This window comes from Pseudomonas sp. UME65 (genome assembly GCF_014170225.1).
In the GTDB taxonomy this organism is placed as follows: Bacteria; Pseudomonadota; Gammaproteobacteria; order Pseudomonadales; family Pseudomonadaceae; genus Aquipseudomonas; species Aquipseudomonas protegens.
Genome location: NZ_LZZQ01000001.1, coordinates 1 through 57671 on the forward strand (window position 1 = coordinate 1; position 57671 = coordinate 57671).

Here is a 57671-nt window from a genome sequence, read left to right on the forward strand (position 1 = left end):
TCGGCGATGCATCGTTTCACTTCTGAGTTCGGGATGGGATCAGGTGGTTCCAACGCTCTATGGTCGTCAAGAAATTCGGTAGCCAGTCCGTTGCTTGTGCAACGTGCCAGCGAATGGGTATGTAATAGATTTGTGTGTTCGCAAACTTTCGGTTTGTATCGTCTTCACACACCGCAACTCGCTTCTTAAGCAAATTGCTTGGGTGTTATATGGTCAAGCCTCACGGGCAATTAGTATTGGTTAGCTCAACGCCTCACAGCGCTTACACACCCAACCTATCAACGTCGTAGTCTTCGACGGCCCTTTAGTTTGTGTGTTCGCAAACTTTCGGTTTGTATCGTCTTCACACACCGCAACTCGCTTCTTAAGCAAATTGCTTGGGTGTTATATGGTCAAGCCTCACGGGCAATTAGTATTGGTTAGCTCAACGCCTCACAGCGCTTACACACCCAACCTATCAACGTCGTAGTCTTCGACGGCCCTTTAGGGAACTCAAGGTTCCAGTGAGATCTCATCTTGAGGCAAGTTTCCCGCTTAGATGCTTTCAGCGGTTATCTTTTCCGAACATAGCTACCCGGCAATGCCACTGGCGTGACAACCGGAACACCAGAGGTTCGTCCACTCCGGTCCTCTCGTACTAGGAGCAGCCCCTCTCAAATCTCAAACGTCCACGGCAGATAGGGACCGAACTGTCTCACGACGTTCTAAACCCAGCTCGCGTACCACTTTAAATGGCGAACAGCCATACCCTTGGGACCGGCTTCAGCCCCAGGATGTGATGAGCCGACATCGAGGTGCCAAACACCGCCGTCGATATGAACTCTTGGGCGGTATCAGCCTGTTATCCCCGGAGTACCTTTTATCCGTTGAGCGATGGCCCTTCCATACAGAACCACCGGATCACTAAGACCTACTTTCGTACCTGCTCGACGTGTCTGTCTCGCAGTCAAGCGCGCTTTTGCCTTTATACTCTACGACCGATTTCCGACCGGTCTGAGCGCACCTTCGTACTCCTCCGTTACTCTTTAGGAGGAGACCGCCCCAGTCAAACTACCCACCATACACTGTCCTCGATCCGGATAACGGACCTGAGTTAGAACCTCAAAGTTGCCAGGGTGGTATTTCAAGGATGGCTCCACGCAAACTGGCGTTCACGCTTCAAAGCCTCCCACCTATCCTACACAAGCAAATTCAAAGTCCAGTGCAAAGCTATAGTAAAGGTTCACGGGGTCTTTCCGTCTAGCCGCGGATACACTGCATCTTCACAGCGATTTCAATTTCACTGAGTCTCGGGTGGAGACAGCGCCGCCATCGTTACGCCATTCGTGCAGGTCGGAACTTACCCGACAAGGAATTTCGCTACCTTAGGACCGTTATAGTTACGGCCGCCGTTTACCGGGGCTTCGATCAAGAGCTTCGCGTTAGCTAACCCCATCAATTAACCTTCCGGCACCGGGCAGGCGTCACACCCTATACGTCCACTTTCGTGTTTGCAGAGTGCTGTGTTTTTAATAAACAGTCGCAGCGGCCTGGTATCTTCGACCGGCATGAGCTTACGGAGCAAGTCCTTCACCCTCACCGGCGCACCTTCTCCCGAAGTTACGGTGCCATTTTGCCTAGTTCCTTCACCCGAGTTCTCTCAAGCGCCTTGGTATTCTCTACCCAACCACCTGTGTCGGTTTGGGGTACGGTTCCTAGTTATCTGAAGCTTAGAAGCTTTTCTTGGAAGCATGGCATCAACCACTTCGTCACCTAAAAGGTAACTCGTCATCAGCTCTCGGCCTTAGAACCCCGGATTTACCTAAGATTCCAGCCTACCACCTTAAACTTGGACAACCAACGCCAAGCTGGCCTAGCCTTCTCCGTCCCTCCATCGCAATAACTAGAAGTACAGGAATATTAACCTGTTTTCCATCGACTACGCTTTTCAGCCTCGCCTTAGGGACCGACTAACCCTGCGTCGATTAACGTTGCGCAGGAAACCTTGGTCTTTCGGCGTGGGTGTTTTTCACACCCATTGTCGTTACTCATGTCAGCATTCGCACTTCTGATACCTCCAGCAAGCTTCTCAACTCACCTTCACAGGCTTACAGAACGCTCCTCTACCGCATCACTTACGTGATACCCGTAGCTTCGGTGTATGGTTTGAGCCCCGTTACATCTTCCGCGCAGGCCGACTCGACTAGTGAGCTATTACGCTTTCTTTAAAGGGTGGCTGCTTCTAAGCCAACCTCCTAGCTGTCTAAGCCTTCCCACATCGTTTCCCACTTAACCATAACTTTGGGACCTTAGCTGACGGTCTGGGTTGTTTCCCTTTTCACGACGGACGTTAGCACCCGCCGTGTGTCTCCCATGCTCGGCACTTGTAGGTATTCGGAGTTTGCATCGGTTTGGTAAGTCGGGATGACCCCCTAGCCGAAACAGTGCTCTACCCCCTACAGTGATACATGAGGCGCTACCTAAATAGCTTTCGAGGAGAACCAGCTATCTCCGAGCTTGATTAGCCTTTCACTCCGATCCACAGGTCATCCGCTAACTTTTCAACGGTAGTCGGTTCGGTCCTCCAGTCAGTGTTACCTAACCTTCAACCTGCCCATGGATAGATCGCCCGGTTTCGGGTCTATTCCCAGCGACTAGACGCCCTATTAAGACTCGCTTTCGCTACGCCTCCCCTATTCGGTTAAGCTTGCCACTGAAAATAAGTCGCTGACCCATTATACAAAAGGTACGCAGTCACAGAACAAAGTCTGCTCCCACTGCTTGTACGCATACGGTTTCAGGATCTATTTCACTCCCCTCTCCGGGGTTCTTTTCGCCTTTCCCTCACGGTACTAGTTCACTATCGGTCAGTCAGTAGTATTTAGCCTTGGAGGATGGTCCCCCCATATTCAGACAAGGTTTCTCGTGCCCCGTCCTACTCGATTTCATGACTAAGAGATTTTCGCGTACAGGGCTATCACCCACTATGGCCGCACTTTCCAGAGCGTTCCGCTAATCTCAAAGCCACTTAAGGGCTAGTCCCCGTTCGCTCGCCACTACTAAGGGAATCTCGGTTGATTTCTTTTCCTCAGGGTACTTAGATGTTTCAGTTCCCCTGGTTCGCCTCTTGCACCTATGTATTCAGTACAAGATAACCATCTTATGATGGCTGGGTTCCCCCATTCAGAGATCTCCGGATCAAAGTCTGTTTGCCGACTCCCCGAAGCTTATCGCAGGCTACCACGTCTTTCATCGCCTCTGACTGCCAAGGCATCCACCGTATGCGCTTCTTCACTTGACCATATAACCCCAAGCAATCTGGTTATACTATGAAGACGACATTCGCCGAAAATTTGCATTCTTAATTAAAAGAGAACTCACAAATTTTACCTTAGCCTGATCCGTTACCAGTGAAAGTAACGTTCAGTCTATCTTTCTATCACATACCCAAATTTTTAAAGAACGATCTAATCAAAAGACTAGAAATCAACATTCAAAGTGAATGCTCATTTCTAAGCTTTCAGAAGCAGTTTATGGTGGAGCCAAGCGGGATCGAACCGCTGACCTCCTGCGTGCAAGGCAGGCGCTCTCCCAGCTGAGCTATGGCCCCATAACAAAATTGGTGGGTCTGGGCAGATTCGAACTGCCGACCTCACCCTTATCAGGGGTGCGCTCTAACCAACTGAGCTACAGACCCAATTTCGAGCTTGTAACTGTTAGCTTGGAGCTATCAGCTTGGAGCTTAAAGCTGCTTCTATCGTCTTCTTCAATGAATCAAGCAATTCGTGTGGGAGCTTATGAAGCAGCTGATGTCGTCGATTAAGGAGGTGATCCAGCCGCAGGTTCCCCTACGGCTACCTTGTTACGACTTCACCCCAGTCATGAATCACACCGTGGTAACCGTCCTCCCGAAGGTTAGACTAGCTACTTCTGGTGCAACCCACTCCCATGGTGTGACGGGCGGTGTGTACAAGGCCCGGGAACGTATTCACCGCGACATTCTGATTCGCGATTACTAGCGATTCCGACTTCACGCAGTCGAGTTGCAGACTGCGATCCGGACTACGATCGGTTTTATGGGATTAGCTCCACCTCGCGGCTTGGCAACCCTTTGTACCGACCATTGTAGCACGTGTGTAGCCCAGGCCGTAAGGGCCATGATGACTTGACGTCATCCCCACCTTCCTCCGGTTTGTCACCGGCAGTCTCCTTAGAGTGCCCACCATAACGTGCTGGTAACTAAGGACAAGGGTTGCGCTCGTTACGGGACTTAACCCAACATCTCACGACACGAGCTGACGACAGCCATGCAGCACCTGTCTCAATGTTCCCGAAGGCACCAATCTATCTCTAGAAAGTTCATTGGATGTCAAGGCCTGGTAAGGTTCTTCGCGTTGCTTCGAATTAAACCACATGCTCCACCGCTTGTGCGGGCCCCCGTCAATTCATTTGAGTTTTAACCTTGCGGCCGTACTCCCCAGGCGGTCAACTTAATGCGTTAGCTGCGCCACTAAGAGCTCAAGGCTCCCAACGGCTAGTTGACATCGTTTACGGCGTGGACTACCAGGGTATCTAATCCTGTTTGCTCCCCACGCTTTCGCACCTCAGTGTCAGTATCAGTCCAGGTGGTCGCCTTCGCCACTGGTGTTCCTTCCTATATCTACGCATTTCACCGCTACACAGGAAATTCCACCACCCTCTACCATACTCTAGCTTGCCAGTTTTGGATGCAGTTCCCAGGTTGAGCCCGGGGCTTTCACATCCAACTTAACAAACCACCTACGCGCGCTTTACGCCCAGTAATTCCGATTAACGCTTGCACCCTCTGTATTACCGCGGCTGCTGGCACAGAGTTAGCCGGTGCTTATTCTGTCGGTAACGTCAAAACAATCACGTATTAGGTAACTGCCCTTCCTCCCAACTTAAAGTGCTTTACAATCCGAAGACCTTCTTCACACACGCGGCATGGCTGGATCAGGCTTTCGCCCATTGTCCAATATTCCCCACTGCTGCCTCCCGTAGGAGTCTGGACCGTGTCTCAGTTCCAGTGTGACTGATCATCCTCTCAGACCAGTTACGGATCGTCGCCTTGGTGAGCCATTACCTCACCAACTAGCTAATCCGACCTAGGCTCATCTAATAGCGTGAGGTCCGAAGATCCCCCACTTTCTCCCGTAGGACGTATGCGGTATTAGCGCCCGTTTCCGGACGTTATCCCCCACTACTAGGCAGATTCCTAGGCATTACTCACCCGTCCGCCGCTCGCCACCAGGTACAAGTACCCGTGCTGCCGCTCGACTTGCATGTGTTAGGCCTGCCGCCAGCGTTCAATCTGAGCCATGATCAAACTCTTCAGTTCAAACATCTTTGGGTTTTGAGAAAACCCTAAACTTGGCTCAGCAATCGTTGGTTACATCTTTGATTTCTCGCGGAGTAACTTGTGATGCTGATAATCTTTTTGACTATCAGTCTGACTCCACAAGCACCCACACGAATTGCTTGATTCAGTTGTTAAAGAGCGGTTGGTTAAGATCTTTCGTCTCAACCGAGGCGCGCATTCTACAGCAGCCTCATTTGCTGTCAAGTGATTTTTTTAAGAAGTTTTCAAAGTTTCCTTTTTAACTTCAACCACTTGCGCCTCCGATCTCTCGTTAGCGGGAGGCGAATTCTACAGCGTTACACGCTGCTGTCAACACCTCTTTTCAACCGCTTTCGATCGAGAGGATCGAATCTTTCCGGCTTGGCACACATGGGTTGAACCTACTGCATATATATAGGTGCGATCGACAACCTCACCATCCACCCGCACACCACCCGAACCTAGAAGATCCCGAGCCACTGCTGCGTTCTTCACCAGCCCCGCCTTATTAAGGACAGCCGCAATCGGCATATCCTCGGCAGCAACCAGCTCGATTTCCGGCAGATCATCAGGCAGTTCACCATCTTTCATGCGATTACCTGCGGCACGGTGAGCATTTGCAGCAGCCTCTTCACCATGGAAGCGCGCAACAATCTCCTCGGCCAGCTTGATCTTGATGTCACGCGGGTTAGCGCCAGCATCTACATCCGCCTTGAATGCATTGATCTCATCCATGGAGCGGAAGCTGAGCAACTCGAAGTAACGCCACATCAACGCATCAGGAATGGACACCAGCTTGCCGTACATCACGCCAGGCGCCTCCTGGATACCGACATAGTTACCCAAAGACTTGGACATCTTCTTGACGCCATCCAACCCTTCGAGCAATGGCATGGTCAGAATGCACTGCGCTTCCTGACCATAACCGCGCTGCAGCTCACGCCCCATCAGCAGATTGAACTTCTGGTCGGTACCGCCCAGCTCGACATCGGCGCGCAATGCCACCGAGTCATAGCCTTGCACCAACGGGTAAAGGAACTCATGAATGGCAATCGGCTGATTGGTCGAATAACGCTTGTCGAAGTCGTCGCGCTCGAGCATCCGCGCAACAGTGTACTGGGAAGTTAGACGAATGAAGTCCGCCGGTCCCATCTTGTCCATCCAGGTGGAGTTGAAAGCCACCTCAGTCTTGGCAGGATCAAGAATCTTGAAGACCTGGCTTTTATAGGTCTCTGCGTTTTCCAGGACCTGCTCGCGAGTCAAGGGTGGGCGCGTGGCACTTTTGCCACTGGGGTCACCGATCATGCCGGTGAAGTCGCCAATCAGGAAGATTACCTGGTGACCCAAGTCCTGGAACTGACGCAGCTTATTAATAAGTACGGTATGCCCGAGATGCAGATCCGGCGCCGTCGGATCGAAGCCAGCCTTAATGCGCAGCGGTTCGCCGCGCTTGAGCTTCTCGATCAACTCGGACTCGACCAACAACTCTTCCGCACCACGTTTGATCAGCGCTAGCTGCTCTTCAACCGACTTCATAACAGACCCGCAAGGCTCAGATTCAAAAGGGAACCAACCATACAAGATCATGGACTAATTACAAGTTTTGCCCGGCGTACGGGAGCATTCCGAAAGCAGAGTGCCCGCGCCCTTGCGTCACAGATGATTTGGTTATATTTTATACAGTTATTTCATCTTCATCATGTCATTCATCTTTTCCATTTCATCTTTTCAAAGTCAAATTACCTATGACCACCGAACCGTCTAAAGCGCCACCGCTTTATCCGAAGAGCCACCTGCTCGCCGCAAGTGGCATCGCGGCCCTTCTCAGCTTGGCCCTTCTGGTATTTCCATCCAGTGATGTAGAAGCAAAAAAAACGACATTGAGCCTTGATCTGGAAAGCCCGATCGAGCAACTGACACAAGATCAAGACGCCGCATCCACCGAACAAGCCACAAGCGAGGCCGTTGCCTCACCTTTCGCACAGATCGAAAACACCGCCGAAGACACCACGCAAACCGCAGAAGCCGCACCTGTGCCTGCTGCCGTGGAGGAGCCAAAAGCCCCCGGCCACAGGGAAGTTCTGGTCACCAAGGGCGACACCCTCTCCACACTCTTTGAAAAGGTTGGCCTGCCAGCCACTTCTGTCCATGAAGTACTGGCCAGCGACAAGCAGGCCAAGCAGTTCTCCCAGCTCAAGCATGGCCAGAAGCTGGAGTTCGAGCTGACGCCTGATGGCCAACTGAACAACCTGCACAGCAAGGTCAGCGACCTGGAAACCATCACCCTGACCAAAGGCCCCAAGGGCTTTACGTTCAGCCGCGTGATCACCAAGCCAGTGGTTCGTTCTGCCTATGTCCACGGCGTCATCAACAGCTCGCTTTCGCAGTCTGCCGCACGCGCCGGGCTGTCCCACAGCCTGACCATGGATATGGCCAACGTTTTCGGCTACGACATCGACTTCGCCCAGGATATTCGCCAGGGTGACGAATTCGACGTGATCTATGAGCAAAAAGTCGCCAACGGCAAGGTAGTCGGCACAGGCAATATCCTCTCCGCGCGCTTCACTAACCGTGGCAAGACCTACACCGCAGTGCGCTACACCAACAAACAGGGTTCCAGCAGCTACTACACCGCTGATGGCAACAGCATGCGCAAGGCCTTCATCCGTACACCGGTGGACTTCGCTCGCATCAGTTCGCGCTTTTCCATGGGCCGCAAGCACCCGATCCTGAACAAGATCCGTGCCCACAAGGGCGTGGACTATGCCGCGCCACGGGGCACGCCAATCAAGGCTGCCGGTGATGGGAAGGTGCTGCTAGCTGGCCGTCGTGGCGGTTATGGCAATACCGTGATCATCCAGCACGGCAACACCTACCGCACCCTGTACGGCCACATGCAGGGCTTTGCCAAGGGTGTGAAGACTGGCGGCTCGGTGAAACAGGGCCAGGTCATCGGCTATATCGGTACCACCGGGCTGTCCACCGGACCGCACCTGCACTACGAGTTCCAGGTCAACGGTGTCCACGTGGATCCGCTGGGCCAGAAGCTGCCCATGGCCGACCCGATCGCCAAGGCCGAACGAGCACGCTTCCTGCAGCAGAGCCAGCCTCTGATGGCCCGGATGGATCAGGAAAAGGCCACGATGCTGGCCTCGAGCAAGCGCTAAGCCATGGCGCTCTATATAGGTGTGATGTCCGGTACCAGCCTTGATGGCCTGGACATCGCCCTGATCGAGCAAAGCCCGGCGCTCAGATTGGTCGCCACTCGCTACATCCCCATGCCCGATACCCTGCGCGCCGAACTCCTGGGTTTGTGCGCCAGTGGCCCCGACGAGATCGCCCGTTCCGCCATCGCCCAACAGCACTGGGTCGAGCTGGCCGCCCAGGGCATCAACCAGCTTCTGCAACAACAGCAACTGCACCCTCAAGACATTCGCGCTATCGGCAGCCACGGACAAACCGTGCGCCATGAGCCAAGCCGCGGGTTCACGGTGCAGATCGGCAATCCGGCCCTGCTCACTGAGCTGACCGGGATCACTGTTGTCAGCGACTTCCGCAGCCGCGACGTGGCGGCGGGCGGGCAAGGCGCGCCGCTGGTTCCGGCCTTTCACGAAGCCCTGTTCGACCAGCGCCCGGGAAACCGCGCCGTGCTGAACGTCGGCGGGTTCAGCAACCTGAGCCTGATCGAAACCGCCAAGCCGGTGGCCGGATTCGACTGTGGCCCGGGCAACGTCCTGCTCGATGCCTGGATCCAGGCCCAACGCGCAGAGAACTTCGACCGCAATGGCCAGTGGGCTGCCAGCGGCCAGGTTGATCCGCCCCTCCTGCAAGCCCTGCTCAGCGACCCGTTCTTCGCCACCCAAGGCCCGAAGAGCACCGGGCGCGAGGTATTCAATCTTGATTGGCTACAGCGGCATCTGAGGGCACGGGGCGCTATTGCCGCCGAAAACGTGCAGGCTACCCTTCTCGAACTGACAGCTCTAACCATCGTCGATTCGCTGCAGAGCGCTCAAAGTGACACCCAGGAGCTGCTGGTGTGCGGCGGCGGCGCGCATAACGCAGCGCTCATGGGCCGCCTGGCAGCCCTCCTCCCGCAAACACGGGTCAGCAGCACTGCGGCGTATGGCGTAGATCCCGACTGGGTAGAGGCTATGGCGTTTGCCTGGCTGGCCCACTGCTGCCTGGAAGGCATCGCTGCCAACCGGCCCAGCGTCACCGGCGCCCGTGGCCTGCGTGTACTAGGCGCCATCTACCCGGCTTGAACAGCAGACAGCAAAACGCCGCAGGATCCCAGGCCCCTGCGGCGTTCGGCGAATGGCTACTGCCGGCTGGTCAGATCGAGAACGACGACCCGCAACCACAGGTAGTGGTGGCATTGGGGTTCTTGATCACGAACCGCGAACCTTCCAGGCCTTCCTGGTAGTCCACTTCAGCACCGGCCAGGTACTGGAAGCTCATCGGATCGACCACCAGGCTCACGCCCTCGCGCTCGACGATGGTGTCATCCTCGGCCACTTCCTCATCGAAAGTGAAACCGTACTGAAACCCCGAACAACCGCCGCCCGTAACGAATACGCGCAGCTTCAAGCGATCATTACCCTCTTCATCGACCAGGGTCTTCACCTTGTGCGCTGCACCTTGAGTGAATTGCAAAGCCGTGGGGGTGAAGGATTCAACGCTCATGCTGACTATCTCCCGGCGTTAAGCCGCCATACTGCGTAATGACGCGCATTATCCGCTTCTCCCAGAAAAGCGGTCAACTATTGTTACGGTATATCAATAGTCGTACAGCCACCCGTATAAAGCAGAAAGGCCCGTCAGACGGGCCTTTTTGTTCACGCAAAAACGACGTTAAGGCAGCATGCCCGCGTGGGACAGCCCCAGACGCTCATCCAGGCCGAACAGGATATTGAGGTTCTGCACCGCCTGGCCCGAAGCGCCCTTGACCAGGTTGTCGATGACCGACAGTACCACTACCAGATCACCATCCTGCGGCCGGTGCACGGCAATCCGGCACACGTTGGCACCCCGCACACTGCGGGTCTCCGGATGGCTGCCGGCCGGCATTACATCGACAAACGGCTCATTGGCATAACGCTTCTCGAACAACGCCTGCAGATCCACCGACTTATCCACCACCGTGGAGTAGAGCGTGGAGTGGATACCGCGAATCATCGGCGTCAGGTGCGGTACGAACGTCAGGCCAACTTCCTTGCCTGCTGCCCGGCGCAGGCCCTGACGGATTTCCGGCAAATGACGGTGCCCCTTGACCGCATAGGCCTTCATGCTTTCGGAAGTTTCCGAGTACAGCGACCCGACGCTGGCGCCACGGCCAGCACCGCTGACACCGGATTTGCAGTCGGCGATCAGCCGGGAAGTGTCGGCAAGACCGGCTTCCAGCAGCGGCAGGAAACCGAGCTGGGTTGCGGTTGGATAGCAGCCAGGAACCGCAATCAAACGGGCTTTCTTGATCTGTTCGCGATTGACTTCCGGCAGGCCGTAGACCGCTTCCTCCAGCAATTGAGGGGCACCGTGAGGCTGACCGTACCACTTGGCCCACTCATCGGCATCCTGCAGGCGGAAGTCCGCCGATAGATCGATGACCTTGGTCCCCGCAGCCAGCAGTTCGCCAGCCAGTGCATGCGCCACGCCATGGGGGGTGGCAAAGAACACCACGTCACAGGCACCAAGGGTCTTGATATCCGGCACGCTGAACGCCAGGCCGTCGTAATGGCCACGCAGGTTCGGGTACATGTCAGCAACGGCCAGGCCAGCCTCGGATCGCGAAGTGATGACTTCCACTCGCGCTTGCGGATGCTGTGCCAACAGACGCAGCAGTTCGACACCGGTGTAACCCGTGCCGCCGACGATACCGACCTTGACCATAAACCTGCCCTCAACGAACCCACTGGAAAGCTGCCGATAATAGGGGCGGCGCGCCCCTGCGACAACCGTCAAGGTGACGTGCGGACGCTCTACCCTCTACTATCTTCGCCACCGTGAACCTGGGAATAACTAAAAATGCTCTATCTATGGCTCAAAGCCTTTCATATCGTCAGCGTGGTCTGCTGGTTTGCCGGCCTTTTCTACCTGCCACGCCTGTTCGTTTACCACGCCCAAAGCGAGGACAGCATCAGCCGCGAGCGCTTCTGCCTGATGGAACGCAAGCTATACCGCTTCATCATGGGGCCTGCGATGATCGCGGCACTGATCTTTGGCATCTGGCTGATCAGCCTCAACCCCAGCGCGTATTTCGGCCAGGGCGGCTGGATGCACGCCAAACTGACCTTGGTGGTCATCCTCATCGGCTATCACCACATGTGCGGCGCGCAAGTGAAGCGCTTCGCCCGTGGCGAAAACACCCGCAGCCATGTCTTTTATCGCTGGTTCAATGAAGTACCGGTTCTGATATTGCTGGCTATTGTAATTTTGGTCGTTGTACGGCCGTTCTAACTCTAACTAGTCGCTTCCCTGGGGGTACTCCAATGTCACTGCCCGCTTTGCTCGAACAACGTCTGCGCCTGCCCCTGGTGGCCGCGCCGATGTTTCTGATCTCCAACCCGGAACTGGTCCTGGCCTGCTGTCGCAATGGTGTGGTGGGTAGCTTTCCCGCCCTCAATCAGCGCGAAAGCAGCGGTTTCAAGGCCTGGCTGGAGGAGATCGAAGCGGGCCTGGCCAAGCTGGAGAACCCTGCTCCCTACGCCGTGAACCTGATCGTGCACAACAGCAACCCACGGCTGCAGGCCGACTTGCAGATCTGCATCGAGCACAAGGTACCGATCGTCATCACCAGCCTCGGCGCGGTCAAGGAAGTAGTGGACGCCGTGCACAGCTACGGCGGCCTGGTATTTCATGACGTGACCACCCGCCGGCACGCAGAGAAAGCCGCCGAGGCGGGTGTCGATGGGCTGATCGCCGTCGCTGCCGGAGCGGGTGGCCATGCAGGCACCTGGAGCCCCTTCTCTCTGGTCGCCGAGATCCGCCAGTTCTTCGACAAGACCCTGCTACTGGCCGGCTGCCTGAACCGGGGCCACGAGATTCTTGCCGCACAGCTGCTTGGCGCCGACCTCGCCTACTTGGGCACCCGCTTTATCGGTACCACCGAAAGCCACGCACCGGATGCCTATAAAGAGATGCTACTCAGCTCTCGAGCCGCCGACATCGTGCATACCGCCGCGGTTTCTGGAGTACCTGCCAGCTTCATGCGCCAAAGCCTGGAGAACGCAGGTTTCGACCTGGCCGCCCTGCAAGGCAAAGGTGAGATCAACTTCGGCTCCAAGCTCAAACCCATCAGCGATGAGGCAAAAGCCTGGAAAACCGTCTGGTCCGCAGGCCAGGGGGTCTGTGAAATCGACGACCTGCCCAGCGTCGACCAATTGATCGCGCGCCTGGACAGCGAATATCAGGCGGCCCAGCAACGCGCCAGCCAACTGAGCAAACGCTGGCCACGTTAACCCGTTCTCATTAGTTTTTTGGCCAGCCGAGGGGCGCTGGCCTTAAACTGTCGGTCTTTTATGTAAACCTTCTTTTCAAGTGACAGGGATGCCCCCATGAGCGAAACCCGCTACAAGATCGTTTTCGACGGCACATTGCTGCCCGGCGTGGAAAAAGCCACTGCCCAACTGAACCTCGCCGAACTGTTCAAAAGCGATGCCGCCGCCGTAGAACGCCTGTTCAGCGGCCAGCAGGTGGAGCTCAAGCGCGACCTGACGCAGGCCGACGCCCAGCGCTATCTGGAAGCATTGAAGAACGCCGGGATCGATGCCCGCATCGAATCCGAGCAGGCCCTGAAGCTGGATCTAGACGCAGTAACCCCCACACCCAGGGCCAGCAGCCTCAGCGAGTCGCCCTATGCGCCCCCGCAAGCCGTAGTAGGCGATGCAATCCCACAATACGCCGCACTCAACGTATTCAGCTTCGAAGGCCGTATCGGTCGCCTGCGCTACCTGGCCTGGACTCTGGTCCTGACGGTGGCCATGCTGGCCGTGGTCGGGGTAGGCGCCTTCTTCGGTATCCTGTCCGCGGCGGTGTTCAATTCCACCCTGCTCACCGGCCTGGGGATTGTCGGCGGTATCGTGGTCTTCATCGGCTTCCTCGTGGTCAGCATTCAGATCAGCGTGCAGCGCCTGCACGATCTCGGCTGGTCGGGCTGGCTGTGGCTACTGAACTTCGTGCCCATCGTCGGCAGCATCTTCCCTCTGGTGCTGATGGTCAGCCCGGGCAGCAACGTGGCCAACCGCTACGGCGCACCACCACCGCCCAACACCACCGCCGTCAAGGTGCTGTCCTGGATGTGGGTCGTCCTGATCGTCGCACTGATCGTGGGCATGGTGGCCGGCGGCCTGAGCTCCCTGGAAGATCGCTACAGCGAAACCAGCTACAGCGAAAGCATCGACTCCAGCAGCGCCGATGAAGATGCCGAACCCGCCGATATCGCCGCCCCTGTAGAATCCGAGTCCGAGCAAGAATAAACGCGCCCGGGCCTGCGACCCTCCCCCGTCGCAGGCCGCCGGCCGTTGCGATGGAGAAATGCATGACCCGTTACGCTCTGATCACTGGTGCTTCCAGCGGCATAGGCCTGGCCCTGGCCGAAGCACTGGCCCGGCGCGGCCGTAATTTGATTCTCGTGGCCCGTCAGCGTGATCAGCTGGAATGCATCGCCCTGGAATTGACCCAGCGCTTCGGCGTCGAAGTGCTGTTCCGCGCCTGCGACCTGGGCGAACCACTGCGCCTGTCCGGTTTCCTGCTGGAGCTGGAGGAGGGTGACCGGCAGATCGACCTGCTGGTCAATTGCGCCGGCATCGGCACCAGCGGCCCGTTCCTGGCCCAGGACTGGATGACCGAGCAGGACCTGATCGAGGTCAACATCCTCGCCCTCACCCGCCTGTGTCATGCCCTGGGCAACAGCATGGCGCTGCTGGGCGGCGGGCAGATCCTCAATGTCGCCTCGGTGGCAGCCTTCTATCCCGGCCCCTGGATGAGCAGCTACTACGCCAGCAAGGCCTATGTCCTGCATTTCTCCGAAGGGTTGCGCGAAGAATTGAAGAAGTGCGCGGTGAAGGTCTCGGTACTCTGCCCGGGGCCGACCCGCACCGCATTTTTCCGCACCGCACAAATGGACACCACCAAACTCAAGGACAGCAAGCTGCTCATGAGCCCCGAGGAGGTCGCGCTGTATGCGGCCCGCGCCCTGGAAAAGAACCGCGCCATCATCATTCCCGGCCGCCTGAACCGCTGGATGGCCTTCAGCGTCCGCCTGAGCTCACGCTGGCTGACCCGCAAGATCGTCGGTTACGTCAATCGGGCCTACTGCCCACGTTAAGAGTCGGGGCTGGGCGCACCTTGTGCACCTGAGTACACTCGGCCCGGACCAACCCAATGGAGAAACAGCTGTGGATACTCTGTTCACCAAGATCATCAACAGAGAAATACCCGCGAAGATCATCTACGAGGACGACCAGGTTCTGGCCTTCCACGATATTGCCCCGCAAGCGCCGGTGCATTTCCTAGTGATCCCGAAGAAACCCATCCGCACCCTCAACGACCTCACCGAGGACGACAAGGCCCTGGCCGGACACATTCTGTTCACCGCCCAGCGCCTGGCCAAGGAGCAAGGCTGCGAAGACGGCTTCCGGGTCGTCATGAACTGCAACGAGCTGGGTGGGCAGACCGTGTATCACATTCACATGCACGTGCTGGGTCAGCGCCAGATGAACTGGCCCCCGGGCTGATTGCCCGCCCCACCCCTTGCGCAGCGCCCTCTCTGACCATCGAGGACGAGGGTGCGCTGATCCAGCGCAGTTTTCGCTCCTTTGATTGGAGTAAACTGGCAGCCGAGATTTCTCCCGGAGATAAGCATGACTACCCAACGTCACTACTCGCCGATCGACCGCCTGCTGTTGCAAGCCGATATGGCGATGCGCACGCTGCTGCCTTTCAGCGGCCAACCTTATCGCCCGTCGCCGGCCATCGTGCAGCCGGAAGCGCAGATGAGTGACGAGGACACCCGGCACGTGGCCGGCCTGATGCGCATCAACCACACCGGGGAAGTCTGCGCCCAGGCGCTGTACCAGGGCCAGGCCCTGACCGCCAAGCTGCCTCAGGTACGCCAGGCCATGGAACATGCAGCCGAAGAAGAAATCGACCACCTGGCCTGGTGCGAACAGCGCATCCGCCAGTTGGGCAGCCACCCGAGCGTGCTCAACCCGCTGTTCTACGGTTTGTCCTTCGGCATCGGCGCCGCGGCAGGCCTGATCAGCGACAAGGTCAGCCTGGGGTTCGTTGCCGCCACCGAAGACCAGGTGTGCAAGCACCTGAACGAGCATCTGGAGCAACTGCCGGCCGAAGACGAAAAGTCCCGAGCGATTCTCGAACAGATGCGCATCGACGAAGAACATCACGCTGAAACCGCGCTCGAAGCCGGCGGGTTCCGCTTCCCGGCGCCGGTGAAATTCGGCATGAGCCTGCTGGCCAAGGTCATGACCAAGAGCACCTACCGGATCTGATTCCAAACCACGGGCATCAAAAAGGGCGCTATCGAAGCGCCCTTTTCTTTTACCGCCAGAATCCGCGCGGATTCAGCCCAACTCGACGATTTCGTAATCGTGAGTGATGGCCACACCGGCCGCGCCGAGCATGATCGACGCCGAGCAGTATTTCTCGGCAGACAGCTCGATGGCCCGCTTGACCTGGGCTTCTTTGAGGCCCCGGCCCTTGACCACGAAATGCATGTGGATCTTGGTGAAGACCTTGGGGTCTTCGGTGGCACGCTCGGCATCCAGGAACGCCTCGCAGCTTTCAACCGCCTGGCGCGACTTCTTGAGAATGCTGACCACATCGAAGTTGCTGCAACCGCCCACGCCGAGCAGGAGCATTTCCATAGGGCGAACACCCAGGTTGCGGCCACCGGCTTCCGGCGGGCCATCCATCACCACTACGTGGCCACTGCCCGATTCGCCGAGGAACATGGCTTCGCCAGCCCATTGGATGCGTGCCTTCATCGCCAAGACTCCACTGTTAAAAAAGGGTCGCCAGCTTAGCACAGGGTTTTCCAGCCACAGCGCTTTGACCGTTTGTCCCTCAATACCGGTTTTCGATAAGAAAAATCTTAATTGAGCCAAGGACGTGTCTGTTAAGCTGACGCCAAATGACTGGCGCATCGCCAGCGTTCAACACCTTCGTTTTACGCCCCATAAAAAAAAACACCTCATACCGTGCAGTCTTTTCGGGATACAACCATGGTTGCTATTGCCCCCACCCCCAAGATCAAAAATCTCGACAAGTTGCTCATGCACTGTCAACGCCGCCGGTATCAGGCCAAGAGCAACATCATCTGCGCCGGTGATGTGTCCGACAGCCTGTACTTCATCATCAAGGGCTCGGTGACCATCCTCATCGAAGACGATGACGGTCGGGAGATGATCATCGCCTACCTCAATGCCGGAGACTTCTTCGGCGAACTGGGGCTCTTCGAAGAGGCCGGCCATGAGCAGCAGCGCAGCGCCTGGGTACGCGCCAAGGTAGAGTGCGAGGTTGCCGAGATCAGCTACGCCAAGTTCCGCGAACTGTCGCAGAACGACCCGGACATCCTCTATGTGCTCAGCGGGCAGATCGCCCAGCGCCTGCGCAACACCACGCGCAAGGTCGGCGACCTGGCGTTCTTCGACGTGACCGGGCGGGTGGCCCGCTGCCTGCTGGAGCTGTGCAAGCAACCGGACGCCATGACCCACCCGGATGGCATGCAGATCAAGATCACCCGCCAGGAAATCGGCCGGATCGTCGGTTGTTCACGGGAAATGGTCGGTCGCGTCCTCAAGGATCTGGAAGAACGCAACCTGGTTCACGTCAAGGGCAAGACCATGGTGGTATTCGGCACCCGCTAATCCGCCAGGAAGCCCTTGAGCATCTGCCGGTACAGGCTCTCCAACCGCACTAGCGCATCGGGCGCCGCAAAGGCCTCGTGCAGGGCGATATGACTTTCGGCCCGGCAGCGCTGTTCCAGGCCACAGGCCTGATTGAAAGTATTGACCGCGCTCACCATCGAATCGCGTTCGTTATCCAGCAGCAAGGCACCATGCACCAGGCCCACTGGCCGCTGGCCACCCTTGCTCTGACGCCAGCGCTGGGCGGTGCCGACCATCTTGCGCCCGCCCAGGTTGACGTTGAAGCGACCATCGCAGAACGCCCCTTCCACTTCGCCCAATGACGGGTTGCCCCCCAGTTCGCTGAGCAGGTCGCAGATCGGCTGACACAGGCGCCGGTACGCGGTTTCGATCCGGCCCTGATCCCCTTCGCTGCGCGGCGGGGCGTAGACCAGGGCGATGTTCACCGTGGCCGCCGACTGCGGCACCGGCTCGCCGCCGGTTTCGCGCAGCAGCACCGGCCAGCCGTTGGCGGCCGACTCCTCGCAGGCCCGTTCAAATCCAGGCAGGCGGCTCAAGCGCCGAGGCATCACCAGCGCCCGGTCACTGGGCTGCCAGAACAGCAGGCCGAACTCTTTTTCACCGGTACACACCAGGGCCAGCAGATCTTGCTCGGCCTGCAGGCCGGCTTCGACAGTCAAGGCAAGGGGTTGAGTCATGGCAGTAGAAATCCTTGGCGATAGGCATGAAAAAGCCGGCATCGCCGGCTTGTTCATTGTCACGGGTTCAGTCCAGGGTCGAGCCGCTGACCGGCACGCCGCGCTCAGGGAAGAACAGACGCTGCAATTCGCTGCCCGGGCTTTCGGCACGCATGAACGCCTCACCCACCAGGAACGAATAGACATCGCTGATTTCCATCAGCTCGACATCGGCACGGTTGAGGATGCCGCTCTCGGTAATCACCAGGCGCTCGCGGGGAATGCGTGGCAGCAGGTCGAGGGTGGTCTCCAGATTGACTTCGAAGGTGTGCAGGTTGCGGTTGTTGACCCCAACCAGCGGTGTGTCGAGGGTCTTCAACGCCCGCTCCAGCTCATCACCATCATGCACTTCCACCAGCACATCCAGGCCAACGCCCTTGGCCACCGCCGCCAGCTCCGCCATCCGCGCGTCATCCAGCGCAGCGACAATCAGCAATACGCAGTCGGCGCCCAGGGCACGGGCTTCGACGATCTGGTACGGGTCGATCATGAAATCCTTGCGGATCACCGGCAGCTTGCAGGCGGCGCGGGCCTGCTGCAGGTACGCATCGGCACCCTGGAAGTAATCGACATCGGTCAGCACCGACAGACAAGTGGCACCGCCTTTCTCGTAGCTCTTGGCAATGTCCGCCGGAACGAAGTTCTCACGGATCACGCCTTTGCTCGGCGAAGCCTTCTTGATCTCGGCTATCACTGCCGGCTGCTTGAGCTTGACCTGATCCTGCAAGGCCCGGGCGAAACCCCGTGGTGCATCGGCAGCACGCGCCAGGGTTTCCAGCTCGGCCAGGCTGACGCGGGCGCTGCGCTCGGCAACCTCCTCGGCTTTACGGGCGAGGATTTTCTCCAGAACTGTCGGCACACTCATCCTTCATTCTCCTGCTTGAACACCGCGGTAAAGGCACCCAGCTCTTCGAGCTTCTCCCGGGCCAGGCCGGTGTGCAAGGCGTCGTGAGCCAGGGCCACGCCCTCTTTCAGGCTGCTGGCATGATCAGCGGCATACAGCGCCGCACCCGCATTGAGCACAATCATTTCGGCGGCCTTCTGGCCATGCTCTGTCTTGCGGCGCCCCAGGGCATCGCGGATCAGCTCCAGGGAGGCCGCCGGGCTTTCCACCACCAGGCCGAACAGACTCTGGCTCTTCATGCCCAGATCCTCGGGCTGTACCCAGTACTCGGTGATCTGGTCATTCTTCAGCTCGGCCACATAGGTGGGCGCAGCCAGGCTGAACTCGTCCAGACCATCCTGGGAATGCACCACCAGAACGTGCTTGCTGCCCAGGCGTTGCAAGACTTCGGCCAAGGGCCGGCACAACGCCTGAGTGAACACGCCTACCACCTGATGCTTGACTCCGGCCGGATTCGTAAGCGGGCCGAGCATGTTGAACAGGGTGCGCAGGCCAAGGTCGCGACGCGGGCCGGCGGCATATTTCATCGCCCCGTGATGGGACTGGGCAAACATGAAGCCGATGCCGACGTTATCGATGCAGCGCGCCACCTGGACCGGGGTCAGGTTCAAATAGATCCCGGCCGCTTCCAGCAGGTCGGCGCTGCCGCTCTTGCCGGACACCGCGCGGTTGCCGTGCTTGGCCACAGTGCAACCGGCCGCAGCGACCACAAAGGAGGAAGCCGTGGACACGTTGAAGATGTTCGCCCCGTCACCGCCGGTGCCCACTACATCCACCACGCCATCCAGGGTTTTCAGCTCGACCCGGTCCGCCAGCTCGCGCATTGCCGATACCGCACCGACGATCTCGTCGATGCTTTCGCTTTTCATGCGCATGGCCATCATGAAGGCGCCAATCTGCGCATCGGTGCATTGGCCGGTCATGATTTCACGCATTACCGAACGCATTTCTTCGGTGCTCAGGTCCAGGTGGCCGACGATACGGCTCAAGGCAGTCTTGATATCCATGAAAAGTCCTTAGCGCGTGCCGCCGCTCTGTTTGAGAAAGTTGGCGAACAGCTCGTGGCCCTGCTCGGTGAGAATAGACTCGGGGTGAAATTGCACCCCCTCGATATTCAGCGTCTTGTGGCGCAACCCCATGATCTCGTCGACGGAGCCGTCTTCCAGCTGGGTCCAGGCCGTGACTTCAAGGCACTCGGGCAAGCTCTCGTGCTTGACCACCAGCGAGTGGTAACGGGTTACGGTCAGCGGCATGTTCAGGCCGTTGAACACCCCCAGGTCGCGGTGGAACACCGGGCTGGTCTTGCCGTGCATCACTTGCCGGGCACGCACCACCTGGCCGCCAAAGGCCTGGCCGATGGACTGATGCCCCAGGCATACGCCGAGAATCGGCAGCTTGCCGGCGAAATGCTTGATCGCCTCGATGGAAATACCGGCTTCGGTCGGCGTGCAAGGCCCGGGCGAGACCACGATGCGCTCGGGCTTGAGCGCCTCGATCTGAGCCACGGTCAGTTCGTCATTGCGCACTACTTTCACCTCAGCTCCCAACTCGCCCAGGTACTGGACGACGTTGTAGGTGAAGGAGTCGTAGTTATCAATCATCAGCAGCATACATGCTCCAACTTATTGATTTTAAAGTAGGTGTGCATGCAACTCAGGGTGTCGATATGCACATTGATATACACAAGCGCAGTGGAGCGTGCCGGGCAAGCTTGCGCACCCGAATGCTGCAAGCTGTCGGCAGGGCAGACAAGGTGATGGATTTGAACCGCCTTATCTATGCAATGTCGCTCAGCTCGCCACGCCATCGTCGGCCATCGCCAGCGCAAGCCGGCAGAACGTTGGGCATGACGATGCACCCGATGGCATTGCCGCCGGGCGAAGGTGTACTGCGTGGGGAGACTGATTGGCATGCAGCGTTCTCCTGGGGTTTGGAGCCGCCGTGCCGGAGAGCTATTAGATCCTTGATCCCTGCTTGCCGATTACGGCGGCAGGGTTCGGTTAAAAAACCGCAACGACGTGCCGCTTCCTATTGGAAGCGCCACCACTGACTAAAACGAATCGTTGCAATGCAAAGCATAGGACCTAACCGTAATTGAGCACTCGACGGCGTTCCGCAGCCGAGCTTCGAGGCGCGATTGTACCGTTCATCAAGGGGCTGCGTCGATTGCAATTTGCCGCTGGGTCTTGCGGCACTCACTCCGCTGGTTGATACCTGCCCCACTCCGTTGGAGCGCAATGCATGGCTGGCCCCGCGTATGCCGTGCGCTCCAGAGCGCCGGGCGGCACGACATGCAAACCGTTTTGCGCAGCCCGCCTCGGCAGCTGGCTTGGAGGCCCTTTAAACGCCACAAGTCCATCACCGAAACGGCGCGGTTCGTAATGTGGTGGCCGCCTGCTTGCTCTCCTTTGTCGTGCGGCTCAAGGGGCATTACGCCTCTGCCAGAACAGGAAGCACGGCCACTTGATCAAAGGGGCGCTATTCTTGCCATGGCCAAGTCAGGAAACCAGCGCCCTTTTCTCCAGCAAATGGTCGAGCCAGTCCGGATCCATTTCTGGCTCACTGGAGAACAACAAGCCGGTGTAGTCGCGGTACGGCGGGGTAAAGATCTCCTCCCGGCAGCCGTGATCGACCACCTTCCCACGCTGCATCACCAGTACCTCGTCGGCAATGGCGCGCACGGTGGCGACGTCGTGGGTGATGAACAAGTAGGCCACGCCCAGTTGCTGCTGGATGCGGTTGAGCAGCTTCAGAACGCCTTCGGCCACCAGTTGGTCGAGGGCCGAGGTGACTTCGTCGCAGATGATCAGTTGCGGCTCGGCCGCCAGAGCCCGGGCGATACAGATTCGCTGCTTCTGCCCGCCAGACAGTTCGCGGGGCTGGCGATCCATGTACAACGCCGGGTCCAGCTCGATCATCTCCAATAGCTCGGCGACCCGCTGGCGCAGCGCCTGGCCCTTGAGGCCGAGGTAGAAACTCAGCGGCCGGCCGATGATGTCGACGATGCGCTGGCGCGGGTTGAGCGCGGTGTCGGGGATCTGGTAAATCATCTGCAATCGGCGCAATTGCTCCTTGTTGCGCTGGCGATAATCAGCTGGCAGCGCTTTTCCGTCATACAACACCTGGCCGCTGGTCGGCGGCAACAACCCGGTGATCAAGCGTGCCGTAGAGCTCTTGCCGCTGCCCGACTCGCCGATCACCGCCAGGGTCTGGCCACGATAGAGCTTGAGCGAGACATCATGCAGCACCGGCTGATGGCCGTAGCTGGCGCTGGCCTTGCGTACCTCCAGCAGCGGTGTTGCCTGCGGTGGGCACGGCTTGGGTTCGGTGCGCAAGCTACGTACTGCCCACAGCGATCTGGTGTAATCCTGCTGTGGGGCGTCGAGCATGGTCCGGGTGTCGGCCTCCTCCACCAGCTTGCCGTGACGCAGAACCATGATGCGGTCGGCCATTTGCGCCACCACTGCCAGGTCGTGGCTGATATACAAGGCGGCGCTCCCGTAGGTTTTCACCGCATCGCGAATCGCCACCAGCACTTCGATCTGGGTGGTGACATCCAGCGCCGTGGTCGGTTCGTCGAAGATGATCAGGTCCGGGTGGCAGGCCATGGCCATGGCGGTCATCACCCGTTGCAACTGACCGCCGGAGACCTGGTGCGGGTAGCGCTGGCCGATCTGCTCGGGGTTGGGCAGACGCAGTATGCGGTAGAGCTCCACTGCCTCGGCTTGTGCCTTGGCACGGTCGATACCAGCGTTCCTTACCGCGGTTTCGACATGCTGGTCGATCAGCCGGTGCGCGGGGTTGAACGAGGCCGCCGCGCTTTGCGCGACATAGGCGATACGCAGGCCGCGCAGCTTGCGCAGGGCTTCGGGCTTGGCGCCCACCAGTTCCTGGCCATCGAAGCGCACCGAGCCACCCGTGATACGGCAACCGTCGCGCACATAACCCATGGAGGCCAGACCCAGAGTCGACTTGCCCGCCCCCGATTCACCAATCAGGCCCAGTACTTCGCCCCGCTGCAAGCTCAAGTCGATGCCTTTGATCAGCGGGTGCCAAGCGTCCTGATAATGGCCTTCAATACGCAGGTCGTGGATTTCCAGTAGCGGCTTGTCACTTGGATGAACGGTCATGCTCAGCACTCCTTCAGGCCGCTGGATAGATGCAGCACCCAGTCCACGACAAAGTTGACGCTGACGGTGATCAGCGCCACTGCCAGGGCCGGCAGCAGCGGGCTGATATCGCCGAAGGTGATCAGCACGGCATTGTCGCGGACCATGCTGCCCCAGTCGGCGGTCGGCGGCTGGATGCCCAGGCCCAGGAACGACAACGCACTGATGAACAGAAACACAAAGCAAAAACGCAGGCCGAACTCGGCAATCAGCGGCGCGGCGGCATTGGGCAGCACCTCGCGGCTGACCAGCCACCACAGCCCTTCCCCACGCAGCCGGGCGGCCTCGACGAAGTCCTGGACCACCACGGTCATCGCCACCGCCCGTGACAGGCGAAACACCCGGGTGGCATCGAGCAGCGCGATCACCAGCACCAGCGAGGTGGCGTTGGTGCCGACCACGCTGAGGATCAGCAAGGCAAAGATCAGCTGCGGGATGGCCATGAGGATATCCACCAGCCGCGACAGGCCCTGGTCGATCCAGCCGCCCCTGATCGCCGCTACCAGCCCGCAGAAACCGCCGACGGCAAAGGCCAGTAGCGTGGTCAGGAAGGCAATCCCCAGGGTGTTGCGCGCTCCATACACCAGGCGGCTGAACATGTCGCGGCCCAGGTTATCGGTACCCAGCAGGAACTGCCCGCCCCAAGGCGCAAAACCTTCGCCGACCACTTCAGTCTCGCCATACGGCGCCAGCACCGGCGCGAACAGCGCCACCAGTATGTAGGCAACAATCACCAGCAGGCCGAACTGGGCGCTCATGGGCGCCCGCAACAACGCTTTGATCAGGCTCATGGCTTACCCCTTCGGATGCATCAGGCGTGGGTTGCTGGCAATCGACAGCACGTCGGCCGTGGTATTGAGCAGGATGTAGGTGGCGGCGAAGATCAGGCTGCAGGCCTGCACCACCGGGATATCGCGCTTGGACACCGAGTCGACCAGTAACTGGCCGAGCCCCGGATAGACGAACACCACCTCGACCACCACCACGCCGACCACCAGGTAGGCCAGGTTCAGTGCCACCACATTGATGATCGGTGCCAGGGCATTGGGCAAGGCGTGGTGGAAGATGATCCGCGCCTGGCTGACGCCCTTGAGCCGGGCCATCTCGATATAGGGGCTGGCCAGCACGTTGATCAAGGCCGCGCGGGTCATGCGCATCATTTGCGCGACCACCACCAGGCTCAGGGTCAGCACCGGCAGTAGCGAGCGCTCCAGCACCTCGGCGAACGATACCCCCGGAGCCAGGTTGGAGATACTCGGCAACCAGTTGAGCTTGACCGCGAACACCAGGATCAGGATATAGGCGACGAAAAACTCCGGGAACGACACCGCGCTCAGGGCGCTGGTGTTGAGCAGGCGGTCGAACCAACTGTTGCGGTACAGCGCCGCGAGCATGCCCAGCAGCAAGGCTACCGGCACCGACACCAGCGCCGCCAGCAAGGCCAGGGTAAAGGTGTTGCCCAGGCGCGTGCCGATCAGCTCGGCAATCGGCCGCTGGTTGGCCAGCGACAGGCCCAGGTCACCGTGCAGCAGTTGCCAGGCCCAGTGGCCGAAGCGGGTCAGCGGCGGCAGGTCCAGGCCCAGTTGGGCACGGAAGGCAGCGACAGTCTCGGGAGTTGCCGCCTGGCCGAGCATGGCCTGGGCGACATCGCCCGGGAGCATGCCAACGGCCAGGAAGATGATCACCGACACCGCCAACAGCGACAACAGGCCCAGGGCCAGGCGCTGGAGCAATAGTTTGCAAAGGCTATTCACCGTACAGCTCCTCGAACAGGATCAACGAAGAAAGGTGCAAAAAGTGTCGGGCTTACGCCTGCCACCAGCGCTCGATCAAGCGCAGGCCATCGAGCTCGCCATAGGGCGCGGTCAGCCCGCCGTGGGCCACGCGCTTGGAGCGTGCGGCCACTGAGCTTGCGAACAGCGGCACGATCGCCCCGCCCTCGTCACGGCACAGGGCCTGCATTTCGTTGTACATCTCCTGGCGCAGCGGCGCGTTCATCTCGCCGCGAGCGGCGTTGAGCAGCTGGTTGAAACGGGCGTTGTCCCAGTGCGTCTCGTTCCAGGCCGCGCCCTTGGCGTAGCCGATGCTGAACATGCGGTCGGCGGTCAGGCTGCTGTACCAGAACGAGGTGGTGAAGGGCTGCTTCATCCACACATTGGAAAAAAAGCCGTCGGCAGGTTCGCGCACCACGTCGATGTCGATACCGGCCTGGCGTGCCTGCTCCTTGAACAGTACCGAGGCATCCACCGCTCCGGTGTAAGCGGCATCGGAGGCCTGCAGGCGCACCTTGAGCGAATCGACCCCGGCCTGGCGCAGGTAGAAACGCGCCTTGTCCGGGTCATAGCCACGCTGCTCCAGGGCGCTGTTGATGAAGCGACTACCGGGCTGGATCGGGTGGTCGTTGCCAATCTGGCCATAGCCATAAAGCACCGAGGCCAGCAGGGTTTCGCGGTTGATCGCATGTTTGAGCGCCAGACGGATGTTGTTGTCCTGGAACTGCTGGCTGTCGGTCAGCATCGGGAAGGTGTAGTGCTGGGCGCCCTTGGTCTCTTCGATGACCAGATTGGGGTTGCGCTTGAGCAAGGCGACAGTCTTGAGATCGACCTTGTTGATCACATCGACCTGGCCGGTGACCAGGGCGTTGACCCGCGCGGCGCCATCGGCGATGGCCAGCAGCTCGGCGCTGGCGAAATGCGCGCGGCCGGCTTTCCAGTAATCCGGGCTGCGCTCAAGGTCCATGCGCACGCCGGGTTCGAAGCCCTTGAGGCGATAACCGCCGGTGCCGATCCCGGCCTGCCAGTCGGCGGCGCCGTCCTTGGCGGGCATGATCACCAGGTGATAATCGGCCACCACGTAGGCGAAGTCGGCATTGCCCGAATGCAGTTCGAACACCACGGTGTCATTGCCCTGGGCGCTGACCTTGGCAACATCGCCGAGCACGGTCTTGGCCGCCGAGGTGGACTTGTCGCCCAGGTGATGCCCGATTGAGGCGACCACATCGCCGGCATCCAGAGTCTTGCCGTTATGGAAGGTCACCCCCTGGCGCAAGGTGAAGGTCCAGATGCGTGCATCGGGGCTGGATTCCCAGCGCTCGGCAAGCTCGGGGATCGCCGTGCCATCGACGCCGATTTCGCTCAGGGTGTTGTACACCGCCGAGAAACCGACAAAGGTAAAGGTGTCGCTCCATGAACCTGGATCACGAGAATCGGTAGTACTGCCACCGGCCAGGCCCATGCGTAGCACGCCGCCCGCTTTCGGGGTGGCCTCCCCGGCCCAGCCGCGTTGCGGCAAGCCCATTGAAAACGCCCCGGCCACGGCAACCGCCGCTGCGCTGTACTTGAGAAAATCCCGACGCGGCAGGCCGCTGTCGTGCATCGCTTGAGTTATTTTGTTGTTGTTATCGCTCATGGCATTGCCTCTGTTGAACCGCAGAGAAAAGGATTCAGCCGACCTCGCACGCACTGATGCTAAATATTTGTAATTGTCATCGTGACAAATACATTAAGCTCAAAAACAGGTCGCTGCCAATCCCCTTCTCTTTACGAGCGAGGCTCTTGCTAGGCGGGGTTTTGTCAGTACTATCGGTTCGAAGGGGCAGATCGGAATGTCGCTACTGCCCTACCACTGAAGAGAGAATTCAAACTAGATGAGTCAGTCGACCCGCCTGATCACCGCCTCATACATCCTCTCGTTCGTAGCGGCCAACGCGCCGCAGAGGTTGCGTACCGAGACCATTGCCAAGTGGGTCAAGACTCATCCCACCCGGGTACGCAGTCTCGTGTCGTTGATGGTCAAAGCCAATATTCTGAAGTCATGGCGCGGCGCCCACGGCGGCCTGACCCTCGCACGCCCAGCCAGCGATATCACCTTGCGTGAGGTCTATGACGCCGTACAGGAAAGCTCGCTGATCGCCGAGAAGATCGACAACCCGTTCTCAGGCATGGAAGAACATTGCAAGGTATTCGATGTATTCACCCGCCTGTTCGCCATGCTTGAAGCCAACATGCGCCTGGACCTTGGCACTATCACCGCAGACCAACTGTTCGTTGCCTTCGAAAAGCCGCAGGAAAATATCAGGCAGGCCTAAGACCTTAGGGCGCAATGCTCGGGACCTTCATCAGCGCAACAGCTGGGCGCTTATCGCTCCCGCGCTCGATTGATATACACCACAGCACTGGATTTCATGAGGACCTGATAGACATCAGGATCCTCATAAAACCAATCAACGACAGCAACTCCTCAAGCCTTGGATGCAGGGGTCTGTTCCGCCAGTGCCACGGCACGGAACATTGCGCGACGCTTGTTCAGCGTCTCTTCCCACTCCAGGGTCGGCACCGAGTCGGCAACAATCCCGCCGCCGGCCTGTACATGCAGCTCGCCGTTCTTGATCACCGCCGTGCGAATGGCAATGGCAGTGTCCATGTTGCCGTTCCAGGCGAAGTAACCCACGGCGCCGCCATAGATCCCACGCTTGACCGGTTCCAGCTCGTCGATGATTTCCATCGCACGGATTTTCGGTGCGCCGGACAGAGTGCCCGCCGGCAGGATCGCCCGCAGCGCATCCATGGCCGTCAGCCCGGCCTTGAGCTGGCCGGTGACGTTGGAAACGATGTGCATCACGTTGGAATAGCGCTCGATGACCATCTTTTCGGTGAGTTTCACCGAACCGATTTCCGAGACCCGACCGGTGTCGTTGCGTCCCAGGTCGATCAGCATCAGGTGCTCGGCGATCTCCTTGGCGTCCGACAGCAGGTCCTGCTCCAGGGCCAGGTCGGCTTCCTCGGAGGCGCCCCGCGGGCGGGTACCGGCGATCGGCCGCACAGTGATCAGATTGTCTTCGACCCGCACCAGCACTTCCGGCGAGCTGCCCACTACATGGAAATCACCGAAGTTGAAGAAATACATGTAAGGGGTCGGGTTGAAGCAGCGCAGCGCCCGGTACAGGTCGATGGGCGCCGCCGAAAAATCGATGGACATGCGCTGGGACGGCACCACCTGCATGCAGTCACCGGCCAGGATGTATTCCTTGATGGTGTCCACGGCCCGTTCATAGTCAGCCTGGGTAAAGCTGGAGCGGAACAGCGGATCGGCGGCCAGCTGCTTGCTGAAATCCAGGCCCGGACGCGGAGTGATCGGCTGGCGCAGTTGCGCCAGCAATTCCTGCAAACGTGCCTGGCCGGCTTCGAAGGCGTTGTCCTGGCCAGGGTCGGCCAGCACGATGGCGTGCACCTTGCCCGCCAGGTTGTCGAACACCACTACCGCGTCGGAGACCATCAACAAGATATCCGGCACACCAATCGGATCCGGGTTCGGGCACGGGCCCAGGCGCGGCTCGACATAACGCACGCAGTCATAGCCGAAATAGCCCACCAGGCCACCGTTGAAACGCGGCAGGCCGGCAATGGTCGGGACGTTGTAGCGGGCTTTGAATTCCTCGACGAAGGCCAGCGGGTCGGCCACTTCGTGACTTTCGATCTCCACGCCATCATGGGTCACGCTGACCTGGAAGCCGTGCACCCGCAGCACAGTGCGGCACGGCAGGCCGATGATCGAGTAACGCCCCCACTTCTCACCGCCCTGCACCGACTCCAGCAGATAGGAGTTGGGCTGGTCGGCCAGTTTCAGGTAGATCGACAGCGGGGTATCGAAGTCGGCAAGGGTTTCGCAGGCCAGCGGGATACGGTTGTAACCGGCTGCGGCCAAACGCAGGAATTCTTCGCGAATCATGGGGTGCCTCGTGGCTTGAGGGTCTAACAGTCAGGTATGCAAACGTGCCGGCGGGGCCGGCCAGACAAAAATCAGGCGCGCCAACGCCAGCGGGCCAGGGCCTTGATGACTTTCATCCAGAGTTTGCGAGTGACCACCACGATGGAGTTACCAGAATGGGATGGAACAGCGTCGGGCAACGTTATCTCAGCGGCAGGTTCTAAGCAACCGGGGATCAGCGCCCGCAGGTTGTCGATCACCAGCGCCGGCGACTCCTCGGCAATCGGCCGGCCGTGGTTGTAGCCGTAGCTCAGGGCGACGCACTTGACCCCCGCCGCCTTGGCTGCCAGCACGTCACTGCGCGAATCGCCGACAAACAGTGATTGCGAGGCCGGCACGCTGGCCATCTTCATCACAAAGAACAGCGCCGCCGGGTCGGGTTTCTTCTGCGGCAGGGTATCGCCGCCGATGATCCAGCGGAAATACCGACCGATTTTCATCTGGTCCAGCAAGGGGGCCACGAAACGCTCGGGCTTGTTGGTAATCAGGGCCATTTCCACGCCCTGCTTGTGCAGCCACTTGAGAGTCTCGCGCGCACCGGGATAGACCACGGTCAACTCGTGGCTGTCCTCGTAGGCGGTATTGAACAGCTCCAGCGCATACTCGGCCTCGACATCGTCGACACCCTGGGCCTCCAGGCTGTTGGCCAGGGCCCGGCGCACCAGCATGGGCGCACCGTTGCCAACCCACTCACGCACCGCCTCGACACCGGCAGGCTTGCGCCCCAGCTTGAGCAGCATCTGATCCACGGCGGCCGCAAGGTCCGGTACCGAATCGACCAGGGTGCCATCCAGGTCGAACATCACCAGCCGTGGCAGGCGCCCCTGGAACAGCTGCTCAAAGGCGCTCATGGTCGCGCCAACGCCAGTTCGGCACGCATCTTCTCGATGACTTCCTGATAGTTCGGCGCATTGAAGATCGCCGAGCCTGCCACAAAGGTATCGGCGCCTGCGGCAGCGATTTCGCGGATGTTGCCCACGTTCACCCCGCCGTCGATTTCCAGGCGGATATCCCGCCCGGAGGCATCGATCAAGGCACGAGCCTCACGCAGCTTGTCGAGGGTACCCGGAATGAACTTCTGCCCGCCAAAGCCCGGGTTGACACTCATCAGCAGCACCATGTCGACCTTGTCCATCACGTACTTGAGCACGTCCAGCGGAGTTGCCGGGTTGAACACCAGGCCGGCCTTGCAACCGCCTTCGCGGATCATCTGCAGGGAACGGTCCACATGCAGCGTGGCTTCGGGGTGGAAGGTGATGTAGGTGGCGCCCGCTTCGATGAAGTCACCGATGATGCGGTCCACCGGAGTGACCATCAGGTGTGCATCGATCGGCGCGGTGATCCCGTACTTGCGCAGCGCAGCGCAGACCATCGGGCCGATGGTCAGGTTCGGCACATAGTGGTTGTCCATGACATCGAAATGCACGATGTCGGCGCCGGCGGCCAGGACATTGTCCACTTCCTCGCCCAGACGGGCGAAGTCGGCGGAGAGAATCGACGGAGCAATAGCGAAGGGCTGCATGACGCACCTTTTTTGAGCAGAATCACGATGGCGCGCATTGTATACCTCATGCTTTGGAGCGCACACCGTAACCGCGATGATCAGTAGGCCGCGCGATAGATCTTCTCGATATCGGCGGGGCTCAGCCGGCGCGGGTTGTTGCGCATCAAGCGCTCGATACCCGCGGCCTCGACGGCCATGGCCGGGATCGCATCCTCGGGCACGCCGAAGCTGCGCAAGCCGCTGGGAATTTCCACCGCCGCACACAACGCTGCCATGGCCTCCACTGCCCGGTCGGCCGCCTCGCTGGCGCTCAGGTGCGCGGTCTGTACCCCCATGGCCTCGGCGATATCCTGCATACGCTCGACGCAGGCCATCTTGTTCCAGGTCATGACATAGGGCAGCAGCAAGGCATTGCTGACCCCGTGGGACATATGAAAGCGTCCGCCCAGGGGATAGGCCATCGCATGCACCGCACCGACCCCGGCATTGCCGAAGGCCATGCCGGCCATCAGGCTGGCGGTGGCCATGTCCTCCCGGGCCTGCAGGTGGGCCGGGTTGGCAAAGGCCTTGGGCAAAGCCTTGACGATCAGCTTGATGGCGCCGATGGCCAGGGAGTCGGTGATCGCGGAAGCATTGAGGGACAGGTAGGCCTCGATGGCATGCGCCAGGGCATCGACGCCGCTGGCCGCGGTGACACGCGGTGGACAGGTCAGGGTCATCTGCGGGCTGACCAGGGCCACGTCCGGCAGCAGGTAGTCGCTGATGATGCCTTTCTTCAATTGCGCGACCCGGTCCGAGAGGATCGCCACATTGGTCACTTCCGAACCAGTGCCTGCGGTGGTGGGAATGGCGATCAGCGGCGGCCCCTTGCGCGGCACCTGGTCGATGCCGAACAGATCCTCCAGGGCGCCGTGATAGCCGGCATAGGCCCCGACACTCTTGGCGATATCGATGGCGCTGCCGCCGCCCAGGCCGATCAGCCCGTCATGCCCACCCTCGCGGTACACCTGCATGCAGTCCTCGACGATGGCGATTTCCGGATCGGGCTGCACCCGGTCGAAGACTTCGTAACTGCGCTCCCCCAGGTGGGCCAGCGCCAGCTCCACCGTGCCGGACCTGAGCAGGGCAGTATCGGTGACGATCAGTGGGTTATCGACATCCAGGCGGGTCAGCTCGGCAGCCAGTTGCTCGATGGCGGTGCTGCCGGTCAGCAATTTATGGGCGATCTTGAAAGAGGAAATACTCATGTGCGCAGCCTCTTATATAAAGGTGGGAGCCGGCACAAGCGTAGCTGGGGATTACGCAACCGGGCTGTCGCGATGCCCGATCGGCATCACGACAGTGCTAACGTTGCGCGCGGAGGCTCAGGCCACCTCGCTTTCCACCGCCCGGGCGGGCTTGGCCTGGGGCCCTGGCTGGGCACCCGGGACGGGAGTTGCGTCCGCGGCGCCCAGGTCCTTACTGAAAGTCCGGTCGTTCTCGCCCTTGAAGAAGTTCTTGCCGTAGATCAGCAGGCACAGCACCACGCCAATGGCAAAGCCCCAACTGGCGCCCTTGATCGCCAGCACTGCACCGATCACCCCTGCTATGCCCAGGTCACGCTGACTACGGGCCTCGAGAATGCCCAGGCGCACGCTGACGTAGCCCTGGATCAGCAAGGTCAGCGCCAGCGCGACCCCAAGAATTGGCTGCACCAGGGTCACTACCGGCAACAGCAGCAAGCCTGTGTTGGTGCCCCAGCGGAACGAGCCCATGCCGCCATAGATCGACTTCATGGCCTTGGGCCCGCCCTTGAAGCGCTCGATCACCACCACCAGCATCGCCGCCCATTTCGGCCCGCACATGGCAATGTCCGGACCGAAGATGCTCATGAATGCGTTGCGCCCGCCGAAGATCAGGTGCGAGCGGTCCGGGTCGTAGTCGACCTTTTCGTCGGTGCGGATCTGCTCGGCCTCGTCCAGCAACACCTTGGCGCTGAGCACATCGCCAAAGACGATGATGTACACCGCGAGCATGGTTGGCAGCGCGCTGATGAACATCGACAGCGGCGGCATGCCCAGGCCGAACACGGTGTAGTTGTTCCACAGGCCGATGAAGTCCGGCTTGCTCAGGCCCCACTGGATGGTCGGCCACGGCGCTTCACCGAACAGCGGCGCCAGCACCACCGCCAGCAGGATGATCGGCAGGATGCCCAGCTTGGCGAAGTTCCACCAGAAGCGGTTGCGCAGCTTGAGCTGGGCAAAGTGCTGGGAAAAGATCAGGTAGAAGGCGATGCCGATGGCGATGGAAATGGTCCAGGGAAAACTGTCGAACTTGCCGCCCACCTGGAACACCGCGGTCACCGCACTGAGCCCGGCGCCGACAATGATTCCCGACTTGATCGCCGAGGGCACGAAGCCCACCACCTTGCGTGCCATGCCGGTGGCCCCCAGGGCGATGGAGAACACCCCGAGCATCAGCTGGAAGGCAATCAGCGCGTGGACACGCTCCGGGCCCACGGGAAACTGCGCGCAATAGGCCATCAGCAGCGGCACTGCCGGGGTGATCCAGCCGGGCACCACGGGGTCGCCCAGCAGGTGGTGGGCCAGGTACAACAGGCCGTTGAGCATGACCACGGCCAGGGCCATCTCGAAGGGCATGCCGAGGAACTCGGTCATCAGTGGAATGGCCGCCAGGTCGACGGCGCACATCAGCAAGCCTTGCAGGTAGTCCGGCAGCTCGAATTTGTAGTGGATAAAGGGCAAACGCACCTTGAACGGGCCAAGGGCGATGTACGGCGTTTCGTGCCGAGTGTCGGAAGGCGTTGGCATCAACTGCACCTGTCTTATTGGTATTGGTGGCGGTGTAAAGCGGCCCGCGCCAGTTGGCACGGGCAAGGATCGATCAATAGGCAGCCCGGTAGATCTGCTCGATATCGCCGGGGCTCAGTTGGCGCGGGTTGTTGCGCATCAGCCGCTGGATACCCGCCGCTTCCACGGCCATGGCCGGGATCGCGTCCTCGGGCACACCGAAGCTGCGCATGCCCGTGGGGATGTCCACCGCAGCGCACAGCGCAGCCATGGCCTGGACCGCCTGCTCTGCGGCCTGGCCATCACTGAGCCCGGCGATCGGCAGGTCCATGGCCTGGGCGATATCGCGAAAGCGCTCGACACAGGCCATCTTGTTCCAGGCCATGACGTAGGGCAGTAGCAGCGCGTTGCTCACCCCGTGGGCGATATTGAAGCGCCCGCCCAGGGGATAGGCCAGGGCATGCACTGCACCGACTCCGGCATTGCCGAAGGCCATGCCGGCCATCAGGCTGGCGGTGGCCATGTCTTCCCGGGCCTGCAGGTTGGCCGGGTTGGCGTAGGCCTTGGGCAGCGCCCTGACGATCAGGCGGATCGCGCCCAGGGCCAGGGAGTCGGTGATCGGCGAACCGTTGAGCGACAGGTAGGACTCCACCGCATGCACCAGCGCGTCGACGCCACTGGCGGCGGTGACGCTGCGCGGGCAGGTCAGGGTCATCACCGGGCTCACCAGCGCTACGTCCGGCAGCAGGTAATCGCTGACGATGCCCTTTTTCAACTGGGCCACCTTGTCCGAGAGGATCGCCACGTTGGTCACCTCCGAACCGGTGCCCGCAGTAGTAGGAATGGCAATCAGCGGCGGCCCCTTGCGCTGCACCTGATCCACCCCGAACAGTTCTTCCAGCGCGCCTTCATGGCCGGCGAACGCCGCCACCGCCTTGGCGATATCAATGGCGCTGCCGCCGCCCAGGCCGATCAGGCCATCGTGGCCACCGGCCCGGTAAGCCTGGGTGCAGGCCTGGACTATGGCGATTTCCGGCTCCGGCTGGACCTCGTCGAAGATCCGGTAGGCGCGCCCGCCCAGGTGGGCCAGGGCCAGATCGACGGTGCCGGACTTGACCAGGATCGCATCGGTGACGATCAGCGGGTTGCTGATCTGCAGGCGCGCCAGTTCGGCGTCCAGCTGCTCGATGGCGCCCTGGCCGGTAATCAGTTTGTTGGCAATCTTGAACGCAGAGATACTCATCAGCTCGGCCTTGTTTAATTGTTGTGGCAAGAGCGCCGTCAGGCGGCCACTCTCGAATGGGCTCGCAGGCTGTAGAGCGAAAGCTGTGCCAAGATACGCAAAGCCTTGATCTACAAGGCTCTGGAAGGAAATCCAGGGGAATGACCGGGCCGTCGCGATTGAATTGCTGATCGCTGCAGGCAGCTCTGATCAGAATCCTAATCAGAGTGTTCCCAGCGCTTCATCTTCTGCACCACCGTGGCCTGGCTCACCCCCAGCGCCTTGGCGGCCAGGCGGGTGGTCTTGTGCAGTTGCAGGGCCGCGCGAATCGCCTGGCGCTCGGCGTTCTCCAGCACCTTGCGCAGCGGCAGGCGGCTGTCGTCGGTGTTGCGGGCCTGTTGCTCGATCAGGTCCTCCGGCAGGTCCAGGGCCTCTATCACCTGGCCGGAGCAGGTCACCACCAGGCGCTCCACCACGTTGATCAGCTCGCGGATGTTCCCCGGCCAGGCGTACTCGCCCAGCAGTTCCAGGGCCTCCAGGCTCCACTGCACCTGACGCTGATAGCGCTGGTTGAAGTGCTCCAGGTAGTACTCCAGCAAGGGGCCGATTTCCTCGCTGCGCTCGCGCAGGGCCGGGATCGCGATGGGCACCACATTCAGGCGGTAATACAGGTCGGCGCGGAACTTGCCCTCGGCCACCCGCTGCTTGAGGTCGTGATGGGTGGCGCTGATGATGCGCACATCCACCTCCTTGAGCTCCAGGCCGCCCACCGGAATGAAGCGGTTCTCTTCGATGACCTTGAGCAGCTTGACCTGCACCGCCAGGGGCAGATCGCCGATCTCATCGAGAAACAGCGTACCGTTGTGTGCCAGTTCCAGCAGCCCGCGCTTGCCCTTGCTGCCGGCACCGGTGAAGGCACCCGGGGCATAGCCGAACAGCTCGGCCTCGATCAGGTTCTCCGGCAGCGCCCCGCAGTTGAGGGCCAGGAACGGTTCGCGGGCACGAGCACTGGCGTTGTGGATAAATTGCGCCACCAGGGTTTTACCCACACCCGTCTCCCCTTGCAGCAGCACCTTCACGTCGCAGTCGGCCACTTGCCGGGCCTGGGCAAAGACCCGCCCGGAAACCTCCTGGTCGGCCATCAGCGGTGATTGCAACAGGTCGTCACGCTGGCCCGCATGCAGCCGCGCAGTGCTGGTGCGCAGCTGCTTGAGCTGCTGCAACTCGTCGCGCTCGCGCTTGATGCGCAGCAGCTCGGTCATGTCGCGCACGGTGCTGACCACATAGCGAATGCTCTGGTCGGCGGCGAGGATCGGCGTGGCACTGACCAGCAACTTCTTGCCGTGGCTGAGGCTCTGCATCACCGACACCGGCCGACCGTCCTGCAGTACCCGTAGTGAAGCGGACTGGGAAATCACCCCGCTCTTCACCAGCTCCTGCATCGGCCGCCCCAGCAGCTCGGCGCCGTTCAGGCCGGTGAGGCGCTCGTAGGCCTGGTTGACCTTGAGGGTCAGGCCCTGGCCATCGGTGATGTAGACGCCGTCATGCAGCGCATTGAGCAGCTCTTCGAAACTGGCATCGTTGAGGTTCACCCGCGACTCCACAGTAAGCATGGGAAGCGCGCAGTTTACGGGTGAACGACAAGCAGAGGGGATGGGGCGGCCCAGACCTTAGTACAAGGCCGCCCGAGGGGCTCAGGCCTGAGCCGTGCGCAGTTTCTCGCTGCGCCCGCGCAGCCATTCCAGGGTCAGCAGCAGGATCACCGAGAAGGCGATCAGCAACGTGGCCGCAGCGGCGATGGTCGGGCTGAGGTTCTCGCGGATGCCGCTGAACATCTGCCGCGGCAGGGTGGCCTGCTCCGGGCCGGCGAGGAACAGGGTCACCACCACTTCATCGAACGAGGTGGCGAAGGCGAACAGCGCGCCACTGATGACCCCGGGGGCGATCAACGGCAAGGTCACCCGGCGGAACGTGGTCAGCGGCGAGGCGCCCAGGCTGGCCGCGGCCCGCACCAGGTTGTGGTTGAAGCCCTGCAGGGTTGCCGACACGGTGATGATCACGAAGGGCACCCCAAGCACCGCGTGCACGATGATCAGCGAGAAAAAACTGTTGCCCATGCCCAGCGGGGCGAAGAACAGGTAGCTGGCCACACCGATGATCACTACCGGTACCACCATCGGCGAAATCACCAGGGCCATCACCAGCGCCTTGCCGGGGAAATCACCGCGGGTCAGGCCGATGGCCGCCAGGGTGCCGAAGACCATGGCCAGCAAGGTTGCGGCCGGCGCCACGATGACGCTGTTCTTCAGCGCGCGCATCCACTCGGCAGAGGCGAAGAAGTCCTGGTACCAGTGCAGCGAAAAGCCCTGCAGCGGGTACACCAGGAAACTGCCGGAGTTGAACGACAGCGGGATGATCACCAGCACCGGCAACACCAGGAACAACAGGATCAAGCCGCAGAGAATCCGCAAGCTGTAGAACCAGACCCGTTCGACGGGCGACATGTAGGGGCTCAGCATTTCGATTCTCTCCTTAGCTCAGGCGCAGGCGGCTTGCGCCCACCAGCCAGCTGTAAATCAGATAGAGCACGATGGTCGCCAGCAACAGCAGGCCGCCCAGGGCCGTGGCCATGCCCCAGTTGATGCTGGTGTTGGTATAGAAGGCGACGAAGTAGCTGACCATCTGGTCGTTCGGGCTGCCCAGCAATGCCGGGGTGATGTAGTAACCAATCGCCAGGATGAACACCAGCAGGCAACCAGCGCCGACCCCAGCGTAGGTCTGCGGGAAATACACCCGCCAGAAGCTGGCGAACGGATGGCAGCCCAGGGAGATCGCCGCACGCATGTAGGTGGGCGAGATGCCTTTCATCACGCTGTAGATCGGCAGGATCATGAACGGCAACAGGATGTGCACCATGGAGATGTAGACCCCGGTGCGGTTGAACACCAGTTCCAGGGGCTTGTCGATCACCCCCATGGCCAGCAGCGCGCTGTTGATCAGGCCACCCGATTGCAGCAGCACGATCCACGCCGCCACTCGCACCAGGATCGAGGTCCAGAACGGCAGCAGCACCAGGATCATCAGGAGGTTGCTCTTGCGCGCCGGCAGGTTGGCCAGCAGGTACGCCAGGGGATAGGCCAGGGCCAGGCAGATGGCGGTGATCACCAGGCCCATCCAGAAGGTGCGGGCGAAGATGTCCAGGTAGATGGACTGGTCCGGGGTGGCCGGCGCCAGTTCGCCCAGGTCGTCGATGCGATGGTCCACCGCCGCCAGCAGGTAGTAAGGGGTCAGGCTGCTGGTGTTGCGGCGGATCGCCTGCCAGTAGGCCGGGTCGCCCCAGCGCTCATCCAGGCTTTCCATGGCTTCTTTATAGGATTCAGGCTCGGCCTTGAACGGCAGGGCGCGAGCGGTCTTGGTCAGCAGGCTGCGGTAGCCGGCCAACTCCATGTTCAGGCGCTTGGACAGGTCGCCCAGGGTCTGATTCTTGCGGGCATCCGCCAGGTCTTCGCTCAAGGCCTTGTAGGCCCCTTCGGCGGGCAGGCCACGACCGTCCCAGGCACTCACGGCCGCCACAGTACGCGGCATGCCGCCGACCACTTCCGGGTTGCCGACGCTCTTGTACAGCAGCGCCACGATCGGTACCAGGAACACCAGCAGCAGAAACAGCACCAGGGGCGCGATCAGCGCCTGGGCCTTCCAGCGGTTGACCCGCTCGGCACGGGCCAGCCGCTGCTTGAGGGTCGGGCCGGTGACCGCGTTCAGGGGAACGGTGATGGTCATGACAAACTCCGCGAATCGATCTTTCGAATACAAACCACCAGGCGGCAGGAGCGGGCTTGGCCGCGCATCGAAGGCTGTGCTTCAACATCAAGGTTGATGCTGATGACGCCTTCGCGAGCAAGCTCGCTCCTACAACGGCAGGGGGTGGTTACTTGGCTGCCCAGGCGTTGAAGCGCTGTTCCAGTTGCTCACCGTTGTCAGCCCAGAAGCTGACGTCGATCTGCACCTGGTTGGCGATGTTTTCCGGAGTGGTCGGCATGTCCTTGAGGATGTCCTTGGCCAGCAGCGGCACGGCCTGGGTGTTGGCCGGGCCGTAGGCGATATTCTCCGAATAGGTCTTCTGCTGCTGCGGTTGCACCGAGTAGGCGATGAACTTCTTCGCCGCTTCGGCGCGAGCCTTGTCCAGGCCTTTTGGAATGGCCCAGGCGTCGAAGTCGTAGATGCCGCCGTTCCACACCACTTTCAGGTTGCTTTCCTTCTGCACCGCGGCGATCCGGCCGTTGTAGGCCGAGCTCATGACCACGTCGCCGGAAGCCAGGTACTGCGGCGGCTGGGCGCCGGCTTCCCACCACTGAATGTAGGGCTTGAGCTCATCGAGTTTCTTGAAGGCACGGTCCTGGCCATCCTTGCCGGCCAGGACCTTGTACACGTCCTTGGGCGCGACGCCGTCGGCCATCAGGGCGAACTCCAGGGTGTACTTGGCGCCCTTGCGCAGGCCGCGCTTGCCCGGGAACTGTTTGACGTCCCAGAAATCAGCCCAACTGCTCGGAGCGGTTTTCAGCTTGTCGGCGTTGTAGGCCAGTACCGTGGACCAGACGAAAAAGCCCACGCCGCACGGCTGGATCGCGCCCTTGACGTAGTCTTCGCTGTTACCGAACAGCGCCGGGTCCAGTTGCTCGAACATGTCCTCGTCGCAACCGCGGGACAGTTCCGGGGACTCCACTTCTACCAGGTCCCAGGACACACTCTTGGTGTCGACCATGGCCTTGATCTTGGCCATTTCGCCGTTGTATTCGCCGGCGATGATCTTGCCCTTGCCCGCCGCCTCCCAAGGGGCATAGAAGGCCTTGACCTGGGCCGCCTTGTTCGCCCCGCCAAAGGACACCACGGTCAGGTCCGGGCCCGCCGCCATGGCGTGCGCCGCACCCATCATGCCCAGTGCCAGGGCGGTGAATTTCAGGGATCTCAACATTTATTGTGTTCTCCACGTGCAGGTTGGTGTTGCAGGGGGGCGATCAATTCGCCTCTAGAAGCGGGTCAAGCGCGCGAACGTGCTCGACTTGCCAGCCAAGCGGCACCACGTCACCCACTGCCAGCGCAGGATCGAGCTCGGCAATCGGCTGTTTCACGAAGAAGTCGCTCTTGCCGCAGACTTCCAGGCGCACCCGGACGTGGTCGCCCAGATAGATGAATTCCGCCACCCGGCCGGAGAAGCGGTTGACGCAGCTTTCGCTGGAACCGTTGAGGCTCACCCGCTCCGGGCGGATGGACAAGGTCACCGGGCCGCCGACCTGGCCGACATTCACCGCCAGCGCCTCGACCTTCTCGCCACGCCCCAGCTCCACCACGCAACGCTCGCCGTTGTGGCTGTGCAGGCGGCCGTTGAGGCGGTTGTTCTCGCCGATGAAGTTGGCGACGAAGGTGTTCTTCGGCTCTTCGTAGAGAGTGCGCGGCGGCGCGATCTGCTGGATCTCGCCCTGGTGGAACACCGCCACCCGGTCCGACATGGTCAGGGCTTCGCCCTGGTCGTGGGTCACATAGACCACGGTCACGCCCAGGCGCTGGTGCAGGTGCTTGATCTCCATCTGCATGTGTTCGCGCAGTTGCTTGTCGAGGGCACCAAGGGGTTCGTCCATCAGCACCAGCTGTGGCTCGAACACCAGGGCCCGGGCCAGGGCCACCCGCTGCTGCTGGCCGCCGGACAGCTGGGCCGGGTAGCGTTGGGCGAAAGCATCGAGCTGGACCATGCTCAGCACCCGCTTGACCCGCTCGCTGATGTCGGTCTTGCTCAAGCCGCGTACCGACAGCGGAAAGGCCAGGTTCTCGGCCACGGTCATGTGGGGGAACAGCGCGTAGTTCTGGAACACCATGCCGATGTCGCGCTTGTGCGGCGGCACATTGTTGATCGAGCGCCCGGCCAGCTGGATCTCGCCGGCGGTCGGGGTTTCGAAACCGGCCAGCATCATCAGGCTGGTGGTCTTGCCGGAACCGGACGGCCCCAGCAGGGTGAGGAACTCGCCTTTGCGAATTTCCAGGTTGAGGTCTTTGACGATCAGGTTCTCGCCGTCGTAGCTCTTCTGCACACCACGAAAGCTGACCAGAACATCGTTGGCCCCAGCACTTGAAACGACCTCGCTCATACCCGCACCTTTTGTTTTAGACGGCTGTGGAACAAGCCTAGAGGAGCATGCAGAGCGCGCAAATCGGGGGCCAGGAGAGATTCGCCTCAGCCCTCTGGAAGGTTGCGTGTAGGGATTGCCCTACAAGAATGGCGCGATTGGATAAGGGCGGAGGCAAACGGCAGGCTGCAAGCGGCAAGAAACGGCGAAAGCCTGAAAGCGCGGAATGTCGCAAATGGATAAGTGCCCTCCCCCAAGGGGAGGGAGAGCACCGCAGAGGGTGTCAGAGCAGCTTGTGTTCCATGGCGTATTTCACCAGTTCGGCCAGGGAGGTGATGTTGAGCTTCTGCATCAGCCGCGCCTTGTGGGTACTGATGGTCTTGCTGCTCAGGGCCAGTTGCTGGGCAATGTCGTTGACATTGGCGCCCTGGGCCAGGCGCTCGAAAACCGAGAATTCACGCTCGGAAAGCAGCGAATGCAAGGGCCGGGTATCGGTCAGGCCGACCTCGAAGACCATACGGTCAGCCAGGTCCGGGTCGATATAGCGGCCGCCGGATGCCACCTTGCGAATGGCCGTCAGCAGCAGCGACGGATCACTGTCCTTGGTGGCGTAGCCGGCAGCGCCGATCTTCAGCGCCCGGGCGGCCATCTGCGCCTCGTCGTGCATCGACAGCACCAGGATCGCCGGCGGGTTGCTCAGGGCACGGATCCGCGGAATGGCCTCCAGGCCGTTCACCCCGGGCATGGAGATATCCAGCAGCACCACTTCGCAGGGCACCTGACGCAGGGTCTCCAGCAACTGCTCGCCGTTGCTCGCCTCGCCCACCACGACCAGGTCCTTGGCCAGGCCAATCAGTTGCTTGATGCCTTCGCGAACGATGGTGTGGTCTTCGGCTACCAGTACACGGATCACGCGTGTCTCCTCATTATTGTTCTTGGTCCAGGGGCACCCGGACACTCAGGGTGGTGCCTTCGCCCCGCTCACTGTGCAGCGACAGGCTCCCGCCCATGATCAGCACCCGCTCGCGCATGCCTACCAGGCCAAAGGACGTCGGACGTGCAGAAGCGGTGTCGAAGCCCAGGCCGTCATCGCTGATGCTCATGCACAGCTCGTGTGCTTCCAGGGTGAGGGTGAGTTCCACAGTATGCGCCTGGGCATGGCGCATGACATTGGTCAGGGCCTCCTGGAGGATACGGAACAGGCCGACGGCCTTGGCGTCGCTCAAGCGCGGCAGGTTGTCCGGCACCTGCACCAGGCAGGGGATCTGGGTGCGGGCCTCGAACCGGCGGGCCTGCCATTCGATGGCCGAGGCGATGCCCGCATCGAGGATTGGCGGCCGCAGTGCGGTAGCCACATCCCGCACCAGCTGGAACAGCTGGGCGATCAGGCGCTTCATGCTGTTGAGGCGTTCATGCAGGCCCGGGTCGAGCTGGGCATAGGCCAGCTCACACATGGACGTTTCCAGCTTGAGCACAGTCAGCATCTGCCCCAGTTCGTCATGGACTTCCCGGGCAATGCGGGCCTTTTCCTCTTCGCGCACGCTTTCCAGGTGCGCCGACAGCTCCCGCAACTGTTCACGGGAGCTGGCCAGTTCCAGCTCGATGCGCTTGCTTTCGCTGATGTCCCAGACAATGCCGTCCCAGACAAACGCGCCGTCATCCAGGCGCCGGGTGATGGCCTTGATCTCGGCCCAGCGCTGCTGGCCCTGGCGAGTGAGGATGCGGCCCTGCCAGGACCAGTCGCTGTCGGTGTCCAGGGCCTGGTCCTGGGTCTGGTGATAGCTGGCCTTGTCGTCCGGGTGCACCAGGCTGCGCAGGCCCTTGTCCCGGTGGGCCAGCACTGCTGGCGAGTAGCCCACCAGGGTCTCGCTGCCTTCGCTGATATAGGCGAAGTCGATCTGCCCGGTGACCGGCGCCCGCTCCAGGCGGAACACCAGGCCCGGCACGTTGGCTGCAATCCCCTGCAGACGCGCCTCGCTTTCGCGCAGGGCCGCCAGCGCGCGACGGCGCTCGGTCACGTCATTGAGATAGACCACCAGGTATTCGCTGTCGCGAAAGCGCAGGAAGCTCAGGGACACGTCCGCCGGCAGGATGCTGCCATCGGCACGCACACACTGGGTCTCGAAACTTTGCACGCCCTCCTCGCTGGCCCGGGCCCGCTTCCACAGGTTGAGCCAGCGATCCATATGCAGGTTGGGCTCGAAATCGATCAGCGGCCGGTCGATCACCCCGCCCGCCGGGTAACCGAGCATCTCTTCGGCTGCCCGGTTGGCGTAGCGCACATGGCTGTCCCAATTGACCCAGAGAATGCCCACGGTGCTCTGATCGATGGAGAACTGGGTCAGGCGCAGGGCTTCCTCGCTGGCGGCACGCAAGGCGATGTCCTCCCGCGCCGCCAGCAGGCGCTGCTCCAGGCTGCGCTGCTGGCGGCGCTGCCAGAAGACGATCGCCAGACTCGCCAGCAGCAGGATCACCAACAGCAGGCTGAGGTTCTGCCAGACTCCGGGGGACTCGCCAAGCCGCGGGTACTTGGGCTGCAGCCAGCGGCCATGGAGCTGCTCCAGCTCCTTGGCCGGGATCGCATGCAAGGCCGCTTCGACAATGCTCGCCAGTTCCGGCCAATCGCGGCGAGTGGCTACCCGCAGCAATTGCGGCAGGCCGATATCCCCCACCACGGCCAGCCCGGCGAACTCCGCCTCCCCCGAAAGGCGACTGAGCTGAGCCTCGTCCACCACCGCGTAGCGGGCCTGCTGGCTCAGCAGCAACTGCAGGGCCTGGCGCTCCAGGGGCACTCCTTGCAGGTTGAGGTTGGGGTAAGTCAGGCGCAGGTAATCGGCCACCGCACTGGGCATGCGCACGGCGACCCGGGCCTGGCTGTCGAGTTTTTCCAGCTCCACCGCACCTGCGCCCTTGCGCTCCCCGACCACCAGCTGCGGCACGCGCATATAGGGGTCGCTGAACAACCACAGGCGCAGACCGGCCGGGGTCTGGGTCAGGCCCGGGGCCATGTCCACCTCGCCGTCGCGCAGGGCCCGCTCCAGCTGTGCCTGGTCAGGGAAGTTGCGCCAGCTGAGCTCGATGTTCAGCGCCTTGGCCAGGGCTTGCATCAACTCGACATTAGCCCCGGACAGCCGCTGCAGGCGCCGGTCGTACTGGGCGAACGGCGCCTGCAACACCAGCCCCACCCGCAACTCGGGGTGCTGCGCCAGCCACTGGCGCTGTTCCAGGCTCAAGGGCGCAGTCGGCACCTGGGGCGCCGGGGCCGCATGACCTATCAAGGGAAGGCACAGACAGCCGATAAGCAGAAGGCAGCGAAAACGCATCATCTGAAGTCTCACACCCTGACAAATACTGACCAACCCATTAGGCTGCCGGAATTACTTCTGGCCTGGAATATCCGATGCCCCTTGTCCACCGCTCGGCACTGCCCGCATTGTGCCTGTCGCTGATCCTGCCCTGGACCTTTTCTGTGCAAGCTGCCGACCCGGCTCCAGAAACCAAGACTCCCGAGGAACAACCGGCGCAACGCCAACCCCTGCCTGAGCGTAGCCAGGAAGACGCCGCCGCCCTGGAGCGCCAGTTGCCCGCCCTGGAACAGCAGCAGTTGCAAGCCGGCGGCGATACCTTCCTGGCCCTGTGGAAGCCGGCCAACACCAGCGACCCCAAGGGCGTGGTGATTATCCTCCCGGGAGCGGGTGAAACCGCTGACTGGCCGCAAGCCATTGCACCTTTGCGCAACAAATTGCCGGACACCGAGTGGGCCAGCCTGAGCCTGACCCTGCCCGACATGCTCAGCGAGGCCGCGCAACCACGGGTGGTCGAAGCCGCACCGGCCCCTACGGACAAGGCCAACACCGCCAAGGATGCCAGCACCGAGGCCAAGCCGATCGAGCAGGTCGCTGGCGGCGAAGCCGACGTGGCCGACCGGGTAGTAGCAGAAAGCACGGAAGAGCAGATCAAGGCCGATGCCGAGCGCATCTTCACCCGCGTCGATGCTGCCCTGGCCTTTGCCGAACAGCAGAACGCCCGCAGTATCGTGCTCCTGGGTCATGGTACGGGTGCCTACTGGGCCGCGCGCTACCTCAGCGAGAAACAGCCGGCCCAAGTACAGAAGCTGGTGATGGTAGCAGCCCAGTCCCCGGCCAATGGCAAACCGCAACTGGTGGAGATCACGCCTACGTTGAAGCTGGCCACTGCCGACTTCTTCTATGTCGACAAGCCTCTGGCGCAAAAAGCCGCCCTGGAGCGACTGCAAGCGAGCAAGCGCCTGAAGCACTCGAACTTCAGCCAGATTCCCCTCAAGGCCCTGCCCGGCAACAACACCGCCCAGCAAGAGCAGCTGTTTCGCCGGGTACGCGGTTGGTTGAACCCTCAGAACACCGATAGCTGAGCCCACAGGCCGCGACTGCCGCAGCGGCAATCGCGGCCTGCACCCTTAGCGGAATTCCCGGCGCTGGCGTATCAGGGCATAGGCGCTGTGCAGCTCCCGGGTCTTTTCCGTAGCCTCACGCACCTGTGCCTCGCTGGCGCCGTTGCCGGCGATCTTGTCCGGGTGATGGCGGCTGAGCAGGCGCCGATAGGCCCGCTTGATCTGCGCCGGCTCGCTGGTAGCTGCAACCCCCAACAGGCGCAGCGCCTCTTGATAAGTCAGGGCGCCTTCGGCCAGTGACTTCCTCGCCGGACCGTAGTCCTGCGCCAGCGCCTGCACCTGCTCCCGGGTCCAGCCCAGCCATTTGCCCCAGAGCTGGATCAGTTCGCGCTCCGCCGGCCCGACCCGGCCGTCGGCCCAGACCATGCGCCAGCAGGCCCGCAGCACGCCTTCGGCGGCATGGGGCTGGGCCGCGAGGCGACGCAGATAGCCGCGCAGACGGTCATTGCCCGACTTGCCGCGATTGAACGCGGCAATCGCCCGGCGCTGGGCCGCATCGTTCATCTCCAGCGAGCGCATTTCCTGGCGCGCCTGCTGGATATGCCCGTCCATCACCCGGCCATCACTCTTGGCCAGCCGCCCCAGCAGCACGAACAGCAATTCATCATTGCGCAACGCCGGGCGCCCGCCCAGGCGTTCACGCACCTGCGCCCAGCTGTGCAGTTGCAGACGCCGGTCCAGCGCCTGCCCCAGCAACGCACCGAGCATGGCCCCCGGAATACTGGCGATTGCAAATCCAGCTCCGGCTCCGATCAGAGTCCCTGGCCACCACATATCAGCGACTCGCTTGCAGCAAGTGTTCAACCTGGGCCAGACGCTCGACGGTGCCGACATCGACCCAGTGCCCCTGCATATGTTCGCCACTGACCTGGCCTTGGGCCATGGCTTCGCGCAATAGCGGCGCCAGCTTGAACGGACCGGCAACACAACCCTGGAATAACCGCGGATGCAGCACCGATATGCCGCTGAACGTGAGCGCCGCTACGCCTGGCTGGCGGTCGTGCAACTGGCCGTTTACCAGGCAGAAGTCGCCACCACTGGGGTGGTGCGGCGGGTTGTCCACCATCACCAGATGAGCCAGCCCGGCCAGGGGCCGGCGCAGGGCGGCAAAATCATAGTCAGTCCAGATATCGCCATTGACCACCAGGAACGGCGCGTCCCCCAACAAGGGCAATGCCTGGAAAATCCCGCCGCCGGTTTCCAGCGGCTGGCCTTCGGCCGAATACTGAATGTTCAGGCCCCAGCGCTGGCCATCGCCGAGGGCATCCTCGATCTGCTGGCCGAGCCAGGCATGGTTGATGACGATGTCGCGAAAACCTGCCGCCGCCAGGGCCCGCAGGTGGTACTCGATCAGCGGCATGCCCGCTACAGGCAGCAAGGGTTTGGGAGTGGTCAGGGTCAGGGGGCGCATGCGCTCGCCCTTGCCGGCTGCCAGGATCATCGCCTTCATGCATGGGCTCCCGCCGGCTGGCGCAGGCTGAGCAGCAGTTGCGACAGCTCTGCAAGCTCGGGGCGTCGGGACGTGACCGCCTCTATATAAGCAAAGAAGCGCGGCACGTCGGCCAGGTAGCGTGGTTTGCCATCGCGGTGGCAAATCCGCGAGAAGATACCGATCACCTTGAGGTGACGCTGCACACCCATCAGGTCGCTGGCCCGCAGAAACTCGTCAAAGTCGTCCTGCACCGGGATGCCCCGCGCCCGCGCCTGGCGCCAGTACTGGCTCAGCCAGCCTTGTACCCGGGACTCCGGCCAGCTGAGGAAGGCATCCTTGAACAGACAGGTCACGTCATAGGTCACCGGGCCGTAGACCGCATCCTGGAAGTCCAGCACGCCGGGATTCGGTTCGCTGTGCATCAGGTTGCGTGGCATATAGTCGCGGTGCACCAGCACCTTGGGTTGCGCCAGGGCGCTGTCGATCAGCAGGTCGCTGGCACGCTGCCATTGCTCGCGCTGCTGCGGACTCAGGCTGATGCCCAGCTCACGGCCGATGTACCACTCGGGGAACAGCTCCAGTTCGCGGCGCAGCAGGGCCACGTCGTAACTGGGCAGGGGCGTGTCCATCGGCAACTGCTGGAAGGCCAGCAAAGCCTGGAATGCATCCTCGAACAGTGCGTCGGCATTATGTTCGTTGATCACGTCCAGGTAGGTCTGATTGCCCAGGTCATTGAGCAACAGGAAGCCGCGAGGCAAATCTTCTGCATAAATTTTCGGCACGTTGATGCCGCAAGTCGCCAGTAAACGGGCGATATCCACGAAGGGTTTGCAGTTTTCCTGGGGGGGCGGAGCGTCCATCACCACGAAGCTGCGACCCGCGCCCTGCCAACGGAAATAACGACGGAAACTCGCGTCGCTGCTGGCTGCGGTCAATGTTGCCGGGGGCACTTCACCCCAGCCCTGTGTTGCATAAACAATCGCCAACTGCTCATCGAGCCAAACTTTCAGGTGTTGCAAGCGTACATCTTGGTCAGGCATTACAAGGGTCTCCGACGGCGCTAGCCGTCAAGCGGGTCATGCTTTATTATCCAGCATCTTTTTCAGACCATCGAGAGGCGTGCGGCCCACACCGCGGGCAGATGGCACGCAGGAAGCCCGGACTAATAAGATGGCATTGAAATCCCCCGCGTTTCGTAAAAAATTTCCGTTGCTGGTTACCGGCAGTTTGCTGGCCCTGCAACCTCTAGCCACTTCCTTCGTGGTCGCCGCGGAACAGTATGACTGCTCAGTCTCTGCTTCGGGTGGCTGGGCCTGTGCGCCGAAAACCAGCGCCGCCCAACTGCCGCCGCGCCCGGTCCACGACGCCAACTCGGTCAGCTCCAGCGTTGCCACGGCAGCCGATGCTACGGGCGAAGAAGCCAGCGGCGACAAGTCGAAGCTGGTGACCGAGGCCAAGGGCCGTGGCCTGAAGTCCCGCAGTGCGGACTACAGCCACCTCGACTGGGTACCGCGTGAGAAGCTCACCGCCGCTCAATTGGCCGAGACCGGTCCTTACTGCTCTGGTTCCTATATCGAACCGATTCGTCCTGGCATGAATGACAAGACGAATAAAAGTGACGCTCCGACCTTTATCGGCGCCAAGGCTTCCCGCTATCAGCAGGAAGAACAAGTGGCGACCCTGGCCGGTGACGTGGTCATGCGCCAGGGCAGCATGCAGGTCGAGGCCGACGAGGCCAGCCTGTATCAGGCCGAGAACCGCGGCGAACTAAGCGGCAACGTGCGCGTACGCGACAATGGCGCGCTGCTGGTGGGCGACCACGCCGACATCCAGCTGGATACCGGTGAAGCCAAGGTCGACAACGCCGAGTACGTACTGCACAAATCCCGCGTCCGCGGTAATGCGCTGTACGCCAAGCGTGCGGAAAACGCCATCATCCGCCTCAAGGATGGTACGTACACCACGTGCGAGCCGAACAGCAACGCCTGGCAGCTCAAGGGCAACAACATCACCTTGAACCCGGCCACCGGCTTCGGTACCGCGACCAACGTGACCCTTCGGGTCAAAGATATTCCGGTGCTCTACACCCCGTATATCTACTTCCCGATCGACGATCGTCGCCAGTCCGGCTTCCTGCCGCCTAGCTTCAGTACCGGCAGCGATACCGGCTTCATGCTGGTGACCCCGTACTACTTCAACCTGGCACCCAACTACGACGCCACGTTGTACCCACGCTACATGGCCAAGCGCGGCCTGTTGATGGAAGGCGAGTTCCGCTACCTGACCAAAAGCAGCGAAGGTCAGTTCGGCGCGGCCTACCTCAACGACGACGACACCGATCGCAAGAAGCAGACCGACTACGAAAAAACCCGCTATATGCTCAACTGGCAGCACAAGGGCGGGCTTGATTCGCGTCTGATGACCGAAGTCGACTACACCAAGATCAGCGATCCGTACTACTTCCAGGATCTGCAGACCGACCAGATCGGCGTGAAGTCCACCGATTACGTCAACCAGCAAGGTGCCGTGACCTACCGTGGCGACAGCTACACCGCACGCCTGAACGTACAGGCGTACGAGCTGGCCAGCGTGTCTAACATCACTCCGTACAACAAGCTGCCGCAAATCACCTTCAACGGCGCGCTGCCGTACCATCCGCAAGGCCTGGATTTCACTTATGAAACCGAGTTGGTGCGCTTCGATCGGGATCTGCTGACAGGCAATTATACGGACAAGGACGGTGGGCCGATCGATCCGGTTACCGGTGCAGTGGGCACGCGACGCCTGGATACCAACGTCGCTGGGCTAGCCCGCGCGAATGGCGATCGTCTGAACCTCAAGCCGGGCGTCAGCCTGCCGCTGAACTGGAGCTACGGCTACCTGACGCCGTCCTTGAAGTACATGTACACCCAATACAACCTTGATCTTGATGGTACTGGCAAAGAAGGCATCGTCGCGGCACGCAACTACGCGACCGCTACAGGCACCCGCTATGTCGGCGGCGACTACAGCCGAAACCAAAACCGCGGCGTCCCGATCGCCAGCCTCGACGGTGGCCTGTACTTCGACCGCAACACCCAATGGTTTGGCAAGAACTATCGTCAAACCCTGGAACCACGCGCGTTCTACCTCTACGTTCCTGAAGAGGATCAGAAAGACATCCCGGTATTCGATACTGGCGAGCCCACGTTCAACTACGCCTCCTTGTTCCGCGACAACCGCTTCTCCGGCTCCGACCGTGTCGGTGACGAGAACAAGCTGTCCCTGGGCGTAACCAGCCGCTGGATCGAAGACAACGGTTTCCAACGCCAGCGCATCAGCGTCGGCCAGGCCCTGTACTTCAAGGATCGCACCGTCCAGTTGCCGGGTATCGACTACCGCACTCGCGACGATGCCAAGTCCAACGTCTCGCCCTACGCCCTTGAGTACGAATACCGCTACAACCGCGACTGGCGTGCAACTGCCGACTACAACTGGGACCCGGACAGCCACAGCCCGCGTTCCGGCAGTGCGATGTTCCACTATCAGCCTGAAGACAACCCGAACAAGGTGGTCAACGCCGGCTATCGCTATCGCAACGACCAGATTCGCTACGACCAGAACAGCGGTACCTGGAAAATGGGTGGCGACTACGGCACTCCAGGCCAGCCTGGCTACGTGAAGGACTACTACAAGATCCAGCAGCATGACTTCTCGGTGATCTGGCCGATCGTGCCGCAATGGAACGCCATCAGCCGTTGGCAGTACGACTACAACCGTAACCGCACGCTCGAGGCCTTCGGTGGTTTCGAATACGACAACTGCTGCTGGAAACTGCGCCTGATCAGCCGTTACTGGGTCAAGTATGACGAGTTCAGTCAGAACGCTCCGGAGAACGAAAAAGGCGACCGCGGCATCTTCCTCCAAATTGTTCTGAAGGGTCTCGGTGGCGTCATGGGCACCAAAGTAGAGAGCTTCCTCGACAAAGGCATCCAAGGTTATCGTGAACGTGAAGACCAAGCTTTCTGATTGTCTGCGCCCGCTGATGCTGGGCGCGCTGTTCCTGAGTACTGCGGCCAGCGCCGCAGTACAGTCCATCGACAAGGTCGTGGCCATCGTCGACAACGACGTAGTCATGCAGAGCCAGTTGGACCAACGGGTTCACGAAGTCCAGCAAACCATCGCCAAGCGTGGCGGTGGTGTACCGCCTACCAGCGTCCTGGAGCAACAGGTTCTGGAACGCCTGATCGTTGAAAACCTGCAACTGCAGATTGGCGAACGCTCCGGCATCCGCATCACCGATGAAGAACTGAACCAGGCGATCGGCACCATTGCCCAGCGCAACAGCATGAGCATCGAGCAATTCCGTGCCGCCCTGGCCCACGATGGTCTCTCTTATGAGGACGCCCGTGACCAGGTTCGCCGCGAGATGATCATCAGCCGCGTGCGCCAGCGCCGTGTGGCCGAACGCATCCAGGTATCGGAACAGGAAGTGAAGAACTTCCTGGCCTCGGACCTGGGCAAGATGCAGCTCTCCGAAGAACTGCACCTGGCCAACATCCTGATCCCGACCCCGGAAAGCGCCAACTCCGAAGCCATTCAGAGTGCTGCCCGCCAGGCCATGGAGGTGTACCAGCAGCTCAAGCAGGGTGCAGACTTCGCCCAGCTGGCAATCGCCCGCTCCGGCAGCGACAACGCTCTGGAAGGCGGCGACATGGGCTGGCGCAAAGCGGCTCAACTGCCCCCTCCATTCGATCGCGAACTGAGCGCCATGGCCGTGGGCGACATTACCCAACCGGCCCGTACCCCTGGCGGCTTCATCATCCTCAAGCTGCTGGACAAGCGTGGCGGTGGCAATCAGGTGCGTGACGAAGTGCACGTGCGTCACATCCTGATCAAGCCAAGCGAAATTCGCAGCGAAGAAGAGACCAAGCGCCTGGCGCAGAAACTCTACGATCGCATCGAGGCCGGCGAAGACTTCGCCGAACTGGCGAAAAGCTACTCGGAAGACCCAGGCTCCGCCCTCAACGGCGGCGACCTCAACTGGATCGACCCGAACGCCCTGGTGCCGGAATTCCGCGAAGTGATGGCCAAGACCCCACAAGGTCAACTGTCCAAGCCCTTCAAGAGCCCTTACGGCTGGCACGTACTGGAAGTCCTTGGCCGTCGCGCCACCGACAGCACCAGCCAGGCCCGCGAACAGCAAGCCATGACCGTCCTGCGTAACCGCAAGTACGACGAAGAGCTGCAGACCTGGTTGCGGCAGATCCGTGACGAGGCCTACGTCGAAATCAAGCTGCCCGGCGCTGAACAGGCCGCACAGTGAAACCCAGACGTTTCGCTCTGACACCCGGCGAACCGGCGGGTATAGGTCCTGACCTGTGCCTGCTGCTCGCTTCGCAACCCCAGCCTCACCCCCTGATTGCCATTACCAGCCGCGACCTGCTCCTAGAGCGGGCCGCGCAGCTGGGCGTGGCCGTCGATCTGCTGCCGGTAACCCTGGAGCAACTGCCGACTGAACCCGCCCCGGCGAACAGCCTGTATGTCTGGGACACGCCCCTGGCCAAACCTGTGATCAGCGGCCAGCTGGACCAGGCCAATGCGGCTTTTGTCCTGCAAACCCTGACCCGCGCCGGCCAGGGCTGCCTGGACGGGCACTTTGCCGGCATGATCACCGCCCCCGTGCACAAAGGCGTGATCAACGACTCCGGGATCGCCTTTTCCGGCCATACCGAATTCCTCGCCGACCTGACCCACACCGAGCAAGTGGTGATGATGCTGGCCACCCACGGCCTGCGCGTGGCGCTGGTAACCACCCACCTGCCCTTGCGGGAAATCGCCGACGCCATCACTGTCGAGCGCCTGGAGCGGGTCACGCGGATCCTGCATGCCGACCTGCAGCACAAGTTCGGCATCGCCCGGCCACGCATCCTGGTCTGCGGGCTCAACCCCCACGCCGGTGAAGGCGGTCACCTGGGCCGCGAAGAAATCGACATCATCGAACCTACCCTAGAGCGCCTGCGTACCGAAGGCATGGACCTGCGCGGTCCGTTGCCTGCCGACACTCTGTTTACCCCCAAATATCTGGAGCACTGCGACGCAGTGCTGGCGATGTACCACGACCAAGGCTTGCCTGTGCTGAAATACAAAGGCTTCGGCGCGGCCGTCAACGTGACGCTCGGCTTGCCGATCATCCGCACCTCCGTCGACCACGGCACCGCCCTGGACCTGGCCGGCAGCGGCAAGATCGACACCGGCAGCCTGCAGGTCGCCCTGGAAACCGCCTACCAGATGGCCGAGAACCGTATATGACCGAGCAATACCAACACCGGGCGCGCAAGCGCTTCGGCCAGAACTTCCTGCATGACGCTGGCGTCATCGACCGCATCCTGCGGTCCATCCACGCCAAGCCCGAGGACCGCATGCTGGAAATCGGCCCGGGCCAGGGCGCCCTGACCGAGGGCCTGCTGGGCAGCGGCGCCCAGCTGGACGTGGTGGAACTGGACAAGGACCTGATCCCGATCCTCAACCAGCAGTTCGCCGGCAAGAGCAACTTCAACCTGCACCAGGGCGACGCCCTGAAGTTCGACTTCAACACCCTGGGCGCAGCGCCAGGCAGCCTGCGGGTGGTCGGCAACCTGCCCTACAACATCTCTACTCCGCTGATCTTCCACCTGCTGCAGAACGCCGGACTGATCCGCGACATGCACTTCATGCTGCAAAAGGAAGTGGTCGAACGCCTGGCTGCCGGCCCTGGCGGTGGTGATTGGGGCCGTCTTTCGATCATGGTCCAGTATCACTGCCGTGTGGAGCACCTGTTCAACGTCGGCCCGGGCGCCTTCAATCCGCCGCCAAAAGTCGACTCGGCGATCGTGCGCCTGGTGCCCCACGCGGTACTGCCACACCCGGCCAAGGATCATCGCCTGCTGGAGCGCATCGTGCGCGAAGCCTTCAACCAGCGCCGCAAGACCCTGCGCAACACCCTCAAGGCACTGCTCAGCAGCGCCGAGATCGAGGCCGCCGGCGTCGACGGCAGCCTGCGTCCCGAACAACTGGACCTGGCCGCCTTCGTGCGCCTGGCCGATCAGCTGGCAGGCCAGCCCAAGCCCGCCACCGACTGAAACGCCCTCGGCTGATATCGGGTAGGACGCCAGGCAGGATGTCTGGTCTACTACCCGATACTTGACCTAGACTGACCTCCATCAGTCCTGTCCCGCGTCCCGCTTTGCTTTAAAGGCCTCTTGCATGTCCGATCCTCGTTACCAGGTCGACGTCAGCGTCGTCACTCGCTTTCTGGCAGACCAATCGCAACCCGAGCAGAACCGCTTCGCTTTCGCCTACACCATCACCGTGCAGAACAATGGCTCGCTTCCAGCCAAGCTGCTGTCCCGGCACTGGGTGATCACCGATGGCGACGGGCATGTCGAAGAGGTCCGTGGTGCCGGCGTGGTGGGCCAGCAACCGCTGATCGCCGCAGGCAAAAGCCACACCTATAGCAGCGGCACGGTAATGACCACCCGGGTTGGCAACATGCAGGGCAGCTATCAGATGCTCGCCGAGGATGGCAAACAGTTCGACGCCATCATTGCGCCCTTCCGCCTGGCCGTGCCCGGAGCCTTGCACTGATGGCGACCTACGCCGTCGGCGACCTGCAAGGCTGCCTGGAACCTCTGCAATGCCTGCTTGAACAAGTAGCCTTCGATCCCGCCCGGGATCGCCTGTGGCTGGTGGGCGACCTGGTCAACCGTGGCCCGCAGTCGCTGGAAACCCTGCGCTACCTGTATTCGATCCGCGACTCGCTGGTCTGCGTGCTGGGCAATCACGACCTGCACCTGCTGGCCGTCTGGCGCAACGTCGAGCGCCTGAAGAAATCCGACACTCTGCGCGAGATCCTGGAGGCTCCCGATTGCGAGGAGCTCTTGCAGTGGCTGCGCCAGCAGAAGCTGATGCATTACGACGAAGCCCGCAACATCGCCATGGTGCACGCCGGCATAGCCCCCCAGTGGTCGCTGAAGAAAGCCCAGAAATGTGCCGCCGAGGTCGAAGAAGCGTTGCGCGACGACAACCTCTTCGACCCCTTCCTGGACGGCATGTATGGCAATGATCCAGCGAAATGGGACAGTGATCTCAAAGGCGTGACTCGCCTGCGGGTCATCACCAACTACTTCACCCGCATGCGCTTCTGTACCAGCGACGGCAAGCTGGACCTCAAGAGCAAGGAAGGCCTGGACACCGCGCCACCGGGCTACGCCCCCTGGTTCAGCCACAAGGAGCGCAAGACCCGGGACCTGAAGATCATCTTCGGCCACTGGGCAGCCCTGGAAGGCCATTGCAACGAGCCCGGCATCTTCGCCCTGGATAGCGGCTGCGTCTGGGGCGGGGCCATGACCCTGCTGAATGTCGATAGCGGCGTACGCCTGACCTGCGACTGCGATGCCCAGGGCCGCACCGCCGCTCTTTCCCCCGAACCCCTGCCGGCACCGGCAAAGCGCTAGCCGGCGCTGATTATCAAGCTCCAGGAGCCCGCCATGAGCGAATTCAAACGCATCCCCCCAGAACAGGCCCAGGCACTGCGCGAGCAAGGTGCCGTGGTGGTGGATATCCGCGATCCGCAAACCTACGCACTGAACCACATCAGTGGCTCGCAACACCTGGACAATCACTCCATTTCCGACTTCATCCGTGCTGCTGACCTCGACGCTCCGCTAGTGGTGGTTTGCTACCACGGAAACTCGAGCCAGAGCGCGGCGGCCTACCTGGTCAGCCAGGGCTTTTCCGACGTCTACAGCCTGGATGGCGGCTTCGAACTGTGGCGCAGCACTTATCCAGCGGAAACCGCTCAGGGCAACCCTGAATAATTTTTTTCCGACGCTCTAGCCCGCGTACGACGCGGGCTGACGCAGTACCAGACGAACGGTAGCGGGCAACTAATTCCCCATCTCGCCTTGACCTCCCGGATTCCGAACTATCCTTAGCCTCAGGCCATCCAAATCAGGGGAGAGCCGGTACACCGGCGAGCGGGTCATCGGTACTAGCTTTCAAGGTCGATAGCTTTGAAAGTGTTCTGGGGGGTAAACAGCAGCTGGAAACTCAGCTGCATGCCAGCACTTGACTGACTGATCCGACGCCGGCTCCACGTATCGAGCGAGGTGACGTCATGAGTATTTTTAGCCACTTCCAACAACGCTTCGAATCCACACGCCAGGAAGAGTTTTCGCTGCAGGAATACCTGGAGCTGTGCAAGAAGGATCGAAGCGCCTACGCCTCGGCCGCCGAGCGCCTGCTGCTGGCCATCGGCGAGCCCGAATTGCTGGATACCTCGACCAATTCGAGGCTGTCGCGAATCTTCTCCAACAAAGTGATTCGCCGCTATCCGGCGTTCGAAGACTTCCATGGCATGGAAGAATGCATCGATCAGATCGTCTCCTACTTCCGTCATGCCGCTCAGGGCCTGGAAGAAAAGAAACAGATCCTCTATCTGCTGGGGCCGGTGGGCGGTGGTAAATCCTCCCTCGCCGAGAAACTCAAGCAACTGATCGAGAAAGTGCCCTTCTACGCCATCAAGGGTTCTCCGGTCTTCGAATCACCGCTGGGCCTGTTCAACGCCACGGAAGATGGCGCGATTCTCGAAGAAGACTTCGGCATTCCCCGGCGTTACCTCAACACCATCATGTCGCCCTGGGCCACCAAGCGCCTGTCGGAGTTCGGCGGCGACATCAGCCAGTTCCGGGTGGTGAAACTCTATCCGTCGATCCTCAACCAGATTGCCGTGGCCAAGACCGAGCCCGGGGATGAGAACAACCAGGACATCTCGGCCCTCGTGGGCAAGGTGGATATCCGCAAGCTGGAAGAATTCCCCCAGAACGACGCCGACGCCTACAGCTACTCCGGGGCGCTGTGCCGGGCCAACCAGGGCCTGATGGAATTCGTCGAAATGTTCAAGGCACCGATCAAGGTGCTGCACCCATTGCTGACCGCGACGCAGGAAGGCAACTACAACAGCACCGAGGGCCTGGGGGCGATTCCGTTTACCGGCATTCTGCTGGCCCACTCCAACGAGTCGGAATGGCACACCTTCCGCAACAACAAGAACAACGAAGCCTTCATCGACCGGATCTATATCGTCAAGGTGCCGTACTGCCTGCGGGTCACCGATGAGGTGAAGATCTACGACAAGCTGCTGTTCAACAGCTCCCTGGCCAAGGCCCACTGCGCCCCCGACACCCTGAAGATGCTGGCGCAGTTCACCGTGCTTTCGCGCCTCAAGGAGCCGGAGAACTCCAACATCTACTCGAAGATGCGGGTGTATGACGGCGAAAACCTCAAGGACACCGATCCCAAGGCCAAGTCGATCCAGGAGTACCGTGACAGCGCCGGCGTCGACGAGGGGATGAACGGGTTGTCGACTCGCTTTGCCTTCAAGATCCTGTCGAAGGTCTTCAACTTCGACCCTCACGAAGTGGCGGCGAACCCGGTGCACCTGCTGTACGTGCTGGAACAACAGATCGAGCAAGAGCAGTTCCAGGCAGAAACCCGCGAGCGCTACCTGCGCTTCCTCAAGGAATACCTGGCACCGCGCTACATCGAATTCATCGGCAAGGAGATCCAGACCGCCTACCTCGAGTCCTACAGCGAGTACGGCCAGAACATCTTCGACCGCTACGTGCTCTATGCGGACTTCTGGATCCAGGATCAGGAATACCGCGATCCGGAGACCGGCGAAATCCTCAATCGCGTGGCCCTCAACGAGGAACTGGAAAAGATCGAAAAACCGGCCGGGATCAGCAACCCGAAAGATTTCCGCAACGAAATCGTCAATTTCGTCCTGCGCGCCCGGGCCAACAACAACGGCAAGAACCCCACCTGGCTCAGCTACGAGAAGCTGCGGGTGGTCATCGAGAAGAAAATGTTCTCCAACACCGAGGACCTGTTGCCGGTCATCAGCTTCAACGCCAAGGCGAGCAAGGAGGATCAGCAGAAGCACAACGACTTCGTCACACGAATGGTCGAGCGCGGCTACACCGACAAACAGGTACGGCTGCTATCCGAATGGTATCTGCGGGTCAGAAAGTCGCAGTAAAGCAGCTGCAAGCTTCTAGCCCCAAGCTGCGGGCACCTTGCCGTAGAGCCCTTGCGGGCTCTGCTGCAACGCTGCCTACCGCTTGAAGCTTATGCCTTGAAGCTCCCCGGAGGGGCCCATGAGCTATGTGATCGACCGACGTCTCAATGGCAAGAACAAGAGCACGGTAAACCGCCAGCGGTTTCTGCGGCGCTACCGTGACCACATTAAAAAGGCCGTCGAAGAGGCGGTTAGCCGGCGCTCCATCACCGATATGGAGCATGGCGAGCAAATCAGCATTCCCGGGCGGGATATCGACGAGCCGGTGCTGCACCACGGCCG

48 protein-coding genes, 2 tRNA genes and 3 rRNA genes (1 of these 53 running past the window's edge) are annotated in these 57671 nt (G+C 61.0%); 20 read left to right on the plus strand and 33 right to left on the minus strand.

What is annotated here, in order from left to right; genetic code table 11:
* The 6 genes from rrf to tyrS form a co-directional block, all read right to left on the minus strand.
* Nucleotides 1-71 (minus strand): 5S ribosomal RNA (gene rrf / locus A9971_RS00005); the annotation flags it as partial.
* 317 nt (nucleotides 72-388) lie between these two features.
* Nucleotides 389-3280 (minus strand): 23S ribosomal RNA (locus tag A9971_RS00010).
* 233 nt (nucleotides 3281-3513) lie between these two features.
* Nucleotides 3514-3589 (minus strand) — tRNA-Ala (locus A9971_RS00015).
* 10 nt (nucleotides 3590-3599) lie between these two features.
* Nucleotides 3600-3676: transfer RNA gene (locus A9971_RS00020), tRNA-Ile, on the minus strand.
* 123 nt (nucleotides 3677-3799) lie between these two features.
* Nucleotides 3800-5338: ribosomal RNA gene (locus A9971_RS00025) — 16S ribosomal RNA — on the minus strand.
* Nucleotides 5339-5668: 330 nt separating this feature from the next.
* Nucleotides 5669-6874 (minus strand): tyrosine--tRNA ligase, encoded by a 1206-nt coding sequence (gene tyrS / locus A9971_RS00030; protein WP_183001960.1) that lies wholly within the window; start codon nucleotides 6872-6874, stop codon nucleotides 5669-5671.
* Between the two features lie 209 nt (nucleotides 6875-7083).
* Between tyrS and A9971_RS00035 the strand changes: the two genes are divergently transcribed.
* Together A9971_RS00035 and A9971_RS00040 are read left to right on the plus strand one after the other, a co-directional pair.
* Nucleotides 7084-8505 carry a peptidoglycan DD-metalloendopeptidase family protein gene (locus tag A9971_RS00035; RefSeq protein ID WP_161466560.1) on the plus strand — a complete coding sequence of 474 codons (1422 nt, stop codon included), beginning with the start codon at nucleotides 7084-7086 and terminating at the stop codon, nucleotides 8503-8505.
* A 3-nt stretch (nucleotides 8506-8508) separates the two neighbouring features.
* Nucleotides 8509-9600 carry an anhydro-N-acetylmuramic acid kinase gene (locus A9971_RS00040; protein ID WP_152686482.1) on the plus strand — a complete coding sequence of 364 codons (1092 nt, stop codon included), beginning with the start codon at nucleotides 8509-8511 and terminating at the stop codon, nucleotides 9598-9600.
* Nucleotides 9601-9670: 70 nt separating this feature from the next.
* Here the strand turns inward: A9971_RS00040 and erpA are convergent, their stop codons facing one another.
* Both erpA and argC read right to left on the minus strand, forming a co-directional pair.
* Nucleotides 9671-10021, minus strand: a complete 351-nt coding sequence (gene erpA, locus A9971_RS00045) for an iron-sulfur cluster insertion protein ErpA (protein ID WP_011063789.1) — start codon at nucleotides 10019-10021, stop codon at nucleotides 9671-9673.
* Nucleotides 10022-10189: 168 nt separating this feature from the next.
* Nucleotides 10190-11224: an N-acetyl-gamma-glutamyl-phosphate reductase gene (argC, locus tag A9971_RS00050; protein WP_072443688.1), complete on the minus strand. Its 1035-nt coding sequence runs from the start codon at nucleotides 11222-11224 to the stop codon at nucleotides 10190-10192.
* 135 nt (nucleotides 11225-11359) lie between these two features.
* Here argC and hemJ point away from each other — a divergent pair, with 135 nt between their 5' ends.
* The 6 genes from hemJ to coq7 all read left to right on the plus strand — a co-directional run bounded on the left by hemJ (nucleotide 11360) and on the right by coq7 (nucleotide 15843).
* Nucleotides 11360-11791 (plus strand): protoporphyrinogen oxidase HemJ, encoded by a 432-nt coding sequence (hemJ, locus tag A9971_RS00055; RefSeq protein WP_011063791.1) that lies wholly within the window; start codon nucleotides 11360-11362, stop codon nucleotides 11789-11791.
* 32 nt (nucleotides 11792-11823) lie between these two features.
* On the plus strand, nucleotides 11824-12792 hold the full coding sequence (locus A9971_RS00060) for a nitronate monooxygenase family protein (protein WP_019092762.1): 969 nt from the start codon (nucleotides 11824-11826) through the stop codon (nucleotides 12790-12792).
* 96 nt (nucleotides 12793-12888) lie between these two features.
* The gene (locus tag A9971_RS00065; RefSeq protein ID WP_183001541.1) at nucleotides 12889-13809 is read left to right on the plus strand and encodes a DUF805 domain-containing protein; all 921 of its coding nucleotides are present in this window, start codon (nucleotides 12889-12891) and stop codon (nucleotides 13807-13809) included.
* A 62-nt stretch (nucleotides 13810-13871) separates the two neighbouring features.
* Complete coding sequence (locus tag A9971_RS00070) at nucleotides 13872-14660, plus strand: SDR family oxidoreductase (protein WP_183001542.1); 789 nt, start codon at nucleotides 13872-13874, stop codon at nucleotides 14658-14660.
* A gap of 70 nt (nucleotides 14661-14730) precedes the next feature.
* Complete coding sequence (locus A9971_RS00075) at nucleotides 14731-15069, plus strand: histidine triad nucleotide-binding protein (protein WP_016963742.1); 339 nt, start codon at nucleotides 14731-14733, stop codon at nucleotides 15067-15069.
* 126 nt (nucleotides 15070-15195) lie between these two features.
* Nucleotides 15196-15843: a 2-polyprenyl-3-methyl-6-methoxy-1,4-benzoquinone monooxygenase gene (gene coq7, locus A9971_RS00080; protein WP_011063796.1), complete on the plus strand. Its 648-nt coding sequence runs from the start codon at nucleotides 15196-15198 to the stop codon at nucleotides 15841-15843.
* Nucleotides 15844-15915: 72 nt separating this feature from the next.
* On the opposite strand, the gene A9971_RS00085 is transcribed toward coq7, so the two are convergent.
* On the minus strand, nucleotides 15916-16338 hold the full coding sequence (locus A9971_RS00085) for an OsmC family protein (protein ID WP_009045862.1): 423 nt from the start codon (nucleotides 16336-16338) through the stop codon (nucleotides 15916-15918).
* Nucleotides 16339-16575: 237 nt separating this feature from the next.
* Between A9971_RS00085 and crp the strand changes: the two genes are divergently transcribed.
* A complete protein-coding gene (crp, locus tag A9971_RS00090; protein WP_011063797.1) occupies nucleotides 16576-17220 on the plus strand; it encodes a cAMP-activated global transcriptional regulator CRP in 645 nt (214 codons plus the stop codon).
* Here the strand turns inward: crp and A9971_RS00095 are convergent.
* From A9971_RS00095 to A9971_RS00130, 8 genes are all read right to left on the minus strand, one after another.
* Nucleotides 17217-17918, minus strand: coding sequence for a lipoate--protein ligase family protein (locus tag A9971_RS00095; protein WP_183001543.1), 702 nt, complete (start codon nucleotides 17916-17918; stop codon nucleotides 17217-17219). The genes crp and A9971_RS00095 overlap by 4 nt on opposite strands.
* Nucleotides 17919-17985: 67 nt before the next feature.
* On the minus strand, nucleotides 17986-18822 hold the full coding sequence (trpC, locus tag A9971_RS00100; RefSeq protein ID WP_011063799.1) for an indole-3-glycerol phosphate synthase TrpC: 837 nt from the start codon (nucleotides 18820-18822) through the stop codon (nucleotides 17986-17988).
* Nucleotides 18819-19868: an anthranilate phosphoribosyltransferase gene (trpD, locus tag A9971_RS00105; RefSeq protein WP_011063800.1), complete on the minus strand. Its 1050-nt coding sequence runs from the start codon at nucleotides 19866-19868 to the stop codon at nucleotides 18819-18821. Before trpD ends, trpC begins: the two co-directional genes overlap by 4 nt.
* A 9-nt stretch (nucleotides 19869-19877) precedes the next feature.
* On the minus strand, nucleotides 19878-20471 hold the full coding sequence (locus A9971_RS00110) for an aminodeoxychorismate/anthranilate synthase component II (RefSeq protein WP_011063801.1): 594 nt from the start codon (nucleotides 20469-20471) through the stop codon (nucleotides 19878-19880).
* A gap of 888 nt (nucleotides 20472-21359) precedes the next feature.
* Nucleotides 21360-22991, minus strand: coding sequence for an ABC transporter ATP-binding protein (locus tag A9971_RS00115; RefSeq protein WP_183001544.1), 1632 nt, complete (start codon nucleotides 22989-22991; stop codon nucleotides 21360-21362).
* 2 nt (nucleotides 22992-22993) lie between these two features.
* Complete coding sequence (locus A9971_RS00120; RefSeq protein WP_011063803.1) at nucleotides 22994-23821, minus strand: ABC transporter permease; 828 nt, start codon at nucleotides 23819-23821, stop codon at nucleotides 22994-22996.
* Nucleotides 23822-23824: 3 nt separating this feature from the next.
* Nucleotides 23825-24784, minus strand: a complete 960-nt coding sequence (locus A9971_RS00125; protein WP_041120068.1) for an ABC transporter permease — start codon at nucleotides 24782-24784, stop codon at nucleotides 23825-23827.
* 52 nt (nucleotides 24785-24836) lie between these two features.
* Nucleotides 24837-26438, minus strand: a complete 1602-nt coding sequence (locus A9971_RS00130; RefSeq protein WP_011063805.1) for an ABC transporter substrate-binding protein — start codon at nucleotides 26436-26438, stop codon at nucleotides 24837-24839.
* Between the two features lie 238 nt (nucleotides 26439-26676).
* On the opposite strand from A9971_RS00130, the gene A9971_RS00135 reads away from it, so the two are divergent.
* The gene (locus A9971_RS00135; protein WP_015637243.1) at nucleotides 26677-27117 is read left to right on the plus strand and encodes an Rrf2 family transcriptional regulator; all 441 of its coding nucleotides are present in this window, start codon (nucleotides 26677-26679) and stop codon (nucleotides 27115-27117) included.
* Nucleotides 27118-27269: 152 nt separating this feature from the next.
* On the opposite strand, the gene trpE is transcribed toward A9971_RS00135, so the two are convergent.
* The 13 genes from trpE to A9971_RS00200 all read right to left on the minus strand — a co-directional run bounded on the left by trpE (nucleotide 27270) and on the right by A9971_RS00200 (nucleotide 43756).
* Entirely contained in the window at nucleotides 27270-28757 is a 1488-nt protein-coding gene (gene trpE / locus A9971_RS00140; protein ID WP_011063807.1) for an anthranilate synthase component I, read from the minus strand.
* Between the two features lie 71 nt (nucleotides 28758-28828).
* Nucleotides 28829-29647 carry a phosphoglycolate phosphatase gene (locus A9971_RS00145; RefSeq protein WP_011063808.1) on the minus strand — a complete coding sequence of 273 codons (819 nt, stop codon included), beginning with the start codon at nucleotides 29645-29647 and terminating at the stop codon, nucleotides 28829-28831.
* A complete protein-coding gene (gene rpe / locus A9971_RS00150; protein WP_011063809.1) occupies nucleotides 29644-30318 on the minus strand; it encodes a ribulose-phosphate 3-epimerase in 675 nt (224 codons plus the stop codon). Before rpe ends, A9971_RS00145 begins: the two co-directional genes overlap by 4 nt.
* An 80-nt stretch (nucleotides 30319-30398) precedes the next feature.
* Nucleotides 30399-31547, minus strand: coding sequence for an iron-containing alcohol dehydrogenase (locus A9971_RS00155; protein WP_011063810.1), 1149 nt, complete (start codon nucleotides 31545-31547; stop codon nucleotides 30399-30401).
* A gap of 117 nt (nucleotides 31548-31664) precedes the next feature.
* Nucleotides 31665-33110 carry a membrane protein gene (locus tag A9971_RS00160; RefSeq protein ID WP_011063811.1) on the minus strand — a complete coding sequence of 482 codons (1446 nt, stop codon included), beginning with the start codon at nucleotides 33108-33110 and terminating at the stop codon, nucleotides 31665-31667.
* A 73-nt stretch (nucleotides 33111-33183) separates the two neighbouring features.
* A complete protein-coding gene (locus tag A9971_RS00165) occupies nucleotides 33184-34332 on the minus strand; it encodes an iron-containing alcohol dehydrogenase (protein WP_011063812.1) in 1149 nt (382 codons plus the stop codon).
* 197 nt (nucleotides 34333-34529) lie between these two features.
* On the minus strand, nucleotides 34530-35903 hold the full coding sequence (locus tag A9971_RS00170) for a sigma-54-dependent Fis family transcriptional regulator (RefSeq protein WP_183001545.1): 1374 nt from the start codon (nucleotides 35901-35903) through the stop codon (nucleotides 34530-34532).
* A gap of 102 nt (nucleotides 35904-36005) precedes the next feature.
* The gene (locus A9971_RS00175; protein ID WP_011063814.1) at nucleotides 36006-36830 is read right to left on the minus strand and encodes an ABC transporter permease; all 825 of its coding nucleotides are present in this window, start codon (nucleotides 36828-36830) and stop codon (nucleotides 36006-36008) included.
* Between the two features lie 13 nt (nucleotides 36831-36843).
* Nucleotides 36844-38091, minus strand: coding sequence for an ABC transporter permease (locus A9971_RS00180; protein ID WP_011063815.1), 1248 nt, complete (start codon nucleotides 38089-38091; stop codon nucleotides 36844-36846).
* A gap of 148 nt (nucleotides 38092-38239) precedes the next feature.
* The gene (locus A9971_RS00185; protein WP_011063816.1) at nucleotides 38240-39283 is read right to left on the minus strand and encodes an ABC transporter substrate-binding protein; all 1044 of its coding nucleotides are present in this window, start codon (nucleotides 39281-39283) and stop codon (nucleotides 38240-38242) included.
* Between the two features lie 43 nt (nucleotides 39284-39326).
* Nucleotides 39327-40451 (minus strand): ABC transporter ATP-binding protein, encoded by a 1125-nt coding sequence (locus A9971_RS00190; protein WP_015637246.1) that lies wholly within the window; start codon nucleotides 40449-40451, stop codon nucleotides 39327-39329.
* Nucleotides 40452-40713: 262 nt separating this feature from the next.
* Entirely contained in the window at nucleotides 40714-41343 is a 630-nt protein-coding gene (locus tag A9971_RS00195) for a response regulator (RefSeq protein ID WP_011063818.1), read from the minus strand.
* Between the two features lie 13 nt (nucleotides 41344-41356).
* A complete protein-coding gene (locus A9971_RS00200; protein ID WP_053154199.1) occupies nucleotides 41357-43756 on the minus strand; it encodes a PAS domain S-box protein in 2400 nt (799 codons plus the stop codon).
* Between the two features lie 74 nt (nucleotides 43757-43830).
* Here A9971_RS00200 and A9971_RS00205 point away from each other — a divergent pair, with 74 nt between their 5' ends.
* On the plus strand, nucleotides 43831-44820 hold the full coding sequence (locus tag A9971_RS00205; protein WP_015637248.1) for an alpha/beta hydrolase family protein: 990 nt from the start codon (nucleotides 43831-43833) through the stop codon (nucleotides 44818-44820).
* A 45-nt stretch (nucleotides 44821-44865) separates the two neighbouring features.
* On the opposite strand, the gene A9971_RS00210 is transcribed toward A9971_RS00205, so the two are convergent.
* From A9971_RS00210 to A9971_RS00220, 3 genes are read right to left on the minus strand one after another with little or no spacing between them, the layout of a single operon-like run.
* Complete coding sequence (locus A9971_RS00210) at nucleotides 44866-45633, minus strand: TerB family tellurite resistance protein (protein WP_011063821.1); 768 nt, start codon at nucleotides 45631-45633, stop codon at nucleotides 44866-44868.
* A 1-nt stretch (nucleotide 45634) separates the two neighbouring features.
* The gene (murU, locus tag A9971_RS00215) at nucleotides 45635-46309 is read right to left on the minus strand and encodes an N-acetylmuramate alpha-1-phosphate uridylyltransferase MurU (protein WP_015637249.1); all 675 of its coding nucleotides are present in this window, start codon (nucleotides 46307-46309) and stop codon (nucleotides 45635-45637) included.
* Nucleotides 46306-47331: an aminoglycoside phosphotransferase family protein gene (locus tag A9971_RS00220; protein ID WP_183001546.1), complete on the minus strand. Its 1026-nt coding sequence runs from the start codon at nucleotides 47329-47331 to the stop codon at nucleotides 46306-46308. Before A9971_RS00220 ends, murU begins: the two co-directional genes overlap by 4 nt.
* A gap of 130 nt (nucleotides 47332-47461) precedes the next feature.
* On the opposite strand from A9971_RS00220, the gene A9971_RS00225 reads away from it, so the two are divergent.
* From A9971_RS00225 to A9971_RS00265, 9 genes are all read left to right on the plus strand, one after another.
* Nucleotides 47462-50299 (plus strand): LPS-assembly protein LptD, encoded by a 2838-nt coding sequence (locus tag A9971_RS00225; protein ID WP_077934874.1) that lies wholly within the window; start codon nucleotides 47462-47464, stop codon nucleotides 50297-50299.
* On the plus strand, nucleotides 50280-51596 hold the full coding sequence (gene surA, locus A9971_RS00230) for a peptidylprolyl isomerase SurA (RefSeq protein WP_036997049.1): 1317 nt from the start codon (nucleotides 50280-50282) through the stop codon (nucleotides 51594-51596). The genes A9971_RS00225 and surA overlap by 20 nt, the downstream gene beginning before the upstream one ends.
* Entirely contained in the window at nucleotides 51593-52582 is a 990-nt protein-coding gene (pdxA, locus tag A9971_RS00235) for a 4-hydroxythreonine-4-phosphate dehydrogenase PdxA (protein ID WP_015637252.1), read from the plus strand. The genes surA and pdxA overlap by 4 nt, the downstream gene beginning before the upstream one ends.
* Nucleotides 52579-53391 carry a 16S rRNA (adenine(1518)-N(6)/adenine(1519)-N(6))-dimethyltransferase RsmA gene (gene rsmA / locus A9971_RS00240; protein WP_019094977.1) on the plus strand — a complete coding sequence of 271 codons (813 nt, stop codon included), beginning with the start codon at nucleotides 52579-52581 and terminating at the stop codon, nucleotides 53389-53391. The genes pdxA and rsmA overlap by 4 nt, the downstream gene beginning before the upstream one ends.
* Nucleotides 53392-53515: 124 nt before the next feature.
* Nucleotides 53516-53896, plus strand: coding sequence for a Co2+/Mg2+ efflux protein ApaG (gene apaG, locus A9971_RS00245; protein ID WP_025131262.1), 381 nt, complete (start codon nucleotides 53516-53518; stop codon nucleotides 53894-53896).
* Complete coding sequence (locus tag A9971_RS00250; RefSeq protein ID WP_015637253.1) at nucleotides 53896-54765, plus strand: symmetrical bis(5'-nucleosyl)-tetraphosphatase; 870 nt, start codon at nucleotides 53896-53898, stop codon at nucleotides 54763-54765. Before apaG ends, A9971_RS00250 begins: the two co-directional genes overlap by 1 nt.
* A gap of 33 nt (nucleotides 54766-54798) precedes the next feature.
* Complete coding sequence (gene glpE, locus A9971_RS00255) at nucleotides 54799-55128, plus strand: thiosulfate sulfurtransferase GlpE (protein WP_011063830.1); 330 nt, start codon at nucleotides 54799-54801, stop codon at nucleotides 55126-55128.
* Nucleotides 55129-55427: 299 nt separating this feature from the next.
* On the plus strand, nucleotides 55428-57350 hold the full coding sequence (locus A9971_RS00260; protein ID WP_011063831.1) for a PrkA family serine protein kinase: 1923 nt from the start codon (nucleotides 55428-55430) through the stop codon (nucleotides 57348-57350).
* 118 nt (nucleotides 57351-57468) lie between these two features.
* Nucleotides 57469-57671: part of a DUF444 family protein coding region (locus A9971_RS00265; protein ID WP_146043146.1), annotated on the plus strand (this coding region is incomplete at its 3' end). The annotated region continues 93 nt past the right edge of the window; the window shows 203 of its 296 annotated nt.

Coding starts and splice junctions, on each gene's coding strand:
- coq7 (WP_011063796.1), top strand. CDS start 15,196: ATGACTACCCAACGTCACTACTCGCCGATCGACCGCCTGCTGTTGCAA.
- trpD (WP_011063800.1), bottom strand. CDS start 19,868: ATGGATATCAAGACTGCCTTGAGCCGTATCGTCGGCCACCTGGACCTG.
- apaG (WP_025131262.1), top strand. CDS start 53,516: ATGTCCGATCCTCGTTACCAGGTCGACGTCAGCGTCGTCACTCGCTTT.
- A9971_RS00200 (WP_053154199.1), bottom strand. CDS start 43,756: ATGATGCGTTTTCGCTGCCTTCTGCTTATCGGCTGTCTGTGCCTTCCC.
- A9971_RS00095 (WP_183001543.1), bottom strand. CDS start 17,918: ATGACTCAACCCCTTGCCTTGACTGTCGAAGCCGGCCTGCAGGCCGAG.
- A9971_RS00190 (WP_015637246.1), bottom strand. CDS start 40,451: ATGAGCGAGGTCGTTTCAAGTGCTGGGGCCAACGATGTTCTGGTCAGC.
- A9971_RS00085 (WP_009045862.1), bottom strand. CDS start 16,338: ATGAAGGCACGCATCCAATGGGCTGGCGAAGCCATGTTCCTCGGCGAA.
- A9971_RS00145 (WP_011063808.1), bottom strand. CDS start 29,647: ATGAGCGCCTTTGAGCAGCTGTTCCAGGGGCGCCTGCCACGGCTGGTG.
- rpe (WP_011063809.1), bottom strand. CDS start 30,318: ATGCAGCCCTTCGCTATTGCTCCGTCGATTCTCTCCGCCGACTTCGCC.
- trpC (WP_011063799.1), bottom strand. CDS start 18,822: ATGAGTGTGCCGACAGTTCTGGAGAAAATCCTCGCCCGTAAAGCCGAG.
- A9971_RS00040 (WP_152686482.1), top strand. CDS start 8,509: ATGGCGCTCTATATAGGTGTGATGTCCGGTACCAGCCTTGATGGCCTG.
- erpA (WP_011063789.1), bottom strand. CDS start 10,021: ATGAGCGTTGAATCCTTCACCCCCACGGCTTTGCAATTCACTCAAGGT.
- glpE (WP_011063830.1), top strand. CDS start 54,799: ATGAGCGAATTCAAACGCATCCCCCCAGAACAGGCCCAGGCACTGCGC.
- A9971_RS00070 (WP_183001542.1), top strand. CDS start 13,872: ATGACCCGTTACGCTCTGATCACTGGTGCTTCCAGCGGCATAGGCCTG.
- A9971_RS00220 (WP_183001546.1), bottom strand. CDS start 47,331: ATGCCTGACCAAGATGTACGCTTGCAACACCTGAAAGTTTGGCTCGAT.
- A9971_RS00135 (WP_015637243.1), top strand. CDS start 26,677: ATGAGTCAGTCGACCCGCCTGATCACCGCCTCATACATCCTCTCGTTC.
- A9971_RS00060 (WP_019092762.1), top strand. CDS start 11,824: ATGTCACTGCCCGCTTTGCTCGAACAACGTCTGCGCCTGCCCCTGGTG.
- A9971_RS00185 (WP_011063816.1), bottom strand. CDS start 39,283: ATGTTGAGATCCCTGAAATTCACCGCCCTGGCACTGGGCATGATGGGT.
- A9971_RS00165 (WP_011063812.1), bottom strand. CDS start 34,332: ATGAGTATCTCTGCGTTCAAGATTGCCAACAAACTGATTACCGGCCAG.
- murU (WP_015637249.1), bottom strand. CDS start 46,309: ATGAAGGCGATGATCCTGGCAGCCGGCAAGGGCGAGCGCATGCGCCCC.
- rsmA (WP_019094977.1), top strand. CDS start 52,579: ATGACCGAGCAATACCAACACCGGGCGCGCAAGCGCTTCGGCCAGAAC.
- trpE (WP_011063807.1), bottom strand. CDS start 28,757: ATGATTCGCGAAGAATTCCTGCGTTTGGCCGCAGCCGGTTACAACCGT.
- hemJ (WP_011063791.1), top strand. CDS start 11,360: ATGCTCTATCTATGGCTCAAAGCCTTTCATATCGTCAGCGTGGTCTGC.
- A9971_RS00155 (WP_011063810.1), bottom strand. CDS start 31,547: ATGAGTATTTCCTCTTTCAAGATCGCCCATAAATTGCTGACCGGCAGC.
- argC (WP_072443688.1), bottom strand. CDS start 11,224: ATGGTCAAGGTCGGTATCGTCGGCGGCACGGGTTACACCGGTGTCGAA.
- A9971_RS00110 (WP_011063801.1), bottom strand. CDS start 20,471: ATGCTGCTGATGATTGATAACTACGACTCCTTCACCTACAACGTCGTC.
- A9971_RS00120 (WP_011063803.1), bottom strand. CDS start 23,821: ATGAGCCTGATCAAAGCGTTGTTGCGGGCGCCCATGAGCGCCCAGTTC.
- crp (WP_011063797.1), top strand. CDS start 16,576: ATGGTTGCTATTGCCCCCACCCCCAAGATCAAAAATCTCGACAAGTTG.
- A9971_RS00180 (WP_011063815.1), bottom strand. CDS start 38,091: ATGACCATCACCGTTCCCCTGAACGCGGTCACCGGCCCGACCCTCAAG.
- A9971_RS00035 (WP_161466560.1), top strand. CDS start 7,084: ATGACCACCGAACCGTCTAAAGCGCCACCGCTTTATCCGAAGAGCCAC.
- A9971_RS00115 (WP_183001544.1), bottom strand. CDS start 22,991: ATGACCGTTCATCCAAGTGACAAGCCGCTACTGGAAATCCACGACCTG.
- A9971_RS00210 (WP_011063821.1), bottom strand. CDS start 45,633: ATGTGGTGGCCAGGGACTCTGATCGGAGCCGGAGCTGGATTTGCAATC.
- A9971_RS00205 (WP_015637248.1), top strand. CDS start 43,831: ATGCCCCTTGTCCACCGCTCGGCACTGCCCGCATTGTGCCTGTCGCTG.
- A9971_RS00250 (WP_015637253.1), top strand. CDS start 53,896: ATGGCGACCTACGCCGTCGGCGACCTGCAAGGCTGCCTGGAACCTCTG.
- tyrS (WP_183001960.1), bottom strand. CDS start 6,874: ATGAAGTCGGTTGAAGAGCAGCTAGCGCTGATCAAACGTGGTGCGGAA.
- A9971_RS00175 (WP_011063814.1), bottom strand. CDS start 36,830: ATGCTGAGCCCCTACATGTCGCCCGTCGAACGGGTCTGGTTCTACAGC.
- A9971_RS00260 (WP_011063831.1), top strand. CDS start 55,428: ATGAGTATTTTTAGCCACTTCCAACAACGCTTCGAATCCACACGCCAG.
- A9971_RS00225 (WP_077934874.1), top strand. CDS start 47,462: ATGGCATTGAAATCCCCCGCGTTTCGTAAAAAATTTCCGTTGCTGGTT.
- A9971_RS00160 (WP_011063811.1), bottom strand. CDS start 33,110: ATGCCAACGCCTTCCGACACTCGGCACGAAACGCCGTACATCGCCCTT.
- A9971_RS00130 (WP_011063805.1), bottom strand. CDS start 26,438: ATGAGCGATAACAACAACAAAATAACTCAAGCGATGCACGACAGCGGC.
- A9971_RS00065 (WP_183001541.1), top strand. CDS start 12,889: ATGAGCGAAACCCGCTACAAGATCGTTTTCGACGGCACATTGCTGCCC.